Origin of the sequence: Paracoccus sp. KR1-242, from assembly GCF_049446195.1 — a bacterium.
Taxonomy (GTDB): Bacteria; Pseudomonadota; Alphaproteobacteria; order Rhodobacterales; family Rhodobacteraceae; genus Paracoccus; species Paracoccus broussonetiae.
This window is the reverse complement of the sequence record NZ_JBMSED010000003.1, coordinates 277,554-333,414: the sequence shown is the minus strand read 5'-3', so window position 1 is coordinate 333,414 and position 55,861 is coordinate 277,554. Positions and strand designations below refer to the sequence as shown.

The 55,861-nt window shown below is 64.6% G+C and carries 52 protein-coding genes (2 of these 52 only partly in view); 19 read left to right on the top strand and 33 right to left on the bottom strand.

Going from position 1 to position 55,861, the window contains the following annotated elements; genetic code table 11:
- The 6 genes in view from ACO2Q4_RS07120 to ACO2Q4_RS07095 are tightly spaced (at most 11 nt apart) and all read left to right on the top strand, a layout consistent with a single transcriptional unit that may run on beyond the window.
- Positions 1-614, top strand: the 3' end of a protein-coding gene (locus ACO2Q4_RS07120; protein ID WP_423318325.1) for a nitrate reductase subunit alpha. 3,151 nt of this gene lie to the left of the window's left edge; the window shows 614 of its 3,765 coding nt (coding positions 3,152-3,765); its start codon lies off the left edge, out of view; it ends in the stop codon at positions 612-614.
- Entirely contained in the window at positions 611-2,134 is a 1,524-nt protein-coding gene (gene narH, locus ACO2Q4_RS07115) for a nitrate reductase subunit beta (RefSeq protein WP_311757994.1), read from the top strand. Before ACO2Q4_RS07120 ends, narH begins: the two co-directional genes overlap by 4 nt.
- Entirely contained in the window at positions 2,131-2,832 is a 702-nt protein-coding gene (gene narJ / locus ACO2Q4_RS07110; protein ID WP_395134833.1) for a nitrate reductase molybdenum cofactor assembly chaperone, read from the top strand. The genes narH and narJ overlap by 4 nt, the downstream gene beginning before the upstream one ends.
- Positions 2,833-2,842: 10 nt before the next feature.
- Positions 2,843-3,640, top strand: coding sequence for a respiratory nitrate reductase subunit gamma (narI, locus tag ACO2Q4_RS07105; protein ID WP_423318323.1), 798 nt, complete (start codon positions 2,843-2,845; stop codon positions 3,638-3,640).
- Between the two features lie 11 nt (positions 3,641-3,651).
- Positions 3,652-4,455: a peptidylprolyl isomerase gene (locus tag ACO2Q4_RS07100; protein WP_423318321.1), complete on the top strand. Its 804-nt coding sequence runs from the start codon at positions 3,652-3,654 to the stop codon at positions 4,453-4,455.
- Positions 4,452-4,967, top strand: coding sequence for a DUF2478 domain-containing protein (locus tag ACO2Q4_RS07095; RefSeq protein WP_423318319.1), 516 nt, complete (start codon positions 4,452-4,454; stop codon positions 4,965-4,967). Before ACO2Q4_RS07100 ends, ACO2Q4_RS07095 begins: the two co-directional genes overlap by 4 nt.
- Positions 4,968-5,027: 60 nt before the next feature.
- On the opposite strand, the gene ACO2Q4_RS07090 is transcribed toward ACO2Q4_RS07095, so the two are convergent.
- Entirely contained in the window at positions 5,028-7,166 is a 2,139-nt protein-coding gene (locus tag ACO2Q4_RS07090; protein ID WP_423318317.1) for a TonB-dependent siderophore receptor, read from the bottom strand.
- A gap of 158 nt (positions 7,167-7,324) precedes the next feature.
- Positions 7,325-8,290: an ABC transporter substrate-binding protein gene (locus tag ACO2Q4_RS07085; RefSeq protein ID WP_423318315.1), complete on the bottom strand. Its 966-nt coding sequence runs from the start codon at positions 8,288-8,290 to the stop codon at positions 7,325-7,327.
- Between the two features lie 177 nt (positions 8,291-8,467).
- On the opposite strand from ACO2Q4_RS07085, the gene ACO2Q4_RS07080 reads away from it, so the two are divergent.
- From ACO2Q4_RS07080 to ACO2Q4_RS07070, 3 genes are read left to right on the top strand one after another with little or no spacing between them, the layout of a single operon-like run.
- Complete coding sequence (locus ACO2Q4_RS07080; RefSeq protein WP_395134821.1) at positions 8,468-9,454, top strand: FecCD family ABC transporter permease; 987 nt, start codon at positions 8,468-8,470, stop codon at positions 9,452-9,454.
- The gene (locus tag ACO2Q4_RS07075; protein WP_423318313.1) at positions 9,451-10,395 is read left to right on the top strand and encodes a FecCD family ABC transporter permease; all 945 of its coding nucleotides are present in this window, start codon (positions 9,451-9,453) and stop codon (positions 10,393-10,395) included. The genes ACO2Q4_RS07080 and ACO2Q4_RS07075 overlap by 4 nt, the downstream gene beginning before the upstream one ends.
- 15 nt (positions 10,396-10,410) lie before the next feature.
- Entirely contained in the window at positions 10,411-11,178 is a 768-nt protein-coding gene (locus ACO2Q4_RS07070; protein WP_395134817.1) for an ABC transporter ATP-binding protein, read from the top strand.
- Here ACO2Q4_RS07070 and ACO2Q4_RS07065 read toward each other — a convergent pair.
- The 7 genes from ACO2Q4_RS07065 to ACO2Q4_RS07035 form a co-directional block, all read right to left on the bottom strand.
- Positions 11,173-12,060, bottom strand: coding sequence for an alpha/beta hydrolase (locus ACO2Q4_RS07065; RefSeq protein ID WP_423318310.1), 888 nt, complete (start codon positions 12,058-12,060; stop codon positions 11,173-11,175). The two genes, ACO2Q4_RS07070 and ACO2Q4_RS07065, sit on opposite strands and share 6 nt — an antisense overlap.
- Before the next feature lie 64 nt (positions 12,061-12,124).
- On the bottom strand, positions 12,125-12,889 hold the full coding sequence (locus ACO2Q4_RS07060; RefSeq protein WP_423318308.1) for an ABC transporter ATP-binding protein: 765 nt from the start codon (positions 12,887-12,889) through the stop codon (positions 12,125-12,127).
- Positions 12,886-13,725, bottom strand: coding sequence for an ABC transporter ATP-binding protein (locus tag ACO2Q4_RS07055; RefSeq protein WP_423318306.1), 840 nt, complete (start codon positions 13,723-13,725; stop codon positions 12,886-12,888). The genes ACO2Q4_RS07060 and ACO2Q4_RS07055 overlap by 4 nt, the downstream gene beginning before the upstream one ends.
- A 2-nt stretch (positions 13,726-13,727) precedes the next feature.
- Positions 13,728-14,612 carry an ABC transporter permease gene (locus tag ACO2Q4_RS07050; protein WP_311757981.1) on the bottom strand — a complete coding sequence of 295 codons (885 nt, stop codon included), beginning with the start codon at positions 14,610-14,612 and terminating at the stop codon, positions 13,728-13,730.
- Positions 14,612-15,634 (bottom strand): ABC transporter permease, encoded by a 1,023-nt coding sequence (locus ACO2Q4_RS07045; protein WP_311757980.1) that lies wholly within the window; start codon positions 15,632-15,634, stop codon positions 14,612-14,614. Before ACO2Q4_RS07045 ends, ACO2Q4_RS07050 begins: the two co-directional genes overlap by 1 nt.
- A 94-nt stretch (positions 15,635-15,728) precedes the next feature.
- Positions 15,729-16,043, bottom strand: coding sequence for a cupin domain-containing protein (locus tag ACO2Q4_RS07040; RefSeq protein ID WP_395134809.1), 315 nt, complete (start codon positions 16,041-16,043; stop codon positions 15,729-15,731).
- Positions 16,044-16,122: 79 nt separating this feature from the next.
- Entirely contained in the window at positions 16,123-16,848 is a 726-nt protein-coding gene (locus ACO2Q4_RS07035; protein WP_311757978.1) for a FadR/GntR family transcriptional regulator, read from the bottom strand.
- Between the two features lie 207 nt (positions 16,849-17,055).
- Here ACO2Q4_RS07035 and ACO2Q4_RS07030 point away from each other — a divergent pair, with 207 nt between their 5' ends.
- Positions 17,056-18,204 (top strand): mandelate racemase family protein, encoded by a 1,149-nt coding sequence (locus tag ACO2Q4_RS07030; RefSeq protein WP_311757977.1) that lies wholly within the window; start codon positions 17,056-17,058, stop codon positions 18,202-18,204.
- A 46-nt stretch (positions 18,205-18,250) separates the two neighbouring features.
- A complete protein-coding gene (locus ACO2Q4_RS07025; RefSeq protein WP_423318303.1) occupies positions 18,251-19,849 on the top strand; it encodes an ABC transporter substrate-binding protein in 1,599 nt (532 codons plus the stop codon).
- A 31-nt stretch (positions 19,850-19,880) separates the two neighbouring features.
- Here the strand turns inward: ACO2Q4_RS07025 and ACO2Q4_RS07020 are convergent, their stop codons facing one another.
- Complete coding sequence (locus ACO2Q4_RS07020; protein ID WP_423318301.1) at positions 19,881-22,328, bottom strand: GcvT family protein; 2,448 nt, start codon at positions 22,326-22,328, stop codon at positions 19,881-19,883.
- 141 nt (positions 22,329-22,469) lie between these two features.
- On the opposite strand from ACO2Q4_RS07020, the gene ACO2Q4_RS07015 reads away from it, so the two are divergent.
- Entirely contained in the window at positions 22,470-23,021 is a 552-nt protein-coding gene (locus tag ACO2Q4_RS07015) for a helix-turn-helix domain-containing protein (protein ID WP_311757974.1), read from the top strand.
- 9 nt (positions 23,022-23,030) lie between these two features.
- Here ACO2Q4_RS07015 and ACO2Q4_RS07010 read toward each other — a convergent pair whose 3' ends face one another.
- Positions 23,031-23,456 (bottom strand): RrF2 family transcriptional regulator, encoded by a 426-nt coding sequence (locus ACO2Q4_RS07010; RefSeq protein ID WP_395134801.1) that lies wholly within the window; start codon positions 23,454-23,456, stop codon positions 23,031-23,033.
- Between the two features lie 110 nt (positions 23,457-23,566).
- Here ACO2Q4_RS07010 and hmpA point away from each other — a divergent pair, with 110 nt between their 5' ends.
- Positions 23,567-24,775 carry an NO-inducible flavohemoprotein gene (gene hmpA / locus ACO2Q4_RS07005; protein ID WP_311757972.1) on the top strand — a complete coding sequence of 403 codons (1,209 nt, stop codon included), beginning with the start codon at positions 23,567-23,569 and terminating at the stop codon, positions 24,773-24,775.
- Between the two features lie 48 nt (positions 24,776-24,823).
- Here the strand turns inward: hmpA and ACO2Q4_RS07000 are convergent, their stop codons facing one another.
- From ACO2Q4_RS07000 to ACO2Q4_RS06950, 11 genes are all read right to left on the bottom strand, one after another.
- Positions 24,824-25,960, bottom strand: coding sequence for a fumarylacetoacetate hydrolase family protein (locus ACO2Q4_RS07000; RefSeq protein WP_311757971.1), 1,137 nt, complete (start codon positions 25,958-25,960; stop codon positions 24,824-24,826).
- A gap of 1 nt (position 25,961) precedes the next feature.
- Positions 25,962-27,497 (bottom strand): sugar ABC transporter ATP-binding protein, encoded by a 1,536-nt coding sequence (locus ACO2Q4_RS06995; protein WP_423318297.1) that lies wholly within the window; start codon positions 27,495-27,497, stop codon positions 25,962-25,964.
- Complete coding sequence (locus ACO2Q4_RS06990) at positions 27,494-28,465, bottom strand: sugar ABC transporter substrate-binding protein (RefSeq protein WP_423318295.1); 972 nt, start codon at positions 28,463-28,465, stop codon at positions 27,494-27,496. The genes ACO2Q4_RS06995 and ACO2Q4_RS06990 overlap by 4 nt, the downstream gene beginning before the upstream one ends.
- 23 nt (positions 28,466-28,488) lie before the next feature.
- On the bottom strand, positions 28,489-29,439 hold the full coding sequence (locus ACO2Q4_RS06985; protein WP_423318293.1) for an ABC transporter permease: 951 nt from the start codon (positions 29,437-29,439) through the stop codon (positions 28,489-28,491).
- Between the two features lies 1 nt (position 29,440).
- Positions 29,441-30,208: an enoyl-CoA hydratase/isomerase family protein gene (locus ACO2Q4_RS06980; protein ID WP_395134792.1), complete on the bottom strand. Its 768-nt coding sequence runs from the start codon at positions 30,206-30,208 to the stop codon at positions 29,441-29,443.
- Positions 30,205-31,335 carry an ABC transporter substrate-binding protein gene (locus ACO2Q4_RS06975; protein WP_423318291.1) on the bottom strand — a complete coding sequence of 377 codons (1,131 nt, stop codon included), beginning with the start codon at positions 31,333-31,335 and terminating at the stop codon, positions 30,205-30,207. Before ACO2Q4_RS06975 ends, ACO2Q4_RS06980 begins: the two co-directional genes overlap by 4 nt.
- Positions 31,335-32,531, bottom strand: a complete 1,197-nt coding sequence (locus tag ACO2Q4_RS06970) for a CaiB/BaiF CoA transferase family protein (RefSeq protein ID WP_423318289.1) — start codon at positions 32,529-32,531, stop codon at positions 31,335-31,337. The genes ACO2Q4_RS06975 and ACO2Q4_RS06970 overlap by 1 nt, the downstream gene beginning before the upstream one ends.
- Positions 32,532-32,542: 11 nt before the next feature.
- On the bottom strand, positions 32,543-33,295 hold the full coding sequence (locus ACO2Q4_RS06965; RefSeq protein ID WP_311757964.1) for an SDR family NAD(P)-dependent oxidoreductase: 753 nt from the start codon (positions 33,293-33,295) through the stop codon (positions 32,543-32,545).
- Positions 33,288-34,469, bottom strand: a complete 1,182-nt coding sequence (locus ACO2Q4_RS06960; protein ID WP_423318287.1) for an aldose 1-epimerase family protein — start codon at positions 34,467-34,469, stop codon at positions 33,288-33,290. Before ACO2Q4_RS06960 ends, ACO2Q4_RS06965 begins: the two co-directional genes overlap by 8 nt.
- An 80-nt stretch (positions 34,470-34,549) precedes the next feature.
- On the bottom strand, positions 34,550-35,464 hold the full coding sequence (locus ACO2Q4_RS06955) for a sugar phosphate isomerase/epimerase family protein (RefSeq protein ID WP_395134786.1): 915 nt from the start codon (positions 35,462-35,464) through the stop codon (positions 34,550-34,552).
- Positions 35,465-35,483: 19 nt separating this feature from the next.
- Entirely contained in the window at positions 35,484-36,569 is a 1,086-nt protein-coding gene (locus ACO2Q4_RS06950) for a Gfo/Idh/MocA family protein (protein ID WP_423318285.1), read from the bottom strand.
- Positions 36,570-36,766: 197 nt separating this feature from the next.
- Here ACO2Q4_RS06950 and ACO2Q4_RS06945 point away from each other — a divergent pair, with 197 nt between their 5' ends.
- Positions 36,767-37,774: a LacI family DNA-binding transcriptional regulator gene (locus tag ACO2Q4_RS06945; protein ID WP_311757960.1), complete on the top strand. Its 1,008-nt coding sequence runs from the start codon at positions 36,767-36,769 to the stop codon at positions 37,772-37,774.
- Positions 37,775-37,921: 147 nt separating this feature from the next.
- Positions 37,922-38,791: a GNAT family N-acetyltransferase gene (locus ACO2Q4_RS06940; RefSeq protein WP_423318282.1), complete on the top strand. Its 870-nt coding sequence runs from the start codon at positions 37,922-37,924 to the stop codon at positions 38,789-38,791.
- A gap of 30 nt (positions 38,792-38,821) precedes the next feature.
- Here the strand turns inward: ACO2Q4_RS06940 and ACO2Q4_RS06935 are convergent, their stop codons facing one another.
- Positions 38,822-40,141, bottom strand: coding sequence for an NAD(P)/FAD-dependent oxidoreductase (locus tag ACO2Q4_RS06935; protein ID WP_423318280.1), 1,320 nt, complete (start codon positions 40,139-40,141; stop codon positions 38,822-38,824).
- Positions 40,142-40,361: 220 nt separating this feature from the next.
- Here ACO2Q4_RS06935 and ACO2Q4_RS06930 point away from each other — a divergent pair, with 220 nt between their 5' ends.
- The gene (locus ACO2Q4_RS06930; RefSeq protein ID WP_311757957.1) at positions 40,362-40,841 is read left to right on the top strand and encodes an Lrp/AsnC family transcriptional regulator; all 480 of its coding nucleotides are present in this window, start codon (positions 40,362-40,364) and stop codon (positions 40,839-40,841) included.
- Positions 40,842-40,860: 19 nt separating this feature from the next.
- Here the strand turns inward: ACO2Q4_RS06930 and ACO2Q4_RS06925 are convergent, their stop codons facing one another.
- From ACO2Q4_RS06925 to ACO2Q4_RS06895, 7 genes are all read right to left on the bottom strand, one after another.
- Positions 40,861-42,504: an ABC transporter ATP-binding protein gene (locus ACO2Q4_RS06925; RefSeq protein WP_423318278.1), complete on the bottom strand. Its 1,644-nt coding sequence runs from the start codon at positions 42,502-42,504 to the stop codon at positions 40,861-40,863.
- On the bottom strand, positions 42,501-43,343 hold the full coding sequence (locus tag ACO2Q4_RS06920; protein WP_423318276.1) for an ABC transporter permease: 843 nt from the start codon (positions 43,341-43,343) through the stop codon (positions 42,501-42,503). Before ACO2Q4_RS06920 ends, ACO2Q4_RS06925 begins: the two co-directional genes overlap by 4 nt.
- A 2-nt stretch (positions 43,344-43,345) precedes the next feature.
- Positions 43,346-44,296 (bottom strand): ABC transporter permease, encoded by a 951-nt coding sequence (locus ACO2Q4_RS06915; RefSeq protein ID WP_423318274.1) that lies wholly within the window; start codon positions 44,294-44,296, stop codon positions 43,346-43,348.
- Positions 44,297-44,352: 56 nt separating this feature from the next.
- Positions 44,353-45,960: an ABC transporter substrate-binding protein gene (locus tag ACO2Q4_RS06910; RefSeq protein WP_423318272.1), complete on the bottom strand. Its 1,608-nt coding sequence runs from the start codon at positions 45,958-45,960 to the stop codon at positions 44,353-44,355.
- 298 nt (positions 45,961-46,258) lie between these two features.
- On the bottom strand, positions 46,259-47,173 hold the full coding sequence (locus ACO2Q4_RS06905; protein WP_423318270.1) for a 2-hydroxyacid dehydrogenase: 915 nt from the start codon (positions 47,171-47,173) through the stop codon (positions 46,259-46,261).
- Positions 47,173-48,549, bottom strand: coding sequence for an aspartate aminotransferase family protein (locus ACO2Q4_RS06900; RefSeq protein ID WP_423318268.1), 1,377 nt, complete (start codon positions 48,547-48,549; stop codon positions 47,173-47,175). Before ACO2Q4_RS06900 ends, ACO2Q4_RS06905 begins: the two co-directional genes overlap by 1 nt.
- A 14-nt stretch (positions 48,550-48,563) precedes the next feature.
- Positions 48,564-49,379 carry a GNAT family N-acetyltransferase gene (locus ACO2Q4_RS06895; RefSeq protein WP_423318266.1) on the bottom strand — a complete coding sequence of 272 codons (816 nt, stop codon included), beginning with the start codon at positions 49,377-49,379 and terminating at the stop codon, positions 48,564-48,566.
- Positions 49,380-49,672: 293 nt separating this feature from the next.
- Between ACO2Q4_RS06895 and ACO2Q4_RS06890 the strand changes: the two genes are divergently transcribed.
- The 3 genes from ACO2Q4_RS06890 to ACO2Q4_RS06880 are packed head-to-tail and all read left to right on the top strand — an operon-like array spanning position 49,673 to position 51,977.
- Positions 49,673-50,341: a haloacid dehalogenase type II gene (locus ACO2Q4_RS06890; RefSeq protein WP_311757949.1), complete on the top strand. Its 669-nt coding sequence runs from the start codon at positions 49,673-49,675 to the stop codon at positions 50,339-50,341.
- Positions 50,342-50,346: 5 nt separating this feature from the next.
- Positions 50,347-51,624 (top strand): NAD(P)/FAD-dependent oxidoreductase, encoded by a 1,278-nt coding sequence (locus tag ACO2Q4_RS06885; protein ID WP_423318264.1) that lies wholly within the window; start codon positions 50,347-50,349, stop codon positions 51,622-51,624.
- A complete protein-coding gene (locus tag ACO2Q4_RS06880) occupies positions 51,624-51,977 on the top strand; it encodes a cupin domain-containing protein (protein WP_423318262.1) in 354 nt (117 codons plus the stop codon). Before ACO2Q4_RS06885 ends, ACO2Q4_RS06880 begins: the two co-directional genes overlap by 1 nt.
- A gap of 76 nt (positions 51,978-52,053) precedes the next feature.
- Here ACO2Q4_RS06880 and ACO2Q4_RS06875 read toward each other — a convergent pair whose 3' ends face one another.
- The 3 genes in view from ACO2Q4_RS06875 to ACO2Q4_RS06865 are tightly spaced (at most 12 nt apart) and all read right to left on the bottom strand, a layout consistent with a single transcriptional unit that may run on beyond the window.
- Entirely contained in the window at positions 52,054-53,514 is a 1,461-nt protein-coding gene (locus ACO2Q4_RS06875) for an NAD-dependent succinate-semialdehyde dehydrogenase (RefSeq protein ID WP_423318331.1), read from the bottom strand.
- A 12-nt stretch (positions 53,515-53,526) separates the two neighbouring features.
- Entirely contained in the window at positions 53,527-54,561 is a 1,035-nt protein-coding gene (locus tag ACO2Q4_RS06870) for a tartrate dehydrogenase (RefSeq protein ID WP_423318260.1), read from the bottom strand.
- Between the two features lie 7 nt (positions 54,562-54,568).
- Positions 54,569-55,861, bottom strand: partial view of an aldehyde dehydrogenase family protein gene (locus tag ACO2Q4_RS06865; RefSeq protein WP_423318258.1) — the 3' portion only. Its footprint extends 171 nt past the window's final position; the window shows 1,293 of its 1,464 coding nt (coding positions 172-1,464); its start codon lies off the right edge, out of view — the gene reads right to left on this strand; its stop codon occupies positions 54,569-54,571.

The following is a 55,861-nucleotide window of genomic DNA, read 5'->3' as shown; positions in this document are numbered from 1 at the left end:
ACGAATGGATGCGCGCCTTTGGCGAGGGCTTTGTGACCTGGCGGCCGCCGGTAGACCTGAAAACGGTCGGCCATCACGCGACCAAGTCGCTTGGCTCCAGCGAAAAGCACGTCGTGCTGAACTTCATCACGCCGCACCAGAAATGGGGCATCCATTCGACCTATACCGACAACCTGCTGATGCTGACGCTGAACCGCGGTGGTCCGGTGGTCTGGATCTCGGAAGTGGATGCGAAAAAGGCCGGGTTGGTCGACAACGACTGGATCGAGGTCTTCAACACGAACGGCGTTCTGACCGCGCGGGCGGTGGTTAGCCAGCGGATGCGCGAAGGCACGGCTTTCATGTATCACGCCCAGGAAAAGATCGTGAACACCCCCGGCAGCCAGATCACCAACCTGCGCGGCGGGATCCACAACTCGGTCACCCGCGTCGTGCTGAAGCCTACGCACATGATCGGCGGCTATGCCCAGCTCAGCTATGGCTTCAACTACTATGGCACGGTCGGGGCGAACCGGGACGAGTTCGTGATCGTACGGAAGATGAACAAGGTGGACTGGCTTGACCGTCCGCTGGATGACCAGCCCGCAACCCAAGCTCCGGAGGCAGCGGAATGAAAGTACGTGCGCAAATCGGCATGGTGCTCAATCTTGACAAGTGCATCGGCTGTCACACCTGTTCGGTGACCTGCAAGAACGTCTGGACCTCACGCGAGGGGGTTGAATACGCTTGGTTCAACAACGTCGAGACCAAGCCCGGCATCGGCTATCCCAAGGACTGGGAAAACCAGAAGCGCTGGAACGGCGGCTGGACCCGGACCAAGTCCGGGCACCTGCAGCCCAAGCAGGGCGGCAAGTGGCGGATCCTGGCGAATATCTTCGCCAACCCGGACCTGCCCGAAATCGACGATTTCTATGAACCCTTCGATTTCGATTATGACCACCTGAAATCCGCCCCCGAGATGGAGGCGTTCCCGACCGCTCGTCCGCGCTCGATGATCTCGGGCGAGCGGATCGAGAAGATCGAATGGGGCCCGAACTGGGAGGAAATCCTGGGCGGCGAATTCGAGAAGCGGTCCAAGGACTACAACTTCGAAGGCGTCCAGAAAGACATCTACGGTGAATATGAAAACACCTTCATGATGTATCTGCCGCGCCTGTGCGAGCACTGCCTCAACCCCGCCTGCGTGGCGTCCTGCCCGTCGGGCGCGATCTACAAGCGCGAGGATGACGGCGTCGTCCTGATCGACCAGGAGAAGTGCCGCGGCTGGCGGATGTGCGTTTCGGGCTGCCCCTACAAGAAGATCTATTACAACTGGTCTTCGGGCAAATCCGAGAAGTGCATCCTTTGCTATCCACGCCTTGAATCCGGCCAGCCTACGGTCTGTTCGGAAACCTGCGTCGGCCGCATCCGCTATCTGGGGGTGATGCTTTACGACGCCGACAAGATCGCCGAGGCCGCCGCGACCGAGTCCGAAATGGACCTTTACGACGCACAGTTGGGCGTCTTCCTTGACCCGAACGACCCCGAGGTGATCGCGGCCGCCCGTGCCGAGGGCGTGCCCGAGGACTGGATCCGCGGCGCGCAGAACTCGCCCATATGGAAGATGGCGATGGAGTGGAAGATCGCCTTCCCGCTGCATCCGGAATACCGGACCCTGCCGATGGTGTGGTATGTGCCGCCGCTGTCCCCGATCCAGAACGCCGCCGAGGCGGGGCGGATCTCGGCGCAGGACGACATGCCCGACGTGCGTTCGCTGCGCATTCCGCTGCGCTATCTGGCGAACATGCTGACGGCAGGGGACGAGGCCCCGGTCGCCGCTGCGCTGGAACGGATGCTGGCGATGCGCAGCTACATGCGTTCGAAAACCGTCGACGGCGTGGTGAACCTGGGCGTTGCCCAGCGTGTCGGCCTGACCCCGCTGCAGATCGACGAGATGTACAACCTGCTTGCCATTGCGAATTACGAAGACCGCTTCGTCATTCCCACCACCCACCGTGAAATGGTCGAGGACGCCTATGACCTTCGCGGCGGCGGGTGCAGCTTTACCGACGGCAACGGCTGCTCGTCGGGCCACAGCACCGGCAAGCTTTTCTCGGGCAAGAAATTCCGCAGCCCGCAGGAGTTCATTTCATGAAGACCTTCAAGGTTCTTTCCCTGCTTCTGACCTATCCCACGTCAGAACTGCAGGCCGCCATCCCCGAATTGCGCGCTGCGCTGCTGGAGGATGGGCTGCTTGGACCGAAGCGGATCGAGGATTTGACCCCGCTTCTGACCCAACTCGCGAAGAATGACATCTACGACCTGCAGGAACGCTATGTCCTGTTGTTCGACCGCTCGCGCACGCTGTCGCTGAACCTGTTCGAGCATATCCACGGCGAAAGCCGTGACCGCGGCGGCGCGATGGTCGATCTGCTTGAGACCTATCGTGCGGGCGGCTTCGACCTGGGCGGGACCGAACTCCCCGACCACCTGCCGGTGCTGCTGGAATTCCTGTCGACCCGTCCCCTGGACGAGGCACGCGAGATCCTGCGCGACGCCGGTCATATCCTGGTCGCGCTTGGCGAAAGGCTGATCCGGCGCGAATCCGTCTATGCCGCTGTCCTTGAGGCTCTGACCGCCGTCGCCGAAGCCGACCCGGAAACCGAAGAGGTCGAGACCCTGCTGGCCGTCAAGGACGACGATCCCGAGGATCTGGCCGCCCTGGACGCCGTCTGGGCAGAGGCGCAAGTGACCTTTGGTCCCGATCCGAATGCCGGCTGCCCGGTCAGCCGCGATATTCTTGCCCGCATGGACCCCGTGCCCGCACGCAATGCGGCCGGGACCGCCAGCTGAGGAGGCCCAGATGCACAATTTCCTGTTCGGGGTATATCCCTATATCGCCATCACCATCATGGTCTTCGGCTCGATCGTTCGCTATGAGCGCGATCCCTATACTTGGAAATCATCCTCCAGCCAGCTTCTGCGACGCAAGCAGTTCGTCATCGGTTCCGTCCTGTTCCATCTTGGCGTGCTGGTGATCCTTGGCGGGCACCTGGTCGGGCTGCTGACCCCGGTCTGGATTTTCGAGGCTTTCGGCATCAGCCATGAGGCCAAGCAGATCCTGGCCATGGCGGCTGGCGGCATTGCCGGCGTGATGGCCTGGATCGGCGGCATGATCCTGCTGCACCGTCGCCTGACGGACCCGCGAATCCGCGCGAATTCGACCATCGCCGACAGCGGCATCCTGATCTTGCTGATGGTGCAGTTGACGCTGGGGCTGTGCACGATCTTCGTTTCCGCGCAGCATCTGGACGGTGGCGAGATGATCCGGTTCATGAACTGGGCTCAGGCGATCGCCTATTTCGGAGCCGATCCGGCTTCGTATGTCGAAGGCGCATCGTGGATCTTCCAAGCGCATATCCTGTTGGGCCTGACGATCTTCCTGGTGTTCCCCTTCACGCGACTGGTGCATATGCTGTCGGCGCCGGTGCGTTACCTGTGGCGGCCGGGCTATCAGATCGTTCGCTCGAAACGCGACGCGCGAGAGAATGTCGGCCTGCGTCCGATGTCGCGTGATCTGGCGACGCGCGAGGCTGTGGCCCGCAAGGTCGCGGCGCATGACATGGCCCGCCAGCATCCTGCGCAACAATCGGTGGAGTGATGGCCGTGGACATGAAACCGCTGCTTCCCCCCGTTACCGTCAACGGCGTGACCATCAGCGCCGAGCGCATCGCGGCCGAGGCGCAGAACCATCCTGCCCCCAAGGGCAAGCCCGGGCTGGCCTGGAAGGCCGCGGCCCGTGCGCTTGCCCTGCGCGAGATCCTGCTGCAAGAGGCCAGGGCGCGCGGTCTGGACCCCGATCCGGTCGAGGTTGCCCCCGGCCAGTGGGAGGTCGAGGACGAGGCGCTGATCCGCCAGCTTCTGGACGGCGCCATCGACCCCGAAACCCCGGATGAGGGCGCCCTGCGCGCCCTTTACGAGGCACATCCAGAACGGTTTCGTGCGCCTTCCCTGTTCGAGGCGGCGCATATCCTGTTCCCCGCTGCCGCAGGAGACCTTGCCGCCCGCGCCATCGCGCGCGACGCCGCAATGCAGATCCTGGCCGAATTGCGCAAGTCGCCGCGCAGTTTCGCCAAGCTGGCGGCGCAGCACAGCGCCTGTTCATCGCGCGAGAATGGCGGGATCCTGGGGCAACTGTCCTCGGGAGATACCGTGCCGGAATTCGAGGCCGCTCTGGCCACGATGGAGGAAGGCGCGATCAGCGAGCCGGTCGAAAGCCGCTACGGTTTCCATCTGATCCGGCTGGACGCCAGGGCGCGGGGCGAGGTTCTGCCCTTCGAGGCAGTGCTTCCGCATCTGCGAGAGGCCCGTGAAAAGGCCGCGTGGGTCGCGGCCAGCCGCGCCTTCATCGCCGGGCTGGTGGCCCGCGCCGATGTCTCGGGCGTGTCGTTGGCCGAGCAAGGAGCCGACGCATGAAGCTAGCCTATGTCACCCTGACCGGTCGCGGGGCGATCGACGCGCTGCTGATGCAGGTGGTGACCGGGCTGGAGGCCGAGGGGCTTCAACTGGCCGGCACGGTGCAAAGCAACATCGAGCGGCCGGACCGGCCCCGTTGCGACATGGACCTGCGGCTGCTGCCGGACGGTCCCACGGTCCGCATCAGCGTGGATCGGGGGGCCGAGGCACGCGGCTGCCGGCTGGATGCCGATGCGCTTGAGCAATCGGTGGTCTGGACGACCCGGGCGCTGGATCGTGCCGAGTTCCTTGTCGTCAACAAGTTCGGCAAGCAGGAGGCCGAGGGCAGGGGCCTTGCCCCCACCATCGCCGAGGCGTTGGATCGCGGCCTGCCGGTTCTGGTCGGGGTGAACGGGCTGAACCTGCCGCCATTCCTTGAGTTTTCGGGCGGATTGGCACAGGCCCTGCCGCCGGATCCACAGGTGATCCGCGACTGGTGCCTGGCCGCCCGTATCAAGGCGACCGCGGCCTAGGGCCGGGTCGCTGAACCCCCGCACGAAAGCGCCGCTTCCGCATGGGGGCGGTTTTGCCCGTCAGAAGGTGCGGGACAGGGTCAGGGTGATTTCCCGGCCTTCGCCTTGTGCGCAGCCGCTGCCATAGACGGTGCAGGTGGCGTAGTAGTCCTTGTCAAAAAGGTTGGTGACGTTCAGCGCTGCGGTGTAGTCGTCCCAGCTGTAGCGCGCGGCCATGTCGGCCAGCATATGGGAATCGACGCGGCGGCTGTTGGCATTGTCCGCCCAGGTCTTGCCGACATAGCGCAGGCCACCACCCAGGCTGAGACCCTTGACCGTGTTCGAGAAGTCATACTCCGCCCAGACGGATGCGGCGTGTTTCGGCACCATCGCGGGCTCATTGCCCTCATCCCCGTCTTCCGAGCTGAGAACCTTGGCGTCGATATAGCTGTAGCCCGCGATCAGCGACAGTTGCTCGGTCAGTTGGCCACGCGCCTCAAGCTCCAGCCCGCGGTGACGGACCTCTCCGGTCTGGATCTGGAAGTTGGGGTTCACCGGATCCGCGGTCAGGACGTTCGACTTCTCGATGCTGTACAGCGCCGCGGCAAGTTGCAGGTTCGACCCCGCGGGCTGGTAGCGCAACCCGGCCTCGATCTGCTTGCCTTCGGTTGGCTGGAACTGTTCGCCGTCGAAGGTCTGGCCGACATTCACGGTGAAGCTTTCGCCATAGCTGGCATAGGGCACGAAGCCGTTGCCCAGGTCCCAGGTCGCGCCCAGCATCCCGGTGGTGGCACTGTCCTTTTGATAGGAATCCATGCCGTAAAGCCGGTCGTCGGTCTCGTTTTCGACCCACGAGCGGCGCAACCCGGCCGTGACCGTCACGCCATTGCCGAAGCGGATGTGATCCTGTGCGTAGATGCCCTTTTCCAGCACCTCGGTCCTGCCGTCGTTGAAGGGGGCAGGATCGGCAACGGGCTGGTCGAAGTTCAGATCCGACAGCGGGATGTTGTAGTCCATCCCGAAGCCCATGCCGCCGTCCCGGACCTGCTTGGTCAGATCGACGCCAACGGTCAGCACATGTTCGGCAGTGCCCATGCGGCCGCGATATTCAAGCTGGTTGTCCAGCGCCCAGTAGCGCGCCTTCTCGTCCACGGTGAAGGCGGTATAGTTCAGCGACGGCGGCAGCGGCGCGCCCGGCGTCAGGCCGCTGGAATAAAGGTGGTTGTAGTCGGTCGTCTGGCGGGCATAGCGGAAGTTCTGGCGCACCAGCAGGCTGTCGTTGAACTCATGTTCTGCCTGCCAGCCGATACTGGCCTGTTCGGTGTCGAACTTGTTCCAGGGATGTTGGGTGTTCAGGAAATCCCAGGGCAGGGTGCCGTTGGATGTGTCATAATCCTCGCCCGCGACGGGGACCATGCTGTTCGGCATCATCCTGTCTTTCTGCCAATGCGCCAGGAAGGTGATCGAGGTCGCATCGGTGGGCGCCCAGGTGACGCCAAGGGCCAGCAGGTTGCGGTCATCCTGCGAATTCTCGATCGAATTGGCGCCGTCCCGCACCAGCCCGGTCAGACGCCAGGACAGCGTCTTGTCGGCGTTGACGTCACCCCAGTCCACGGCCAGTTCGGCGGTGTCATGCGAGCCATAGGACAGCCGTGCCTCGCCCAGATGTTCGAATGTCGGGCGCTTGGTGATCATGTTGACCATCCCTGCCACGTCATTCTGGCCGTAAAGCACCGAGGCCGGCCCCTTCAGCACGTCGATGCGCTGGATCATGTAGGGATCGACCTTGAAGCCGGTGAAGCTTTGCGCCTTGTTGATCAGCCCGTCGCGGAACAGGCCATAGACGCCCACGTCGAAGCCCCGGATGGTGAACTGGTCGAAGCGGTCATCCATCCCCCAGGTCGAAGCGACGACGCCGGGAACATAGGCCAGCGCGTCCTCGATCTGGACGGGGTCGCGGTCGACCAGCTCCTGCTCGGTGACGGTGTTGACGGTCATTGGAACTTCGGTCAGCGGCGCACCGGATTTAAGGCCGGTCGCGGTCGTCGTCACGGTATAGCCGGTGCCGCCCGAAACGGGCGAGGCCTGGCCTTGCAGGATCACGGGGTCAAGCGTCACGGCGTCCTGCGCAAGCAGCGGACAGGGCGTGAGCGCCGAAGCGGTCAGCAGCAGCGCCAACCGGGGTCGCCGGGCAAGGGTCGCAAACAGGGAATTGGTCATGATGGTCCGGTCGGTCTGCCACGCGTTGAAAGCCCCGTGGGAACGGGTTGCGCGGGGGTCATTGGATGTGACGGGCGCGTGGGCTCGCCGATTGCCGCCGGGGTTGCGCGGATGCGCTGCCTTGGTCGTCACGCTTCTGTGACCCCCGGCGGGTCAAGTCAAGGTGTCTGTTCCGCGGGCGTCGCGGGATCGCCGTCGGACGCCGCGGCCAACAGGCGGGTCAGAGGTTCCAATGCCCATTCGATGGACAAGGGCGACTGAAAGGCCATTGCGCCCATCATATCGGGGCTGGCCCATATCGCCCGGCCCTCGCGCGCGGCGCGGGTGTTGCGCCAGGCGGGGAGGGCCTCGATCGCCTGGCGCGTGGGCGCCTCGACCAGCCACAGGATTACATCGAGGTCGAACAAATCGAACCGTTCGGGGCTGACCTGAAAGCGATCGGTATCCCCGACCAGTTTGTCGAACTCGGGCGGAGTCCGGACACCGAAGGATGTCAGCAATCGGTTCGCGCCATCCAGGCTGCGATAGCCGACGATCTGGCCATTGTTGAAATAGGCGGCGGTGCCGGACAGGCCCCGGAACTGGGGATGCGCCGTCACGGCGGCATCGATCTTTGCGCCGATGCGGTCGATCACCTCCTCCGCTTTCGCCTCGCGTCCGGTGGCCTGGGCGATCAGCCGAAGCTCGGCATCCCAGGGCGCGCCCCAAAGCGGGAATTCGGCGGGCGGGCCCACCACCGGGGCGATCTCGGACAGCTGGGCATAGGTCTGCGGGTCCATGGGTGCATAGGTTGCAAGGATCAGGTCCGGCTCCATCCCCCAGGCCCATTCCACGTCGATCTCGAACCCTTTCTGGACATCCGGGGTGGCCCCGACGGCCTGCCGCGCCTCCTCGGCCCAGGGACCGGTGGCAAAGGGATGCTCGCCGAACCAGTCATGGACACCGACCGGGGCGATCCCCAGCGCATACAGGTAATCCTGTTCGTGATAGCCGACCGAGACGATGCGTTTCACCTTGTCGGGATCGACCCGCGTTTCGCCAAAGGCGTGATGCAGGGTAATTTCCTTGGCCAAGGCGGGCTGGGCCAGAACGGCAAAGGCGGCAAGAAGCAGGGCGCGGGGCATGGCGGCATCCTTGGAAGTGGTCCTTGCCTTGCGCGCCAGCGCTGGGTCACACGGGGCTAGCCGCTGCGATTGCCCCGGTCAAGGCGCTTGACCCCGGCTCGCCATAGCTGCAAGCAGGCGCGCAAAGGGCCAGCCCGTCGCCAGCCACCACTGCAGCGTTCCCGGCCGGAGTCCCACTTGCGCCTTTTTCCCCGCCTTGCCCTGATGTGGCTTGCCGTGTCGGCGGGATTTGTCGCGGCGCTGTGCCTTGGCGCGCAGGATTATTCGCCAAGGCTGCTATGGTCGGCGCTTGCTGCCTATGATCCCACGGACCCCGCACAGGCGATCATCCGGGAAATGCGCCTGCCCCGCGCAATCGCGGCGCTGGTGATCGGCGCGGCGTTGGCCGTGGCCGGAGTGGTGATGCAGGCGATGGCGCGCAATCCGTTGGCAGATCCCGGCCTGACGGGCGTCAACGCAGGCGCGGCACTGGCTGTGGTTCTGGGCCTGTTCTGGCTGGGTGCCCTGCCGCAACTGGGGATCGTCGGGCTGGCCCTGGCGGGCGCGGCGCTGGCGACGGTCCTGGTGCGGCTATTGGCTGGCGGCGGCGACAACACCCTGCGGCTGCCCTTGGCCGGGGCTGCCTTTGCCAGCCTTTGCATGGCGCTGGTCGCGCTGATCGTCCTGCTGAACCCCGAGGCGCGCAACATCTATCGCTTCTGGATGGTCGGTTCGCTTGCCATGGCGCAACCCCCTGCGCTGGCGGTTCTGGGACCGGTCGCCGCGGTCGGGATCCTGATCGCAGCCATCGCCGCGCGCCAGATCGAGGCGATGATGCTGGGGGCCGAGATGGGACGCGCTCTTGGCCTCAGCGTCGGCCGGGTGCTGGGGCTTGGCCTTGCGGCGGTGGCGCTGACCGCCGGTGCGAGCGTCGCGATCGCAGGTCCGGTCGGCTTCATCGGGCTGATCGCCCCACACATGGCACGCCGCGCGGCAAGGGGGGCCAGTCTGACGCAGCAGGTTGCCCTGGCCTGCCCGGTCGGTGCGGGTCTTGCGGTCCTGGCCGATCTCGCCGGACGATGGCTTGCCCGCCCGGCAGAGATGCAGCTGGGCATTGTTCTGGCCATGATCGGCGCGCCCGCCTTCATGCTTCTGGTCCGGCGCATGTTGCGAGAAACCGCATGAGGTTTGTCGCGCTGATCCTGTTGATCCTTGCGCTGGCCGTCCTGTCGCTGTCGGTCGGCAGGACATGGCTTTCGCCAGCCGAGCTTGTCCACGCGCTTGCCGACCCCGAGGGTGCGGGGCGCATGATCTGGCGGCTGCGAATGCCGCGCCTTCTTCTTGGGTTGGTGGCGGGGGCCGGGTTCGGGTTGGTCGGGCTGGTCTTTCAGACCCTGCTGCGCAACCCGCTGGCCTCTCCGGACGTGATTGGCGTGTCGCAGGGCTCGGCCTGCGGAGCGGTCGCGGCCTTGCTGCTGGGCGCACCGGTGATGATCGGTGCCTGGGCCGGTGGGCTGGTCGCGGTCGCAGCGCTTGGCTGGCTGGCCGCGCATCCCCGGCTGGGGATCGAGCCGCGCGCCGTCGTCCTGCAGGGCCTTGCGCTTGGCATCTTTGCCGGAGCGGGAACCGAGGCGCTGATCCTGCGCATGGGCGACAGCAACGCGGGCATGGCGATGACCTGGCTCAGCGGGACGCTGAATGGCGCGGGTTGGCCCGAACTGGGGCGCGCCCTGTGGCTACTGCCGCTGATGGTGCCGCTGCTGCTCTCGGGTCGGGTGCTGGACCGGCTGGAGCTGGGCGACGATCTTGCCCGCGCGCTTGGCCTGCCGGTCGGTCAGCTGCGAGCGGGGCTGGGCCTTGTGGCGGCCCTGCTCACGGCAGGTGTCGTATCGGTCTGTGGCCCGATGGGCTTCGTCGCCCTGGCCGCGGGCCCGGTCGGGCGGCTGGTCGCGGGTGGACGACCCAGCCCGCTTGCCGCGATGCTGGCGGGCGCGGCCTTTGTCACGCTGGCCGATTGCCTGTCCCGCGCCATCTCGCCGGCGGCGCTGCTGCCGACGGGACTTTACACTGCGCTGATCGGTGCGCCGGTCCTGATCCTGACCGTTCGCCGCATGGCGCGCGGCTGAAGCGAAGGAAGCCCCATGCCCTTTGAAATCCGCAAGCTTTCGGTCAGCCTTGGCGGAACGCGCATCCTGCATGACGTTGATTGCACGCTTCCGCCCCGTGGCATCACCGGCATCATCGGCGCGAATGGCAGCGGCAAGACCACGCTGCTGCGCGCGCTGGCCCGGCTGCTTCTGCCGGAAAGCGGGCAGGTTCTGCATCAGGGACAGGATATCGCCCGTCTGTCCGCGCGTGGACGGGCCCGCCGCATCGCGATGTTACCACAAACCGCATCTGCGCCGCCCGGACTGACGGTGCGCCAACTGGTTGCCCGCGGGCGGACGCCCTGGTTGCGCCCGTTCCTGCCGATGACGCCCAAGGATCATGCGGCGGTCGATCGCGCGCTGTCCGCGGTGGGATTGCAGGATCTTGCCGGGCGCTCGGTCGACAGCCTGTCGGGGGGGCAGCGGCAAAGGGCATGGATCGCGTTGGTGCTGGCCCAGGAAAGCGGGACCATCCTTCTGGACGAGCCGCTGAACTTCCTCGACCTGCCCCATCAGGCCGAACTGGTCGCGTTGCTGCGCGAACTGGGGCAGGACCGCAGCGTGGTGATGATCCTGCACGATCTGACCATCGCCGCGCGGGTCTGCCACCGTGTCCTGGCGATGCGCGACGGCAGGCTGGTGGCCTTTGGCAGCGCGGCAGAGGTACTGGCGCCAGCCCCCCTGCGCGACACTTTCGGCATCGCCTTCGACTGCGCCGCAATGGCCGATGGTCGGGCGGTGGTGCTACCTGCCGGACTATGACCGCGCGGCGAAGGCGAAGTGCAAGGCCCGGTTCACCGCGACCGGCAACACCGACATATGCGTCTCGGCCGGATAGGTTTCGTATCGGGCACTGACTCCGGGCAGGCGGTCAAGGTCGGCAGCCATTTGGCGCGCCGCGTCCAGCGTGCGTTCGATCTTCTTGGCCGCAAGGCGCTTTTCGGCATCCTCGGCCCCGCGCTGGAAGGGGGCAAGCTCGTTCCCCTCCCATTCGCCCGCGGACAGAAGAAGCCGGATCTCGTAGCCTGCGGGATCGAAGGCGTCGCGATGCTGCAGCAGGAAGCTGTCCTCCCACGTGATCGAGGGGCTGGCCGCGATCCAGTGGGTAAAGGCGTCAGGCCGGTTGAACATCAGCCACAGCGCGAACAACCCGCCAAAGGAATGGCCGAACAGCCCCTGACGGGTCGGGTCAAGCCGGGTCCGCGTCGCAAGGAAGGCCCGGACATCCTCCAGGATGAAACGCGCGAACTCTGCGCCGCCGCCGGTGCGGACCTCGGGCGTGTCGGGCCAGAAAGGCGGATAGGTTGCGCCGGGGGGTGGGCCCAGATCCCAACTGCGCCGGAACGGGTCATAGGCATCCTCGGTCGGATAGCCGATGGCGATCAGCGCGCCCTGCCCAAGATTGGTCCCCGAGGGATAGGGCGCCTGCGCGCGCATCGCATCGATGGCGGTCGCGATCACCGCGTTGCCATCGGACATGAACAACGCGGGCCAGCCCGCCTTGGGCATGTCGCCCGCAGGCAACCACAGGAACACCCGTCGGACCGCGCCGCTGGCGGTGTCTTTCAGGTCGAACCACTCCAGACCGGCGTGACCGCGGCCAGAGGCGATCAGGTCGGGAAGTGGTGGGGCAGGTCGGTCCATCTGGGTTCCTCGCGCGGGTCCGTTCCGTTCGGACTAGCCCGTCCTGCGCGAAGCGGCAATCCGATCAGGCGCAGCGCGGCATCTGCCGCCCCTCATAGGCCAGCGAGGTCTCGATCAGCTCGCGCGCATAGGGATGGGTCGCCTCGTCCCGCTCAAGCGCGCTGCGGTTCAGGATTTCGACCACGTCGCCATGCTGCATGATCGCGAAACGGTCGCACATATGCGAGACGACGGCCAGGTCATGCGTCACCAGGATCGAGGTGAAGCCGCGTTCCTGCCGCAGCCGGGTCAGCAAATTCAGGATTTCCGCCTGGACCGAGACGTCCAGCGCTGAAGTCGGCTCGTCCAGCAGCAGCAGCGTCGGATCAAGGATCAGCGCGCGCGCAATGGCGACGCGCTGGCGCTGGCCCCCTGAAAGCTGGTGCGGAAAGCGGTCGAGGAAATCGACTGGCAGCCCGACATCCGAGATCGCGCGGCGGATCCGCTCTTCGCGATTGTCGATGCCGTGGATGCGCAGCGGCTCGATCAGGGCGGTGCGAATCGACTGGCGCGGGTGCAGCGAGCCATAGGGGTCCTGAAACACCATCTGGACCATCCTGCAGCGTTCGGCTGTGCCAAGCTCACGCACGCTGCGCCCGCCCAGTGTGACCTGCCCGGACCAGAAATCGTTGAGCATCGAGATGCAGCGCAGCACCGTCGATTTGCCCGATCCGCTTTCGCCGATCAGGCCGAAGCATTCGCCCGGTTCGACGCGGAAGCTCACGTCCGGCAGCACCTTGACCGGCCCGAAGCTGATCGACAGGTTTTTCGCGACAACATCTGTGCTCATGACACGATCTCCTGACTCCATTGCGCGCTGCGGTCCAGCACCGGAAGGGGGGTGCGCGGGCCGCCGATGCGGGGCTGGGCGGCCATCAAGCCGCGGGTATAGGGATGGCTGGCATTGTCCAGTTCGCGCGCGGGCAAGGTCTCGACCACGCGGCCGCCGAACATCACGATGACACGGTCGCAGAAGTTCCGCACAAGGTTGAGGTCGTGGCTGATGATGATCAGCCCGATGCCGCGTTCCTTCACCAGATCTTCCAGGATCTTCAGCACGCTCAGCCGGACGGTCACATCAAGCGCCGAGGTCGGCTCGTCCGCGATGACGATGCGGGGATCTGCCAGAAGCATCATCGCGATCATGATCCGTTGACCCATTCCACCCGATACTTCGTGCGGGTAAAGGTCGAAGACGCGCTCGGGGTCGCGGATCTTGACGGCCTCAAGCATGGCCAGGGATTTCTGCCGAGCCTCGGACCGCGAGATGGGGAAATGGCGCAGCAGCGTTTCCGCGATCTGGTCGCCGACGCGGTGGATCGGGTTCAGCGAATATTTCGGATCCTGCAGGATCATCGAGATCTGGCGGCCGCGGATCTTCAGCATCTCGGCTTCGTTCAGGGCCAGAAGGTCGCGGCCCATGAACGCCATTTTGTCCGCGCGGATGCTTGCGCCGGGCAGAAGCTGCATCAGCGCGCGGCCCATGGTGGATTTGCCGGAACCGCTTTCCCCGACGATCCCCAGCCGCTCGCGGCCAAGGGTGAAGGAGACGTCCCGGACCGCGTCCTGCGGCGCATTGCCATAGCGGACGCTAAGGTTTCGGACCTCAAGCAGGGTGTCGGTCATGGTCAGCGTCCTTTCTGCTTCGGGTCCAGCGCGTCGCGCAGGCCGTCGCCCAGCAGGTTGAAGGCCAGGCTGACGCTGACGATGGCGATGCCGGGGAACAGGACCAGCCAGTTGCTGTCAATCATGTAGCGTCGACCGGTCGCGATCATCGCACCCCATTCCGGCAGCGGCGGTTGCGCGCCAAGACCCAGGAAGCCAAGGCCCGCGGCGGTCAGGATCACGGTCGCCATGTTCAGCGTCAGCCGGATGATGACCGAGGGCAGGCACATCGGGACGATGGACTTGACGATGATCCGTGCGCTTGACGCCCCCTGCAGCCGCGCGGCCGAGATGTAATCCGCCTTGCGAAAGGTCATCGTCTCGGCCCGCGCGAGGCGCGCGATGGGCGGCCACGAGGTCAGGGCGATCGCGATGATCGCGTTGTGAAGGCTTGGCCCCAGCGCCGCGACGAAGGCCAGCGACAGGATCAGGCTGGGGAAGGACAGGAAGATGTCCGTGATCCGCATCATCACCGTGTCATAGCGCCCGCCGAAATATCCGGCGGTGGTGCCGACCAGCAGCCCGATCGGACCGACGACGACCGTGACCAGCGTGATGATGGTCAGGCTGATCCGCGCGCCATAGACGACGCGGCTGAAGATGTCCCGGCCCAGCTCGTCCGTGCCGAACAGGTGGCCGTTGCCGGGCGGCTGCAGCACGTTGTCGAGGTTCTGGGCATACGGGCTGTGCGTCGCGATCAGCGGTGCGCAAAGCGCCACCAGGCACAAAGCCAGGATGATGATGACCCCGAAGGCCGAGGTCGGGCTGCGCATCAGGCTGCGCAGCAGGCCCAGGGCCTCGTGCAGGACCGGAATGCGCCGGGGCAGTGAGGTTTCGGTGGCGGCCATTATCGCGTCCTCGGATCGAATACTCGGTAGAGAATGTCGGACAGGATGTTCAGGGCGATGAAGATGACCCCGACCAGCAGCACGCAGGTCATGACCGCGTTCATGTCCCCGATGATGAGGTTGTTGGTCAGATATTGCCCGAAGCCCGGCCAGGCGAAGACCGTCTCGATCAGGACCGCGCCCTCCAGCAGAGAACCATAGGCTAGCGCGACGATGGTGATCAGCTGGACCCTGATATTGGCAAAGGCATGGTGCCAGATCGTCTGGCGCCGCGACAGCCCCTTGACCCGCGCGGTGACGACATATTCCTGTCCCAGCTGGTCCAGCATGAAGCTGCGCACCATGCGGGTGATATAGGCGGACGAGGAGTATCCCAGCAGCAGCGCCGGCAGGATCAGGTGGCGCAACGCGGACAGGAAGATGTCCACCCGCCCCGCCAGCAGGCTGTCGATCAGCAGGAAGCCGGTCGGCGTCGCGATCTCTCCGGTATAAAAGAAATCCATGCGCCCGCTGCCCCCGGCCCAGCCGAGCCAGGCGTAAAAGACCAGAAGTCCCAGCATCCCGGTCCAGAAAATCGGCATGGAATGACCCATCAGGCTGAACACCCGGATCGCCTGGTCCTGCCAGCGGTCCTTGTTCACCGCGGCCAGAACGCCCAGTGGAATGCCCAGCCCCGCGCCCAGCAGGATCGCCAGTGTCGCAAGCTCGATCGTGGCGGGGAAGACATGCAGGATATCCTGCACTACGGGATGCCCGGTGCGGATCGATGTGCCGAAATCACCGGTGGCGACATCCTTCAGGTAGACCAGGAACTGTTCCCACATCGGCCGGTCCAGTCCCAGCTGATGATAGACCTGCTCATAGGTTTCCTGGCTTGCATCTTCGCCGATCATGGCGCGGACGGGGTCCGCAGGCATGACTCGGCCGATGATGAATGTCAGCAAGAGCAGGCCGAACAGGGTGACGGCTATCGACAGGGCCTGGCGTCCGAGCCCCTGAAGCCGTGCCTTTTGCAAGGACATCGCCTTCCCCTTCATGTTGGAATGGCTGCGCAGGCGAAGCTGCGGCGCATCGGGTCATCCAGTTCCGCCACCGGCTTCGGCAGCGGGACAGGGTTCAAAGAAAATCGTCCCGCCGGGGGGTGAAACTGTCAATCAGCTCGCCCGCCTCAAGGCAGCGACAACCATGCGTGACGTTCGCGTCGATGGTCAGCGCGTCGCCCGGTTGCAGGATCAGTGTCTCGTCACCGCGCCGAAACTCGAAGCGACCGGCGCGGATATAGGTCGACTGCACATGCGGATGGGAATGCAGTGCGCCTTCGGATCCGGTCTGGAACCTGAAGGACACCAGCATCATCTGGTCGTTCTGGGCAAGCACCTGCCGGGTCGTGCCCGGTCCGGTGGTGACGACAGGATATTCGTTCTGTGGCATTGGCTCCTCCCGAGTCGAGAGAGGATTAACCTATCCTAACATGTAATACAAGATTTAAACATGTCGACAGGTTCCGACATCAAGGCCGGTCGGCAACTGTCGCCCGGCTCCGCAGCAATTCGCGATACCTGTCCATTGAGCCGCGCAGATGGGCGGCCATGCACTGCCGCGCCGCCTGCTGATCGGACTGGATGATGGCGTCGACGATCCGCCCATGTTCTTCCTGAAGATGCAGATTGTAGTCGCGGGGACGTGCTCCCGCGGGCGCGCCCTGCAATTCGCCGCGCGGGATGATGCCCGATCGGATCAGTTGCAGGAATTCGGGGAACCGGCGGTTCTGCGTCGCCTCGGCAATGGTGTGGTGGAAATCATAATCCGCATCGCGCGTCGGCTGCCCCAGGCGCAGGCGATCCGCGACGTTCCGATGCGCCTCGATGATGCGTTCAAGCTGGCTTGCCGAGCGGCGCGCAGCCGCAAATCCCGCGGCCTCCACCTCGAAAACCGTGCGTAATTCCAGCAATTCGATGACGGATGAGATGCGGTCCACAGAAAGGCCCGAGAAGGGGGCCTGCCGCTGCGGCGCGTCCAGGACGAAGACGCCCGCGCCCTTGCGCGATTCGACCAGCCCGTCTGCCCGCAGGTTGGCAAAAGCCTCGCGGGCAACCGTCCGGCTGACGCCATAGCGCTCCGTCAGATCCTTTTCGCTGGGCAGGCGCGTGCCCGGTGGATAGGTCCCGGCCTCGATGGCCTGACGCAGATCGCCGCAAATGCGGCTGACCAGGGACTGCGTGCCTCCGGGTTGCATGTTTTGCTCCTGATAAATCAAAGGGCCGCTTGTCCCGCAGCCGCATCGTCGTCTTGATCGTTCAAAGCACGACGACATGTGCACAGGCAAGCGGGCTGTCGCCGTTTGTCGCATAACATGTAATACAGATTATTGACAAGTTATGCAACATGCCGCATCAGTCTGCCATCGCCCTGCCGATCGGGCCGCAGATTCGAGGAACATCACATGCTCATCTCCGACGTTCAGGTCCGGGTGTTCGAAACCACGACGCGCCGCCATTCCGACAGCGCGGGCCATGCCCATCCCGGTCCCGCCCACAAGGTGCGCCAGGCGATGCTGACCATCCGCACCGAGGACGGGCACGAGGGACACTCTTTCACCGCGCCGGAAATCGTGCGGCCCCACGTGATCGAGAAATTCGTGAACAAGGTGCTGATCGGACAGGACCATCGCGACCGTGAACGGCTTTGGCAGGACCTGGCGCATTGGCAGCGCGGTTCGGCGGCGCAGCTGACCGACCGGACGCTGGCGGTAGTCGATTGCGCGCTGTGGGATCTGGCCGGGCGCAGCCTGAACCAGCCCGTGCACAAGCTGATCGGGGCCTATCGCGACAAGGTCCTGGCCTATGGCTCGATCATGTGTGGCGATGAGCTGGAGGGCGGGCTGGCCACGCCCGAAGATTATGGCCGCTTTGCAGAGACGCTGGTCAAGCGCGGCTACAAGGGGATCAAGCTGCACACCTGGATGCCCCCGGTCAGCTGGGCGCCCGATGTCGGGATGGACCTGAAGGCCTGCGCGGCCGTGCGCGAGGCCGTGGGGCCGGACATCCGCCTGATGATCGACGCCTTCCACTGGTATTCGCGCACCGACTCGCTGGCGTTGGGGCGCGGGTTGGAAAAGCTGGGCTTCGACTGGATCGAAGAGCCAATGGATGAACAGTCGATGTCGTCCTATAAATGGCTGGCCGACAATCTGGATATTCCGGTCGTCGGCCCGGAAAGTGCGGCGGGCAAGCATTGGCATCGCGCGGAATGGGTCAAGGCGGGGGCCTGTGACATCCTGCGGACCGGCGTGAACGATGTCGGCGGCATCACGCCTGCGCTGAAGACCATGCGGATGGCGGAATGTTTCGGCATGGAGTGCGAGGTTCACGGCAATACCGCGATGAACCTGCATGTCGTCGCCGCGTCGAAGAACTGCCGCTGGTATGAACGCGGGCTTCTGCATCCCTTCCTGGAATATGACGACGGCCACGACTACCTGAACGCGCTGTCCGACCCGATGGATCGGGACGGCTATGTCCATGTTCCCGACCGTCCCGGCCTGGGCGAGGACATCAATTTCGATTTCATCGAGAACAACCGCGTCGCCTGAACCGGGCCGGGACGGCCCGGTCGCCATTCAAAGGGAGGAGAGGCGCATGAGGGAATTTTTGAAACGGGCCGCGGTCCTGGCCTTGTTGGCCAGCACTGCCCCGATGCCGGCCCTGGCCGAAACGCCGGCCGACCAGCTTGTCGTCGCGACAACGATGAACAACATCCTGACTCTGGACCCGGCCGGGATTACCGGGCGGGAAACCGTCCAGGTGCTGAACAACATCTATGACACGCTGGTGATCCTCGACCCCAAGGATCGCAGCCTGAAGCCCCGCCTTGCCCAAAGCTGGGAGATTTCTGACGACCGCATGTCGGTGCGCTTCCACCTGCGTGAAGATGCGCGCTTTTCCTCGGGCAACCCGGTCACGGCGGATGACGTGAAATGGAGCCTGACGCGCCTGCTTGCCCTGAACCTCGCACAGGCCTCGGCCCTGAAGACGCGCGGCTTCCGGGTCGAGGATGCCGACAAGCTGTTCGTCGCAGAAAACGACCATACCTTCGTCCTGAACCTGCCGCAGCCCGATGACCCGACGCTGGTGATGATGATCCTGGCCCAGAACGGCTTCGGCACGATCCTGGACAAGCGGACGGCGCTGGAACACGAGGTCGATGGCGACTGGGGCGCGGCCTGGCTGCGGACCAATGCGGCCGGTTCGGGCCCCTATACGCTCAGCGAATGGGCGTCCAACGAATATGTCATCATGACGCGCAGCCCGACCTATTGGGGGCCGCCGCCCGCGATGCGGCGCATCCTGTTCCGGCATTTGCCGGAATCGCAGACGCAGCGACTGATGCTGGAAAAGGGCGATATCGACGTCGCCTATTCCATGCAATCCCCCGACCTGAAGGCGCTGGAATCGGACCCCGAGATCAGGGTCGAGACCACCTTCGGATCAGGATTCTACTACCTGGCGGCCTCGATGAAGGACAAGCGGTTCCAGGATCCGCGCGTCCTGCAGGCGCTGCGGCTGCTGATCGATTATGACGGGATCAACCGCGCGGTCATGCCCTATTTCGGCAAGCTCAGGCAAAGGCCGATCAGCACGGGTGTCATCGGCTCGCTTCCCGATCCCGGCTATCATCTGGACGTCAAGCGCGCCCGCGAACTGCTGGCCGAGGCGGGATATCCGAACGGCATGGACGTGTCCCTGCGCTTCCTGTCAGAGGAACCCTTTGCCAAGGCCGCGACCGCGATCCAGAACACGCTGGAGCAGGGCGGCTTCCGCGTCCGCATGATCAGCGGTTCTGGCGACATCATCTATGGTGCGATGCGGGACCGGGATTTCGAGCTTCTGATCGGTCGCGGTGGTGGTGGCCAGCAGCCGCATCCCGACAACAACCTGCGATCGCTGGCCTATAACCCGGACAATTCGGACAAGGCCAAGCTGACCAACTACCAGGGTTGGCGGGCCAGCTACTACGATCCGGAAATGAACCGGAAAGTCGAAAACGCACTGCTTCTGGCCGATCCCGCCCAGCAGAAGGCCGCTTACAAGGACATCCAGAACTATATCGACGCCCACCCCTTGCCGATCCAGCCTTTTTCCGAGGTGCTGGACACGGCAGCCTTTCGCGCCAGCGTCCATGGCGTGATTGCAAGCCCCTGGGTGTCGCGCTTCGAATGGGTCACGAAAGCGCCCTGACCCATTCCGGCGGCGGGGACTGGGTGCCTGACTAGCCCAGCACCCGCTGCGATTGGGGATCATAAAGCGGCTTCAGGCTGGCTTCGGCCGCGAAGCTTTGCCCCGCGACCTCGATCCGGTAATCCGACGCCAGCATTTCCGCCGCCGTCTCGTCTGTGCGGCAGGGGACATAGCCCAGCCCGATCGCTCCCTGCAGGGTGTGGCCATATGCACCCGAGGTGATCTGCCCGACGATCCGGCCGTCGCGCAGGATCGGCTCGTTATGGAACAGCAGCGGAGAGGGGTCCGACAGGTGGAATTGCAGCAGGCGCCGGGTCAGTCCGGCGTCGCGCTTGCGCAGCACGGCGTCGCGCCCGAAGAAGTCACCCTTGGCGGGTTTCACGGCAAAGCCCAGCCCTGCCTCCAGCACGTGATCCTCGTCCGTGATGTCATGCCCGAAATGGCGATAGGCCTTTTCGATGCGGCAGGAATCCATCGCATGCAGGCCGCACAGGCGCAGGCCCAGATCGGTCCCGGCCTCGGTCAGGGTCTCGAAGACATGCGCCGCCTGTTCGGCGCTGACGTAAAGCTCCCACCCAAGTTCGCCGACATAGGAGATGCGATGCGCGCGGGCGAGGCCAAGCCCGATCTCGATTTCGCGTGCGACGCCAAAGGGATGCGCTGCGTCCGAGAAATCATCCGGCGAAACTCGCGACAGCAAGTCGCGTGATCTTGGGCCCATGACGGGGATGACGGCCTCGGCGGCGGAAACGTCTGTGATGGTCACGAATTCGGCGTCAAGGTGACGACGCAGCCAGGCCAGATCGCGCTGCAAGGTCGCGCCGGGCACGACCAGAAGGAAGGCGTTCTCGGCAAGACGCGTCACCGTCAGGTCGCTTTCGATGCCGCCGCGATCGTTCAGCATCTGGGTATAGACGATCCGGCCCGGCTCGACGGCAAGGTCATTGCCGCATAGCCGCTGCAGGAAGGGCAGGGCGTCCCGCCCCTCGACCCGGATCTTGCCAAAGCTCGTCATGTCAAGCAGTCCGACGCCTTCGCGCATCGCCCGATGCTCGGCGGCGCTATTCTCGAACCAGTTCTGGCGACCCCAGGCATAGTCATAGGCGCGGGGCTGGTCGCCGCTGGCGAACCAGTTTGCGCGCTCCCACCCGGCCACCTCGCCAAAGACCGCCCCCTGCGACTTCAGATGCTCGTGCAGAGGCGAACGGCGCAGCCCGCGGGCCGTGGCCATCTGGCGATAGGGAAAGTGATCGGCGTAAAGCAGCCCCAGCGTTTCGGTCACGCGCTCGCGCAGATAGCGGCGGTTTCTCTGGAAGGGCTGGGCCCGGCGGATATCGACCTCCCACAGGTCAAAGGGTGGCTCGCCCTTGTCCATCCAGCGGGCCAGCGCCATGCCCGCGCCCCCCGAGGAAACGATCCCGATCGAGTTATACCCGGCCGCCACCCAATAGCCCTGCAATCCCGACGCCTCGCCCAGATAATAGCGGTCGTCGGGGGTAAAGCTTTCCGGGCCGTTGAAGAAGGTATGGATGCCGGTTTCGGCAAGGATCGGCATGCGCGCGACGGCTTTTTCCAGGATCGGTTCGAAATGGTCCAGATCCTCGGGCAGCTGGTCGAAGCAGAAATCCTCGCGGATGCCCGACATGCCCCAGGGCTTTGCAACCGGCTCGAACGCGCCCAGCAGGATCTTGCCCGCATCTTCCTTGTAATAGGCGCATTCGTCGGGAACGCGCAGCACCGGCAACTGGGCCAGGCCGGGGATACCCTCGGTCACGATGTAGAAATGCTCGCAGGCATGAAGCGGCAGGGTGACGCCGTTCTGCGCCGCAAGATCACGGCCCCACATGCCGCCGCAATTGACGACATGGGTGGTGGCGATATGGCCGGTTTCCCCATCCGCCTGCCAATCGACGCCGGTGACGCGGCCGCGATCGGTGGTGACGCGCGTGACCTTGACGCCTTCCTGAATGCGGGCGCCCCGCATCCGCGCGCCCTTGGCAAGGGCCAGCGCGATATTGGCCGGGTCTGCCTGTCCGTCGCCCGGCAGATGCACCCCCGAGACCACGTCGCGGGTCTCCAGATGCGGATAAAGCGACTTGACCTGCGCCGGCGTCAACTCATTCACCTCGACACCGAAAGCCCGCGCCATCGAGGCTTGGCGCAACAATTCCTCGCGCCGTGCCGCAGTCAGCGCGACGGTCATCGAGCCGCGCTGGCTGAACCCGGTGGCCAGGCCGGTCTCTGCCTCAAGCCGGCGGTACAGATCTGCCGAATACTTCGCCAGTCGCGTCATGTTCTGGCTGGCTCGCAACTGTCCGACCAGCCCGGCCGCGTGCCAGGTGGTGCCGCAGGTCAGCTGCTTGCGCTCCAGCAGCACGATGTCGGTCCAGCCCAGTTCCGCCAGGTGATAGGCGACCGAGCAACCGGAGATGCCGCCACCGATGATGACGACGCGGGCGGAACTGGGCAGGTCTTGCATGAGTCGCTCTCTGGCTAGGGTAGGGACATGGTGTCACCCTGAAATGAAAAAACAAGCATTGAATTTCACCACGATGAATTTATTCAGCAGCAGTGCGGGGGGGGGCTGGAATATTTCCAGATTTCATCATAAACGTGGGGGATGGACAGGATCGGGCAGGATATCCGGGCCTTGCGCAAGGCCCGTCGCATGACCATCGCGGATTGCGCGGCGGCGCTGGATCGCTCGCTTGGCTGGCTCAGCCAGGTCGAACGCGGCATGACCACACCTTCGGTCCATGACCTTGGCCAGATCGCGCGGCTGTTCGACCTGAACATCAGCTTCTTCTTCCGATCTTCCAGCCGCCGCCCGGAAGAACAGGGGCTTGTCGTTCGTGCAGCCGACCGCAGTGCCATCGGCTCGGCTGAATCCGGCCTGTCCGAGGAATTGCTGTCCCCCGGCCTCAGCGGTTCGTTCGAAATGATCCGCTCGGTCTTTGCGCCGGGGTCGAAAAGCAGCGGAATGCGCCCCGCCCGCGACAAGGAGGATGGCGGGGTCCTGCTGTCCGGGCGTCTGATCCTGATCCTTGGCAGCGCGCGGTTCGAACTTGGCCCCGGCGACAGCTTTCAGTTTCGCGAAGAAAGCTACGGCTGGGAAAATCCGGGCGCGGAACCGGCAGTGGTCCTGTGGATCGTGTCGCCTCCCATCTACTGACCGTCGCCGTCAGGCCGGCTTGATGTTCAACAGATGAGCGAAATCCCCGCGCCGCGCCAGAACGTCCGCCAGACTGTATCTGTCAAGGACTGCCAGAAACGCCTCCAGCGCCTCGCCCAGAACCGAGGTCAGTCCGCAGGCCGGGGCGATGATGCAGCTGCCACATCCCACCAGATCAAAGCTGTCCTCGGTGTGACGAATCAGCGCACCCACATTGATCTCTGACGGCTTCCGAGCCAGCCGGACGCCTCCATTCCGGCCCCGGACGCTGTTCAGATACCCCGCGTTGACGAGGTCGTTGATGACCTTCATCAGGTGATTTTGTGAGATTCCATAAGCCTTTGCGATCTCGGCGATCGAGGACAGCCGCTCTGGCTCGCGGCCCAGATACAAAAGCGCCCGCATCGCGTAATCGGTGTATTGCGTCAGCTTCATCGGTCCCTCGTCAACTTGCATCCCTGTTGCGCGATATGGGGCGCATGAATAGATGTATCCATGATACATCTTTAATCGCCGCGGCGACAGGATAAGGACAGGAGCTTCCCATGACCGACCAGCTGAGTGAACGCACCATCGCGCTTGTAAAGGCCACCCTGCCTGCCCTGCAGGCGCATGGGCTGGACATCGTCCATGAAATGTACAGCCGCATGTTCCGCAACCCAGAGATCCGCGATCTGTTCAACCAATCGCATCATGGCAGCAGCGACGCCCAGCCGCGTGCACTGGCGGGGGCCGTGCTGGCCTATGCCGCGAATATCGACAACCTTGGCGCGCTGACTTCGGCGGTCGAACGGATCGCCCAGAAACATGTCGGCCTGCAGATCCTGCCCGAGCATTACCCCCATGTGGGTGAGGCATTGCTGGGCGCGATCAAGCACGTTCTGGGCGATGCCGCCACGGATGAGATCATGACCGCCTGGGGCGAAGCCTATTGGTTCCTGGCCAATATCCTGATCGGGCGCGAAAAGGACATTTATGCCGAGCAGCATGGGCTTCAGGGCGGCTGGAACGGCTGGCGCGATTTCCGCATCGAACAGATGACCCGCGAAAGCAGCGTAATCACGTCCTTCGTGCTGGCCCCGGTCGATGGTGGGCCGGTCATGGATTACAAGCCGGGTCAGTACCTGACCTTCTGGCTGGAAATCCCCGGTCAAACCCCGGTCAAGCGCAACTACTCGATCTCGGCCGCGCCGAACGGGCGCAGCTATCGCATCTCGGTCAAGCGCGAAGAGATGGGGCTGGCCTCGGGCTGGCTGCACGCGCAGGAACCGGGCACCGTCCTGAAAGTCGCGGCACCGGCAGGCGATTTCCACCTGAAGCCCGCGGCAAAGCGGCCGGTCGTCCTTCTGTCGGGCGGCGTCGGCCTGACGCCGATGGTCGCGATGCTGGAAACGCTGGTTCGCGATGGCGCGGATGTGCCCGTGCATTACGTCCACGGCACACATGACCGCGATACCCACGCGATGCGCGATCATGTCCGCAGTCTTGCCGCCGGGCGAGGAAACGTTCTGGTGACCGATTTCCACCAGACCCCGCTGCCGGGCGAAGAAGCCGGGCGCGACTATGACCACGAAGGGATCATCGGCGGCGACTGGCTGCTGGCGAACACGCCCGTTGCGGATGCCGATTACTACCTGTGCGGTCCGCGACCCTTCCTGCGCGCGACGGTGCAGGCTTTGGCCGAGGCCGGCGTGACCGCTGACCGGATCCATTATGAGTTCTTCGGTCCCGCGGACGAACAACTCGCGGCCTGATCTACACTGCGCGGCGGGGATGATCTTCCCCGCCGCGCAATCCGCTGGTCAGCAAAGCCCTCGGGCTGCCAGGTTCTTCATCAGGGCCGAAATGCCGTAGGACCATTGCGGGCATTCGGTCGACAGTCGCACGGTATTGGTCAGTCGCCCAAGCCCCGGCGCCGAGATCGTGACGATATCGCCCAGCTTGTGGGTGAAGCCTTCTCCCTTCGCATCGCGATCTTCGGTCGGGGCGAAAAGCGTTCCCAGATACAGCATGAATCCGTCGGGATACTGGTGATGGCGCCCAACCGTCTGTCGCACGAGATCTTCAGGATCGCGGCTGATCTGGGACATCGAGGAATGACCGTTCAGCACGAACCCGTCCGGCCCCTCGACCCTCAGCGCAAGTTCGGCACGGCGCACGTCATCCAGCGAAAATCCCGCATCGAACAGGCGGATCATCGGCCCGATCGCGGACGAGGCATTGTTGTCCTTGGCCTTCGACAAAAGCAGCGCCGAACGTCCCTCGACATCGCGCAGGTTCACGTCATTGCCAAGCGTCGCGCCCACGATCCGGCCCGCAGAGGAAACCGCCAGCACGATTTCCGGCTCGGGGTTGTTCCAGGTAGAGATCGGGTGCAGTCCGATTTCCGCGCCCGGCCCGACCGAGCTTAGCACCTGCGCCTTGGAGAAGACCTCGGCATCCGGGCCGATCCCGACCTCAAGATATTGCGACCACATGCCTTCGGCGATCAGGGCCTCCTTCACGCGGACGGCCTCCTCGGACCCGGCGCGGATATTGCGCAGGCTGTCACCGATCACGGCACCGATGCGGGTGCGGATGGCTTCGGCGCGGGCCGGATCCCCGCCCGCCTTTTCCTCGATCACACGCTCGACCATGGACCGGGCAAAGGTCACTCCACAGGCCTTGACCGCCTGCAGGTCGCAGGGGGCAAGGAAGTGAATTACCGAAAGATCCCCGACCCGTCCCGCCGCGATCTGGTCGAGCGGACCAAGGGCTACCCCCGCAGCATCGCGGACATGGGCGGCCGGATCCGCCATCTCGCAGATTTCCGAGACGGTGGCCGCACCTTTCGCGGTGATGTCGATGACCTGCCCGTCGCGCAGGGTCACCACCGCTGGCCCCTGCATCTTGGGCAGCCAGACTCGGCCCAGCCAAAGGCCAGAAAGATCGTCGATCATGTCATTCCTCATGTCCACTGAAGGCGAGCCGCAGAAGCGTCGCGTCATCCATCTTGTCACGTTCCAGAATACCCGCCAGCCGTCCCTTGGACAGAACCGCCACCCGGTCGCACAGGGCATTGATCTCGGGAAGCTCGGATGAGGCGACGATGACCGTCAGCCCTTCATCTGCGGTGCGGCGGACAATCTCGTATAGTTCGGCCTTGGCACCGATATCGACGCCGTGGGTCGGTTCATCCAGCAGCAGAAGCCGGGGCTGCGCCAGAAGCGCGCGGGCAAAGATCACCTTCTGCTGGTTTCCCCCGGACAGGGTCGTGATGGGCTGGCGGTCACTTTCCATCCGGACGCCCAGAGCCTTGAATTCGGCCCCGGTGCGCTGTGCCTCGATTGCAGTCGCAACCAAAGGGCCATGTGTCATGCTGCGCAGAGCCGCGGCCGAGGCGTTCCGGCGTACCGAATGCTGCGGCAGGATCCCGGCGGTCTTGCGCCCCTCGGGCACCAGCGCGACCCCGTCCCGCAAGGCGTGGGCAGGATTTACCGGAGCGTGACGTTGACCCATCAGTTCCATGCGCCCGGCGCGCAGTCGGCGCGCACCGCAGATCGTCTCAAGAAGCTCGGTCCGGCCCGCCCCGACCAGCCCGAACAGGCCGAAGACCTCGCCCCGGCGCACTTCAAGGCTGATATCGCGCAAATGATCGCGGTCGCTGACCTCTGACAGCAGAAGCGCCGGTGCCGATACGGGGACAGCGCGCGGCTGGTATTCGAACAGGCTTTGCTTTCCGGTCATGTCGCGGATGATCTGCGCACGGCTTGTCCGGCCCGGCGGCAGGTCCGACACGATCTGCCCGTTGCGCAGCACCAGCAGCCGGTCACAGATCTCCATCGCCTCTTCCAGCCGATGGGTGATGAAGATGATCGCCGTGCCCTCGGACCTGACGCGGCGGACATAGGCCAGGAACGACGCGACCTCGTGCGGCGTCAGCGATGATGTTGGTTCGTCCAGGATCAGCAGGCGCGGCTTGCGGGCTGCGGCCCGAGCGATCTCGACCAGTTGCTGTTCCCCTGCGCGCAGGCTGCCCGCCAGGCGCTCGGGCCGGATCCAGTCGGCCCCGATCCCGTCCAGCATCGCGCGCGAGGCCGAACGGATGGCCGCGAAATCGACCAGCCCCAGGCGGTTGCGGGGCAGGCGACCCAGGAAAAGGTTCTCGGCGACGCTGAGCGATCCGACGATGGACAACTCCTGATGGACGAAAGAGATCCCGGCCTCGATGCCCTCGGTGATCGAGCCCAGCTCATGGGTCGCTCCGTCATAGGAGATCTGCCCGCCCGAGGGCCGCAAGGCCCCCGAGACGATGTTCATCAGCGTGGATTTTCCGGCCCCGTTCTCGCCCAGAAGACCGATGACCTCTCCGGGGTGAACGGTAAACGAGACGTTCTTCAGGACCTGGTTCGGCCCAAAACTTTTCTCGACCCCATCGAGCACCAGAAGCGGAGGGGGCGCATGCCCCTCCTCCACGGCCGGGACGGCTCGGATCACGAACCCGACTCCTTCGTCATCAGGTTGCCGTCGACCTTGATGACATCGCTTTCCGGTTGGTAGCCCGCAACAATATGGTTGAATAGCATGACCGAGCCGTCGAAGGCCTGCTGGAACGGTGCCTGGTCAAGCAGACCGACCATCTCGCCCGACGGCACATAGGCGGTGTTCTCGGGGGTATGGTCGAAGCCCACCACTCCGACCTTGCCGGTAAGCCCCAGATCCTTGACCGCCTTGGCTGCGCCAAAGGGTCCGCCCGCCGTCACATAGATCATGCCCAGATCGGGATTCGCCGTCGCCATGTCCTGCACGATGCTATAGGCGGCCTCGGCCTTGTCGCGGTTTTCGAAGGGACCGACGATCTGGATACCGGGCGCGTTTGCTTTCAGATATTCCAGTGCTCCGTCCATCCGCGCCTGGTGCTGGGTTGCGCCGAAATAGCCGGTAATGACACCCAGCTTACCCTTGCCCTGCATCTTTCCGGCGATGAATTCGCCGATCTGCGCCCCGGCGGCCTTGGCATCCTGACCGATGAAGGCCAGCCGCTTCGACGGCTGGCTGCCCTCGGCGATGATGGTGACCACGGGCACGCCTTCGTCGACCGCCTCATTGATGATCCGGGCGGTGCCGTCGAAGATCGGCACAACCACGATGCCGTCGTAATTCTGGACCAGCGCCGCTTCGACACCCGCGACCACCGCCTCGGCGGTCAGGTCGTCGCCAAGGTCAATGAAATCGACCTTGCCGTTGAAGTTCTTGAGATAATCGTTGGCGGCCCCGGCCCCTTCGGTGACCGGAACCCAGAACGGGTTGTTCTGGAAGGACAGGAAGGCGATCCGCAGTTCCTTGTCCGATTTCTGCGTGGCGGCCACCGTCGCGCCCTTGGGCAGGTCCTGCGCCATCGCGGCGGGCGCGAGTGCCAGTGCCAAGGCCACGGCACCGGCGCCTATCCATTTCTTCATCTGCATCAGGCTTCTCCTCCTCAGATTTGCTATTCGTCCGCCTCGGGTCCGCGCCGCAATCCGTCGATCCCGACGGCCATGATGATGATCAGCCCCTTGGTCACCACCTGCCAGTAGGCCGAGACCCCCAGCAGCACGAAGGCGTTGTTCAGCAGCGCCATCAGCATCGCGCCGATCAGCACCCCCAGGATAGAGCCGCGCCCTCCGCTAAGCGCGGTGCCGCCCAGAATGACGGCGGCGATCACGTCAAGCTCGTATCCCATGCCCAGGTTCGGATCCGCGCTGGCCAGGTTTCCGGCCAGGATGATCCCGCCCAGTCCAGCGACTAGCCCGGTGAAGGTGAAGACGATCATGCGGGTGCGGGCGATGTCGATACCGGCCAGCCGCGCGGCCTTGGGGTTGTCACCCACGGCATAGATCTCGCGCCCTGCGACGCTGCGTGTCGCGCCGATATGGACCATCACGACCAGAAGGATCATCAGCAGGACCGAAACCGGCACCCCGGCGATCCGCCCTGCACCCAACCATTCCGCCCAGCCGGAATAGGGAACCGGGATACCGCCGGTCATCAGCAGGGCGACGCCGCGCGCAACCGACAGCATCCCCAGCGTCGCGATAAAGGGATTGATCCGCAGCCGCGTGACCATCAATCCGTTGAGAGCGCCGGCACAAATCCCGGCACCCAGCCCCGCCATCAGCGCCAGCGGATCCGATCCCGTCGCCCTCATCACCATCGCCGAGCAGACAGCCGACAATCCGATGACCGAGCCGACGGACAGGTCGATGCCGCGGGCGATGATGACCAGCGCCTGACCCAGTGCAACGATCGCCACGACCGAGGCCTGTCTGCCGACATTCATCAGGTTCCGATGGGACAGGAAATACTCGCTGGCAAAGCTTAGATACAGCGCCACCAGCAGCAGCATGGCCAGCACCGAGAATTCGCGCTGTCGCACCAGCGCGCGCAGGTCGAATGTCATCTCAGCGCCTCCTGAAACGCGGCGCACGCTTGGCCGAGAATGCGGCGCGGCCCTCGTTTGCGTCTTCGGTCGCAAAGCAGATGGTCTGCAGGTCGCGTTCATAGGCGATGGCCTGCTCCAGCGGCATGTTGAAGGCTGCCGCGAGGTTGCTTTTCGCCGTCTCAGCCGCGATGGGCGCGCGGGCGGCGATGGCGGTCGCGATCTCGACCGCGCGGGCATGCAGGGCGTCGGCGGGGTGAACCTCGCTGACCAAACCCCAAGCCAGGGCCTTTTCCGCGTCGATGGGGTCGCCCGTCATCACCATCATGGCCGCGTTCGAGGGGCCGATGGAGTGCGCAAGCAGCGCGGTCATGCCGCCACCACCGATCCAGCCCAGCTTGACTTCGGGTGCCCCGAGTCTTGCGGTATCGGCAGCAATGCGGATGTCGCAGGACAGCGCCATCTCCAGCCCGCCGCCAAAGGCATAGCCGTTGATCGCGGCGATCGAGGGTTTTCGAAGTTCCCGCAGCGCGTCGCAATACTCGGTCCGGTTGCGGAAGTCCCAGGGCGTGGCATAGCTGTCCAGAAGCGCGATGTCCGAACCCGCGCAAAACGCCTTGCCGGTGCCGGTCAGAACGACGGCGCGTACGTCGTCATCCTGGTTGCAGCGGGTGATCGCATCGACCATCAGCTCGGCCATTTCGGGCGTCATGGCATTCAGCTTTTCGGGCCGGTTATAGGTGATGACGCCGATCTGGCCCTGCGTTTCGAATGTCAAAGGGGCGGTCATACGGTTACCTCGGTGCTGGCCGTGTGAGAGGCGCGGAACAGGTCTTCCAGCCGGACGGAAAGAAGGCCGGTATCGGTCCCCGCGGCAAATCCCTCGCGCAGGAGGGCCGAGGCCGCGCCCTGGAACGCGATGAATCCGTCGTGCCGGGGCCGGATCGACGCCGCCTGAAGCGTGGCGGCGGTATCGGCAAAGAAATTGCCGGTCAGCGCGTTCACGCGCGGATCAAGCCATGCCTCGCGCGTACCGGGCTGGCCGTCGTGGTCCGGAATGAAGCCGCGCTGCGCCTCGGGGCTCATCAGCCACAGAAGATGGGCGCGCAGCGCATCATCGACCGTGCAGCGGGTCGAGATCGCGATCCCGGTCCCGCCCAAGATAGAGCCGGGCAGTCCATCCGCCGTCATCCGGGGCGCATCGGAAAAGGCCAGCGGCACCGGCCGTGACGGCGCGGCATAATTCACATAGCCATAGATGAGCGGACACAGGATCACGTCCTGCTCCCCCGAGGACATGTGCTCAAGAATCCCGATCGGGTTCAGCGAGGAGACCGAAGCGGGGCTGCGCTGCGCCAGTTCGCCCAGAAGGGTCAAGGCACGGGTCGCGGTGTCGGTATCGATCCAGCGGTCGCCGTCGCGAAGGTCCAGATCGGGGCGGATCGACTGCATGACCGACAGGAAGGACAGGAATGCATGCGGCCCGGCCAGGGACAGTGCGACCTTGCCGGTCTCGCGCGAAATCGCCGCAACCTCGTCCCATGTGCGGGGCGGGGTGGCAAGGTGGTCGGGGCGGCGGGCCATGACCTGCGTCGCGGCATCCAGAGGCAGGGCCCATGGACGGCCCTGCATCACATAGCTTGCCATGCTGGGACCGATGGCACGATCTGCGATCGCGGCCAGTTCCGATGCGTCAAACACCTCGTCAAGGGGGCGCAGGCAACCAAGCGCCAGCGCCTCGCCCAGATGAGGATGATCGAGGACGACCAGATCGTAACGGGCGCAAAGCTCGCCGATGGGAGCGCTTTCAAACCCCTCCAACGGTTGCGCCTGCCACGCGATCGGTCCGCCCGCGGCCTCGGCAGCTTCGAGCGCGTGGCGTCCGCGCGGGTGATCCCAGGTCAACCCACGGAACATCAGGACTGCCCCCGGCCGACGGCGCCCTGCGCGACCAGCGTCTCGATCTCGGACGGGTCATAGCCTGCGGCCGCCAGCACCTCGTCGGTATGCTGCCCCGTCAGCGGCGCGCCGAAGCGCATTTCCGACGGAGTGCGGGAAAACCGGATCGGGAAGCCCGGCGTCTTGACCCGGCCTTCCGTCGGGTGGTCGTATTCGATGAAGGTGCCGTTATGGACGATCTGCGGATCCGTCAGCAGGTCGGCATAGCCATAGACCGGCCCGACCCAGATGCCTTCCGCCTCAAGGCGCGCCAGTGCGTCGGGCTGGCTGAACTTGGCGATCGCATCGCGGACCAGCGCAAAGGTCTCATCGCGGTTTTCCCATCCGGCGCTCATCTCGTCCAGTCCGGCAAGGCGCGGTTCTTCCAGCGCGCGGGCGAGGCCGGGGAAGTTCGGCATGGCCAGCGCGATGAACTTGCCGTCATTGGTCCCGAAGATGCCATAGGGCGAGCGGATATAGACATGGGCATGCGGCTCGGCCGAACGGGTCTGCGGCTTTTGCCCGACGGTATAGACAGACAATTCCTGCATCTGGATGGTGGTGATCGCATCCAGCATGTTGACCTCGACCTTCTGGCCTTCGCCCGTACGCTCGCGGTGGTAAAGCGCGGCCAGCGCGCCTTCGAAGGCGGTATAGGCAGTAATCGCATCGACCAGATATTGGCCCGCCGGGGTCGGGGCTTCGCCCTCGCGTCCGGCGGAAAGCATCGCGCCCGACATTGCCTGCAGCAGCAGATCCTGTCCGGGGCGCATGGCGCTGGGGCCATCCTCGCCATAGCCGGACATCGAAACATAGATCAGCCGCGGATTGATCGCGGAAAGGCTGTCGTAATCGACGCCCAGCCGCGACGCGACACCGGGACGATAGTTCTGGATGAAGACATCTGCTGTGGCGACCAGCTTGCGCAGCACCTCTTTGCCGCCTTCGGATTTCAGGTCGATGGCCAGCGAACGCTTGTTGCGGTTAAGCGACAGGAACGAGACGTTGATCTTGTTCCCGGTGATCCCGCCGGCGGGAGCATGTCGCTGCCACTCTCCCGCAAGGGGTTCGATCTTGATGACATTCGCGCCCAGATCGCCCAGCCGCTGCGCCGCGAACGGTCCAGCCATGGCGATCGAGCAGTCGAGAACGGTAACTCCGTCGAGAATGCCCATGAAAATGCTCCTTAATGCATCGTCCAGCCGCCATTGACGGCCAGGGATTGTCCGGTGATGAATCCTGCCTCGTCGGACAGGAAGAATCGGATGGCCGCGGCGATGTCGCCTGCATGGCCGCGCCGCTTGACCGCCTGCCGCTCAAGAACCATCGCGTTATAGCCCGCGGGATCGGGATGGATCTTTTCGGCATCGGTCGGGAAGGCGCCGGGGGCGATGGCGTTGACGGTGATGCCCCATTTGCCGAACTCGCGCGCCCAGGCCCGCGTCAGGCCCATCAATGCGCCCTTGGACTGGACATAGGGGGTCAGGTTCTCCCACCCGCCGGTCAGGGTGATCGAGGTGACGTTGATGATCCGGCCCCAGCCCTGCGCCCGCATCCCCGGCAGGGCGGCGCGGGTGCAGATCAGCGCCGCTTCAACATTGATCGCATGAACCAGTGCGAGTTCGTCCGAGGTGTATTCCTCGAACGGTTTCGAGGGATAGATGGCGGCGTTATTGATGACCGCATCCAGCGGACGTTCTGCAACCAGCCCGGCCAGCAGCGCCTCGATCGAGGGCTTGTCGGCCAGATCCGCCTCGACCAGATGCAGGCGAGCGCGCAGGTCGGCGGGGGTGTCAGCGACAAGCTCCGCGTTCTTGCGATGGTCGCGGTCCAGCGCGATCACCTCGGCCCCGGCCATCAGAAGCTGCAGGGTGGTCTGGTGGCCGAGCCCTCCTGCGGCCCCGGTGTAAAGGATGCGGCGTCCGGTCAGGTCAGACATCGCGGCCCCCGATCTTGCGGAAATTGCCCGAGGGCACGGGATAGTCGGTATCTGGCTGGGTGTGGATCGCACGGATGCGCGCCTCGGCCCCGGCGACGGCGGCGGCGTCGGGCAGGATCACGAAACGGCTGTCATAGGCGCGCTCCTCGCCATGTTGCAGCCAGATCATCTCGTCACGCTCACGCGCGGACAGGTTGCCCAGAACATGGTTGGTCGAGGGTTCGATCCCCAACGCATATTGCCCGGCCTGCAGGTTCTGCCACTCGTACTGGCAGGGGAACTGGTCCTTGCGCGTGACGACCATGAAGCCAAGGCCAAGCCGGTCATTGACCAGCGCGACGGGAACCTCTCCGCTGTCGTCTGCGACGAGCTCGTGCTGCCATACCTGTTCATGGAAGTTCATCTGCGGCGCGGGAAGTCGGCGATAGCCGACGCCCTGCCGGTCATAGCTGTCGGCATGCGCGGCCCAGACGGTTTCGGCGATGGGCGCCAGATAACGCGCACCTTCCTCAAGCACCGGATGGCCGACATTGATGTGATAGCAATACATGTGAGGCGTGCGATAAAAGCCGCGGTTCACCACGCGGTCGGACAAACTAATCTCGTCCGATCCGACCTCGATCTCGATGCGGCGATGCAGTTCCAGGTGTTCGCCAAAAACTGCCGATTGCGTGACAACGCCTTCGGCCCACAGGAAACAGCGGTCGCCGTCCCAGCGTTCGCCATAACCGGTCAGATGCGCAGGGATCGTCCCGGCGCGACCGTGCAGCGAATGCGAGGCGGTCTTGCGCGGACCATAGACGTAGCTGTCCGTCGGCACCTCGTTCATGAACAGGATGTGGTCCAGCCCACAGGTCACCATCAACCCTGAAAAGCTGCGCATCCAGCCGAGCCCGCCTTCGCCTTCATAGTCGGAAAGCGAGGGGTGGCGGAATCCAGCGGGCGAATGCCAGCCGATGGCCCGCCCGTTATGTTCGCAATCGGCAATATCCATCGCGCGGTCGACAAGGACAGTGAAACGCAGGCCCGATCCGCTGCGAAATTCCAGCATCCGGTTGCCGCGCTCGATCCCGTTTTCCAGCACCATCAGCCGGACGCCCGCGGCGTGGGACAACCCTCCGCTGGCCGCCTCGATTTCGTGGCGGGTCAATGTCTTGCCGTAAAGTTCTACCATCGTTTCTAGTCCTGGATGATGCTGCCGCGTCATTCGGCAGGGCGAAGAATGCGTCCGCCCTGCCGGATTGCAGGAATGTGTCAGCAGCCGTTCGCGCGCAGCTTGCCGTCAAGGAAGGCTTTCGCGCGGCCGACATCGGATTCGTCCAGATGCTCGATGATCATCGGGATGTTCGGATGCTTCTGCGCCAGACGCTGCAGATACAGGTCATAGTTCAGCTCACCCAACCCGGGGGCGGGCAGCTCGATTTCGCCCACGCCACGGAAGGTGTGGCTTTCCGCCGCCGAGGCGTCGCCGATATCCGAGTGCTTTTCCGACTTGTCGTCGCCCGAACGCTTCACGTCCTTGGCATGGGCGATCTTGATCTTGTCCGACAGCGCGTCGAAGACGAAGTTCAGCGTCTTGTCCATCTTGTCGATGTTATGGGCCTCGAAATAGTTGGTCGGGTCCATCAGCAGGCCAAGGCCCGGATGATCCACCTCGGCGAACATGCGCAGGGTTTCCTCGACCGAGCCCACGACGTTGTTCACATAGGTTTCCAGCAGGAAGACCGAGCCGTGATCCCAGGCGAATTTCGCCAGATCGGTGATGACGGCGCGGCAGTCGTCCCAGCCTTCCTCGGTCTTGTTCTTCGGGTGATGCACCCAGTCGCTGCTGGTATCGAACGTCCCGGTTTCCGAGATCACATAGGGCGAGCCCAGATATTGGGCGTGGGCCAGGATTTCCTTCAACCGGTCCAGCCGCACCTTGCGCGTCGCCGCATCCGGATGGACGATATTGGTATAGGCCGAGATGCAGCAGACCGGCAGGTGGTGATCGCGGAACGTGTCGCGGATGGTGCGGCATTTTTCGGGCGTGACCTGGCCGTCCGAGACGTCGATATCGCTGAAATGCAGATCAAGCTGCACGGTGTTGAAGTTATGCGCGCGGATCTTCTCCGCCGTCGTCTTAAGGTCATAGGGGAAATACCCCGTAAAGATCCCTGCTTGCATCATGACTGATTTCCCTCCCGTTTCAGTCTTCTGAAATATCGTGGCGCACGGTCCGGCCCTCATCGATCGAGCGATAGGCGGATTCGACCAGCGCCATGGTTCGCACGTTGTCCGCGATGGACAGGGCGGGGGCCTCGCCGCTGTGGATGGCCCATTGCAGCTGTTCCATCACGCCGATGAAGGCATGGGGGAACCACATCGTGTCCCATTCGGGCGTGACCCATTCCCCACCGGTTTCCGTGCGCGAGGCATAGGTCAGCGTCGAGGGTCCGCCGGTCGGCCAACCGATCGTTCCCTTGGCCACGCCCTCGGTCCCCTCGACGCGCCAGTTGATATGCTGGTCGTCGGCGTAACCTTCGGCGCGCGGGCCGGACCAGACATCCTCAAGCGACAGCGCGAGCAGCCCCGAGGGGAAGCGCAGCATGGTCGACACAATCCCGTCTCGATGGGCGAATTCGGTGCGGGGGTCAGTGCGGGTGACCGTCGTGACCTCAGACGGGTCGCCGAACAGGAAGCGCATGACATCAAGATGATGCACGCTCATGTTCGACAGCGTCAGCCGGTCGTAGCCTTGCAGGAAGCCCTGCCAATGCGGGATCGCGTGCATGTCGATCTGGGCAAAGACCGGCGCGCCCAAGGCGCCGCGGTCCAGAAGCTGCTTCAGCACACGCATCGACTGGTCGTAGCGCATGTTCTGGTTGACCGACAGAATCTTGCCCGCAGCCTTGGCCTCATCCCGCAGCGCCCGCGCCTCATCCAGGGACAGGGCCAGCGGCTTTTGCGCAAGGATGCCCTTGATATGCGGCTGCTTCAGCGCGTGCCGGATCAGCCCGGGTTGCAGATGCGGCGGATAGGCGATGTCGATAATGTCGAGAGAGGTATCCTCGATCAGCGCCTCGGGCGTGTCGTGCACCTTGGCAATGGCATGGCGATCGGCAACGGCCTGCGCCCGTGCGGGGCTGCGCGAGGCAATCGCCGCCACCGGAAACCCGGCAAGGCGATACGCCTCGAGGTGGCATTCCGCCATGATCATGCCGGCGCCGATGGCGCCAATACGATAGTCGCGGCATCGGATCCGAGGATCCGGGGTCAGGTTCTGCACTTTCATCTTGCTCCCTTGTCCGGGCCCCTCCTGCCCGCAGCTGAGGGGACACTGGCATAAGCAAAACATCATAAACAATCATCTAATCGCATCATTTGCCATCATTTCACATCATCAGGAGGACTAGTCGGGGATTCATGACTTGTGCTGAGGAAATTTTGCGGGTTTTGCTGGTTTTTGACGATTCAGCCATCGGAACCCGCATGCGCACGACCATCACCGAGATCGCCCTGAAATCCGGCGTATCCGCCGCAACCGTCGACCGGGTCCTGAACGGTCGCAGCGGGGTCCGGGAACGGACGCGCGAGATCGTACTGACCGTTGCGCGCGAGCTTGGCTATTTCGGTCCCGCCGACATTGCCCCGACGCGGCGCGTCCGATTGGATTTCGTCCTGCCGGCGGGCACGAACAGCTTCATGCGCAACCTTCGCGGGCAACTGATCGACGAGGCCGCCCGGCACGAAGATGTCCAACTGCGCATCCACGATGTCGAGGACTGGAGTGCGGGCCGGATCGAACGGCGGCTGGCCGAGCTGCATGACCAGACCGACGCGGTCGGCGTCGTCGCCCCCGACCGCCCCGAGATCCGCGAAGAACTGAACGCTCTGGCCCGTGAAGGCGTACGCATCGCGACGCTTGTTTCGGACGTGCCCGCCGTTGACAAGATCGGCTATGTCGGCGTCGACAACCGTGCGGCGGGGCGGCTGGCCGGGCTGCTTCTGGGTCGGTTCCTGGGTCCGGGCAAGGGCGGGAATATCGCGCTTTTCGTCGGCTCACGCGCCTATCGCGGCCATGAAGAGCGCGAAATGGGCTTCCGCTCGATCCTTGCCGATGAATTCGCGGACCTGCGCATCACCGCCTATGCCGAGGTCGGAGACGACCGCGAACAGGCCCATGAAGAAATGCGGCGCATCCTGCAGGCAGGGCAGGTGGACGGCGTCTATAACATTGGCTCCGGAAACCAGGGTATCGCGCGCGCCCTTCGCGAAGCGCATCTGGCCCAACAGGTGGTCTTTATCGGGCATGACCTGACGGACGCCACCCGCCTGCTGCTTCTGGATCGCACAATGGATGCCGTGATCGACCAGAACCACCGCGTCCAGGCGCGCGAGGCCGTGCGGCTGCTGACCGCCGCCGTGCGCGGCACGACCGAGCGGGAATATCCACCCCGCCTACAGGTCGTCTTCCGCGAGAACATCCCGGCAAGCTAGGGTCGAAACAGCGTCCGACTTCCCGGATCATCTGCGGCCAGTTGCGTGAATTAGCACGAAATTCTGTTTGCCGCCCGATTTTCGTTTCGTTGCGCTTCCCCGATGCGCCTAGGATGACCACAAGGCAGCAACCGACAGGAGCGGCGCTTGGAATTCGCGGAAACACTCGACATCGGCGGCTATGAACTCAGCATCGAACCGATGACACCTGCGGACATTCCCCGCCTGCACGAACTTTCGGTCGCCGTCAGTTGGCCGCATCGTGCGGATGACTGGGCGATGGTGATCGGACTGGGACAGGGCTGGGTCGCGCGCGATCAGATTGGGCGCATCTTCGGATCGGCGATGTGGTTTCCGTTTTCCCGGACCGTGGCCTCGATCGGCATGGTCATCACCTCGCCCCGGCTGCAGGATCAGGGGGCCGGGCGCTGGTTGATGCGCCGCGTCCTTGACGAAACCCAGGGCCGCGCCCGCGTGCTGAACGCCACGAAAGAAGCCTTTCGGCTTTACGTCTCGCTGGGGTTCAAGACATTGGCCCCGGTGGCGCAGCGAAACGGCATCGTTACGGCATGCCCGGATTTCGGGACCGGTGCGCGACCCATGCGCGACGCCGACCGCACCCGCATCCTTGAACTGGACACAAACGCGATGGGCGTCGCACGCCCCGAGGTGATGGGGGCGATCCTGGGCGTGTCAGAGGGCATGGTGATCGAGCGAGAGGGTCGGATCACCGGCTTCGCCCTGATGCGCCATTTCGGCAGGGGCCGCGTGATCGGTCCCATCGTTGCGGAAAGCGAACAGGACGCGATCACGCTTTGCGGTCCCTTCGTCGCCGCGCATCAGGGGGATTTCCTGCGTGTCGACACCCGCGAACCCGAAGGCGCACCGTTCACCGATTTCCTGAGCGCGGCCGGTATCGTGCCCTATGACGCGGTGCAGCGCATGTCGCTGGAACCCTTGCCGGAACCGACCGGGCCTGCGCGCACCTTTGGCCTGATCAATCAGGCATTGGGCTGAAGGGGGCATTGGCGCCCCCGAACCCGGCCCCTAGAAATCAGCAACCTTACCCCAGACCGACTCGTCCAGCCGGGCAGGGTGATACGGTTTCGGGTCCACGATCGGGTCCGTGCCCGTCACCAGATCCGCAATCAGGTGACCCGCACCGGGTCCGATGCCGAAGCCATGCCCGCTGAAACCCGCGGCCAGAACCAGGCCGGGAATGCGCGTTTCCCCAATCGCGGGAACCCCGTCGGGGGTACTGTCGATATAGCCCGCCCAGCTTGCCGCGACCGGAGTGTCCCGAAGCGCAGGAAAGATCTCTCGCGCGCGGCCCAGCGTCAGGTCAATCTGCGAGCGGTCCGGGCGCGGGTCCAGGATGCGCATCCGCTCCATCGGGGTCTCACGGTCCAGAGCCCAGCGGGACAGCGTTTCATGCCCGGACTGCCAACCCTGCACACCTCCCGGCGCAAGCGACTTTCGCCGCTTGAAGAACATGGGCAGGAACTTGCCCCAGAACCGCACCTGCTGCGGGGTGACATCGACCCGCGCCGCGCCCGAAACCGCCAGCGTATGCCCGCCATCGCCGCGCCGCGTGATCGAGATATACTTGGTATGGACCGCGTCCGGCAGTTCCGCCCCCGGCGCCACCGACAGGATCGAGGACCGCACACTGGCCTGTGGAAAGCGTAACCCCATCTGCCGGACAAAGGACGAGGCCCAGGCGCCCCCTGCCATCACTACCGTGCGGGTGCGGATCACGCCGCGTTCGGTGACGACACCCGAGACCGCCCCGGCCTCAAGCTCCAGCCCGCGGGCCGCACAATTCTGGACAACCCGACCGCCCAGCTTTTCGACCCCCAGCGCGATGACCGGGGCCGCGCGGGACGGATCGGCGGTGCCATCCGTGGGGGAAAAGACCCCGCCCGCCCACTTGCGCCCCGAGGCATGGCCCCGCTCGCTGGCTTCGGTCGCCGACAACATATGCGTGACGACCCCTTCTCCCCTGGCAAAGTCGCGCCAGCGCGCCCAGCCCGCAATCTCGGCCTCGTCATTCGACAGATACAGCAGGCCGCAGCGGCGAAAGCCGGGATCCATGCCGATCTCGGCGGACAGATCGTCCCAAAGATCCAGGCTGCGGGTCGAGATGGGCAATTCGCGCGCGTCGCGGTTCTGCTGGCGGCACCAGCCCCAGTTGCGACTGGATTGCTCGGCCCCTATCCGGCCTTTTTCCAGCAGGACGACTGATACGCCGCGCTTCGCCAGATAATAGGCCGCGCAGGTGCCGACGATGCCGCCGCCGATCACGACCACGTCAGCCTGCGCCGGCACCACGGCATCGGTTTCGATCTGCATGAGGGGGGCGGGCATGGCGGACTCCTGATCAGCTGTGTCGCAAGGCTAGGCGAAAGGGGCGACAGCATGTGCCGCATCACCACGAAGGTCGAAATTTTATGCCGAACTTCGCTCGGCCAGCAGCGCCATGATTTTCCCGCGCAAGCGGTATATCCGGCGGGATCCAGGTCGCATCCTCCCTTGAGGTGGCAGAATTTTCTGCGTAGTCTGCCGCGATCATCCCAGCGGGGGCTCCATGCTGAAACTCGACCGTATCGACATCCGGATCCTGCACGAATTGCAGCGCAACGGGCGCATCACCAATGTCGAGCTGGCCGAGCTGGTCCACCTGTCGCCCAGCCCCTGCCTGATGCGGGTGAAGAAGCTGCAGCAGGCAGGCTATATCACCGGATATTCCGCCCAGATCGACCTGGCCAAGCTGGGGCCGACCCTGACGGTCTTTACTGAAATCACCCTGAAGAACCACCGCCAGATCGACTTCGCCCGCTTTCAGGAAGCGCTGATGAAGGTCGAGGAATGCATCGAATGCCACCTGATCTCGGGCGGATATGACTATCTTCTGAAGTTCGTGACCGGCGGCATCACCGACTACCAGGCGATCATGGAAGGGCTGATCGACCGCGAGATCGGCATCGACAAGTATTTCAGCTTCGTCGTCATGAAGTCCCCCTTCGTCAAGAACCACCTGCCGCTGAAGAACATCTTCAAGATGTGACGCCCCGAAGCGCGCGGCTTTAGATCGCGCGCGCGGGAACGCTGTCGAGCCAGCCCGTATCAAGCTGCGGGATCGACGAGAAAAGCAGCTTCGAATAGGGGTGGCGGGCGCCGTCGGGCAGGTCCGCGGCGCGCAGCGTCTCGACCGTCTCGCCGCCATTCATGACCATTACCTCGTCGCAGATCGCCTGCACGGTCGACAGGTCGTGGCTGATGAAGACATAGGACAGGTCGAGTTCGCGCTGCAGCTCCTTCAGCAATTCGATCACCGCGGCCGCGACGACCGTGTCGAGGGCCGAGGTGATCTCGTCGCACAGGATCACTTCGGGCTTCGCCGCCAATGCGCGGGCAAAGTTCACGCGCTGCTTCTGCCCGCCCGACAATTCCCCGGGCAGGCGGTGGGCCATTGCGCGGGGCAGACGCACCATCTCCAGCAGTTCGGCGATGCGGGCCTGTTTCTCGGCCCCGCGCAGGCCATGATAAAAGCTCAGCGGCCGCCCGATGATGTCCCCGATCGAGCGGGCCGGATTCAGCGCGGTGTCGGCAAGCTGGAAGACGATCTGCATCCGGCGCAGATCCTCTTTCGAGCGCTGCGCCGAAGCCGGTTCCAGGCGCCTTCCGTCCAGCAGAACCCGACCCCGAGCAGGGGGCAGAAGGCCCGCTATGGAGCGCGCCAGCGTTGACTTGCCCGACCCGCTTTCCCCGATCACGCCCAGATTGCAGCCTTTTTCCAGGCGGCAGCTGACGTTCCTCAGCACCATCTTGTAGGGCAGCCCATTGGGGCCGGTCGGACCATATCCCGCATGGACGCCCTGCACTTCAAGGACCGGAACGGGCGGGGTGGCTTCGGCAGGGCGGGCGGGGCGTGCGAAGCTGCGCGGCTCGAATGCCGAAAGCAATTCGTTCGTATAGGGATGGACGGGTTCATGAAGGATCTGCGCGGTATCGCCGATTTCCTGGACCTGCCCCCCTTTCAACACGACGATGCGGTCCGCGATCTGGGCGACGACCGCAAGATCGTGGCTGACATAGACACCGGCCATGCCCCGATCCCGCATCACCGACTTGAACGCGCGCAGCACCTCGATCTGGGTGGTGACGTCCAGCGCGGTGGTCGGCTCATCGAAGATCACCAGCTTCGGATCGCCGATCAGTGCCATCGCCGCGGCAAGGCGCTGCAACTGCCCGCCCGAAACCTGATGTGGATAGCGTTTGCCGATGTTTTCCGGATCGGGCAGGGCCAGCGCGCGGAAAAGCTCGACAGCTTTGGCACGGGCCTGCGGCATGGTCATGGTGTCGTGGATACGCGCAACCTCGATCACCTGGTCGAGCAGGCGCAGCGCCGGGTTGAAGGCCGCGGCGGCGCTTTGCGGCACATACGCGACCTCGGTCCCGCGCAATGACTGGCGCTGGCGTTCGGACATGCGCACGACATCCCGCCCCGCGATCCGCACCTCGCCACCCGAGATATCGCAGCCCTTGCGGGTATGCCCCATCAGGGTCAGTGCGATGGTGGTTTTGCCAGAGCCGCTTTCGCCGATCAGCGCCACGATCTCTCCCGGCGCGATATCGAAGCTGACGCCCTTGATGATCGGCACGACGTTGCCGGCATCGGTGGTGGCCTTCACCCGAAGATCGCGGATTTCGACAAGATTCTGCATCATTCGCTCCGGTCGCGGATCTTGGTGGGCAGGTTGTCGATCAGCAGGTTGACGCTGATCGTCAGGCTGGCAATGGCGATGCTGGGCACAATGACCGCCGGCGCGCCAAAGGGCAGCCCGCCGATATTCTCGCGCACCAGGCTGCCCCAGTCGGCATAGGGTGGCTGCACGCCCAATCCAAGGAAGGACAGGCCCGACAGCAACAGGACGATGAAGACGAAGCGCAGTCCCACATCGGCCAGCACCGGTCCGGTCATGTTGGGCAGGATCTCGTTCAGGATCAGATAGGGGGAGCGCTCCCCCCTTGCACGGGCGACGGTGACATAGTCCATCGTATTGATGTTCACCGCCAGCGCACGGGCAAAGCGATAGGCGCCCGGCAGATAGATCACGGCCAGAACAAGGATCAGCACCGGGATCGACGACCCTACGGCCGCGACCATGACCAGCCCGAACAGTTTGGACGGAATCGAGTTCAGCGCGTCCAGCAGGCGGCTGAGAACCGTGTCGAACCAGCCACCCGACACCGCCGCCGTCATCCCCAGCACGACGCCCGAGGCGCAGGCCAGCACCACCGAGGCCAACGAGATGCCGACCGTGTAGCGCGCGCCCATCAGGATGCGCGAGAACATGTCGCGCCCCAGGTAGTCCGAGCCAAGCCACAGTTGCTTGGTGATCGGTCCGAAATATTCGAAATCGACGATCTCGCCCGGGTCATGGGTCATGAACCACGGCCCGATGATGGCGACAATGGCCCAGACCAGCACGACCAGCGCCGCCAGCGCGCCCGTCAGGTTCATGCGATAGCCAAGGCGGCGGGGGGTGGGGAAGGTAACGGCCATGACTAGCGAAGCCTCGGGTTCGAGAGGATGGCGATCACGTCCGCGACCGTGATCAGGATCAGGTAGCCGATGCAGAAGATCATCGCGCAGCTTTGGATCAGCGGCAGGTCGCGCGTCGCGACCGAGTCGACCATCAACCGGGCGATGCCGGGATAGTTGAAGACCGTCTCGACGATGATGACGCCTCCGACCAGATAGGACAGCGACAATGCGACGGCATTGACGATCGGGCCGACGGCATTCGGCAGGGCGTGGCGCAGCACCATGCGCGGGCGCGAAGCCCCCTTCAGCAGCGCCATCTCGACATAGGGGCTGTCGAGCACACCGATCATCGCCGCGCGCGTCATGCGGATCATCTGGGCACAGATCACGCAAAGCAAGGTGATGACCGGCATCGCAAAGATGCGCAGCATGTCAGCGATACTGTCCACGTCACTGCCGAAGGACAAGGCGGGCAGCCATTTCAGCCATACCGCAAAGACCAGGACCGCCAGCGTCGCGATCATGAATTCCGGGACCGAGATCACCGCGATGATCAGCGCATTGACCAGCCTGTCGAACCACGACCCGCGATACATCGCCGTCGCGATCCCCAGCGACAGGGCCAGCGGCACCGCAATCGCGGCCGTCACCGCGCCAAGGCGCAGCGTATTGACAAGCCTGCCCCCGATCAGCTGGGCAACCGGCATGTTGTTCGCATAGGACGTCCCCAGATCACCCCGCAGCAATCCCCAAAGCCAGCTGCCGTATTGCACGATGGCGGGCTGATCCAGGTGCATCGCCTTGCGCAGCCCGGCCACGGCCTCGGGGGTCGCGGCCTGGCCAAGCAGGATCTCGGCCACGTCACCGGGCAGCATCTGCGTCGCGCCGAAAACCACGGCAGAGACGATCAGCAGGGTAACGATGGCAACACCGATCCGGCCTAGGACCAGCCTGGGGATTGTCGAGTTCATCCGGGGACCTTTCAGGCAGGGGCCGGGGGCAGGGCGCGCGCCCCCGGCGGCAGGGATCAGGCCTCTAGCCAGACATATTCGGCCATCGCATAGCCCATCTGGCCGCCCAGCGGGTTCGTCTCGAGGCCTTGCAGCTTGTTCGACTTCGCCTCAAGGTCCGAAAGCCAGACCGGGATTGCTGTCGCCGCCTCGTTCGACACGATCACCTGGCATTCGTCATAGATTTCCTTGCGCTTCGCCTCGTCCAGCTCGCCGCGGGCCTCGTGGACCATCTTGTCGAATTTCTCGGACTTGAACTGGCTTTCGTTCCAGGGCGCATCCGAGGTGTAAAGCAGCGAGAACAGGATATCCGGCGTCGGGCGCGGGTTGATGTTCCCGAAATGCACGGGGGCCTGAAGCCAGTATTTCGACCAGTAGCCATCCGAAGGCACGCGCTGGATGTCGAATTTCATCCCGATCTGGGCGCCTGCCTGTTGCAACAAGGTCGCCATCTCGACCGAGGACGTTGCCGCATCCGATGCGACGATCGGGATGGTCTGGCCCAGCAGCCCGGCCTTGTCGAACAGCGACTTCGCGCGTTCGGGGTCGAACTCCCGCGCCTTCAGCTCTGCATTGTGATACTTGTTCGAGGGCGAGATCGGCTGGTCGTTCGCGATCACGGCGCGGCCGCGGGCGATGGATTTCGTGATCAGCTCGCGGTCGAACAGATACTTCATGCCCTCAGCGAAACCCGCCTTGTCACCCGGCGACAGGTCAAGGCGCAGGTTCAGGTCGGTATAGTTCCCGGCCGTGTTCTGAAGCACGTCGATATTGCCCGCGCTTTCGATCAGGCGCAGGGCCTGCGGCTTGATCGAGGCTGCCAGGTGGATGTCGCCCGAAACCAGCGCGTTCACCCGTGCGGTGTCGTCGGGGATGGCGAAATATTCGAAGCTGTCGACATGCGCGCCGCCGGGCTTGAAGTAGTTTTCGTTGCGCTTCATCAGCGACTTCACGCCCGGCTCGAAATGCTCAAGCGCGAAAGAGCCGGTGCCGTTGCCCTTGCTGAAATCGGTGGTTCCGTCGGCCACGATCATGAAGTGATGCATCGCCAGGATCGCCGGCAGGTCGGCATTCGGCGCGGCCAGCGTGAACTGGACCGTCGTCGGATCGATGGCCTTGATCTCGGTCATCTGCTTGGCCATCGCGTTGACCTTGGAGCCGACCGCCTCGTCCAGATGGCGGTTCATCGAGAAGACGACGTCATCCGCCGTCAGCGTCTTGCCGTCATGGAAGGTCACGCCCTTCTTCAGCTTGACGATCCAGACTTTCGCGTCCTTCGTCTCGATGCTTTCGGCAAGCTCCATCTGGACCTCGCCCCGGCCGTTCAGGAAGGTCAGGCGGTTGTAAAGCGCGCAGCAACGGACATAATCGGTCGCCTGCGACGCTTTGGCCGGGTCCAGCGTGTCGGCCGTAGACGAGGACCAGCTGGCCGCGATCAGGTGTCCGCCCTTGACCGGGGTCGCAGCCAAGGCAGCGCTGGCACGGCCCAGAATGGTCCCGCCCGCGGCAAGGCTGATGCCGCCCGCCATGAACATGCGCAGAAGGTCGCGCCGCGAGGCCCCGCGGCGGATCGCGCTCTCGACCATCGCATCGTCAGCGCGGGTCCAGTTGGTGATCTTGGTCATTCTTCTTCCCTGTTCTGACGCGCCGAAACGCTGGTGAATTTGCCCTTGCAGGCGGGTTGGCCCGTTGGGGCCGCGGCAAGACATGCTGGAACACAGAGCGGTTGGTGCGTTCAGGCCGTTCGGGGCCCTGCGCGTTCATTCCCTGTTCGCAGCATCATCTGCCGAAACCTTTCGATCCGATCTGACGCCGGACCTTGACGGTTCGGGACAGATTGAACGCAATTTCCGCAGGGGATGCGTCGATTTCGCGACCTGCGCAGCAGATTATGCTGAAATGGCGCGAACCGGCGGAATAGCGTCAATACCCACGCCGTCTGTCGATCAGACCCGCGACAGGCCGCCCCGCAAGATCGGCCGAGACGCCGGCGATCACATGCGCGGCGCCCTCGGCCGCGCTGGTCTGGCTGGCGATGTGGGGGGTCAGGATCACGGACGGATGCCGCCACAACGGATGGTCCGCGGGCAGGGGCTCGGGGTCCGTTACGTCCAGCATCGCCGCGGACAGTTGCCCCTGGTCCAAAGCCGCGATCAGATCCGCGGCCACAAGCTGGGCCCCGCGTCCAAGATGCACCAGCCGCGCTCCGCGCGGCAGCTTTGCAAACAGCGCGGCGTCCAGAATGCCGCGTGTCTGCATGGTCAGGGGCAGCAGGCAGATCAGGATGTCGGTCCGCGCCAGAAAGGGTGCAAGGTCGGTGAAGCAGGACACCCCGTCGATCACGCGGGTTGAACGGCTGTAGCCCGCAAGGTCGAAGCCGAACGGGCGCAACCGGTCGATGACCAACGTGCCAAGCTGGCCGAGCCCCATCACGCCGACCCTGCGCCGGGACGCGGGCAGGTTCTCGCCCGGTGCCCATTCCGCGACCTGCTGACGGGCAAGATAGCGGGGAAGGTCGCGATGCATGGCCAGCGTGGCCAGCGTCGCATACTCCCCCATCTGCGCGCCAATGCCCGGCTCAAGCATCCTGACCACGCCGACATGGGCCGGAATCAGGCCCAGGTCAAACTGGTCCACACCCGCTCCGATCGAAAAGATAAGGCGCAGATTGGGATAGCGCGTGGCAAGGTCGTCGGGGGCATTCCAGGTGACGATCCACTGGACCCGCAAGGGGTCCGGCGCTTCGCCAACATGAAACGCGACATCGGGCAGGGCATGGGCAAAGGCCTCGCGAAAGACCTGAGCCCGCGCCGCGGTCGACAGGAACAGGACTGCCATCAGCGCATGGCCGCGCGGACGTCCGGGTCCTCCAGCGTCTGGTCCAGGGTCAGGCGCGTGCGCTCGACAATGGCGTCGATCTCGGCCTCGGTGCAGCACAAGGGCGGGGCATAGCCGATGACGCCCTGGGCAAAGGCGCGCACCACCAGCCCGTTCCGCCAGGCGCGGTCAAAGACGCGGGTCGCCGGGGCGGCGGCTGCCGGCAGCGGGGTCTTGGCGTCCTTGTCAGTGACAAGCTCGATCGCGGCAAGCATGCCGCGACCGCGCACATTGCCCACCAACGGGTGATCCGACAGGCCCTGAAGTCCGGCCATCAGCCTTGCGCCCATCCTGCGCCCGTTCTCCAGCAAGCCATCTTCGTAAAGATCCAGTACGGCCAGCGCCACCGCGGCACTGACAGGGTGCGCGGAATAGGTGTATCCATGCCCCACCGCCGCGGCACCTGCGCCATCGGCGATGGTGTCATAGACATGATCCGACAGGAACACCGCGCCCATCGGCACATAGCCCGAGGTCAGGCCCTTGGCGGTGGTCATCATGTCCGGCACCACGCCTTCATCTTCGCACGCGAACAGCGGGCCGGTGCGGCCGAAGCCGGTGATGACTTCATCGGCGATGAAAAGGATGTCCAGTTCCTTGCAGACGGCGCGCATCGTGGAAATCCAGCCCGGCGGCGGCACAAGAACGCCGCCCGATCCCTGGATCGGCTCGACATAGAAGGCCGCGACACGATCTGCCCCGCCAAGCTGATCGATCCGGGCGCGCAGCTCGGCGACCGAGGCCGCGATGATCGCCTGCGGGTCGGTCCCGACCGGATTGCGATAGGCGTAATGCGAGGAAATCTTGTGCTGCCAGTCCAGCGGCAGGCTGAAGCCCGCATGGAACGAAGGCAGCGCCGTCAGGCCCGCACCCACCGTTGACGAACCGTGATAGCCCTGCTGGACCGAAATGAACTGGTCCTTTTGCGGCAGGCCGCGCGCATGCCAGTAATAGCGGACAAAGCGCACGGTGCTGTCGACAGCGTCCGAACCGCCCAACGTGAAATAGACATGGTTCAGATCACCCGGCGCACGATCGGCCAGCCGCGCCGCCAGCCGTGCCGCGGGCTCCGAACCAAGGCCGAAATAGCCGGTGGCATAGGGCAGTTCGCGCATCTGGCGGGTCGCCGCCTCGATGACACTTTCCTGACCATAGCCGGCATTGACGCACCAGAGGCCCGCGAACCCGTCCAGAAGCTGGTGGCCCTCGGCATCGGTCACGGTCGCGCCCTTGGCCGATTTCAACAGGCGCACGCCGCTTTGCTCATGCCCGCGCCATGAGGCGACGGGATGGACCAGGTGCGCCCGGTCCTGCTCGATCAGCGAATTGCTCAGCATGCTCTCTCCTGTGTTCAGCCGAGGGCCTGTGCGGCCAGGGCGAAGCGCGTGAAGCGCCCCTGTTCGCCGGGCAGATCGCCGCGCAGCATCGCGACCCCGCGATCTACCTCGGCAAGTCCGATTTCCGTCAGCCAGCCCTCAAGGCCGGATGTTCCCGTCGTGTCGACACGCAGGAACTGGCCCTGCCGGCCTGCGAACAGATGCGATAGCAGAGCCTGCGCCGTCTGCACTCCGTCAGCGACGACGGGGCCGACGACGGCACCGCGACCGAAAAGGCGAAGCGCGGCAAAGCCCTTGCCCTCGGCCAGAACCAGCGTGCCGCGATGGGCCAGCGCGTCAAGCAGTGCGTCCCGGTCGGCCCCGGTCGCTTCGCGGTCCATGCTCCGGATCATGTCCATGTCGCCCGGGCCTGCCGGGCGGATGCCGGGCGCGGAAAGATCGGCAAGGAGGCGGCCCTGGTGCTGATGGACCGCGCCGCAGGCCGTGAAACCAAGCTTTTCATAAAGCGGCATTCCGGCTGGGGTGGCGACAAGTCGCCATTGCCGGGGTTCCGCCAGATCCATCGCGCGAAGCATGATCTCGCGCCCAAGGCCGCGCCCGCGCATCGCCTGATCGACGATGATCATGTTCGCCATCGCCACATCCCCGAAAGGGGTCGCCACGGCGGTCGCAACCACGGCGTCATCCTCGATCGCGACGACGCCGCGGCTGATATCTCGGACAAGATCCCAGTCCTCGGACCGGTGCGGCCAACCGGCCTGGGTCGACAGAAGCAGCGCGCCCTGAACATGTTCGGGGCCGAAGGGCTGAAAGGTAATGGTCTGGGTCATGCGGGCCTCGGGTCATTTCCGGCATATCATGCGGCCCGAAACAGACACGGCGTAGCGGGATTAAGCCATCTCTCGGGAATTTCCGACCGTTCCTGCCTCATCGCACGGCATAATGTTCCGCGACAATCCTCCGCCGGACCCGGCCGGGCAGGGGGCTGGGAAAGCCCATCCGAAACACTGTGCCGCGCATGCCCCGTCTTTCGGCGTTTCCTGCCGAGCCGGGGCAGCATTGCGGCCAGACAGGGCTGCCGCACGCCCTAAGATCATGGCAACGCTGACCGCATGAGGACAAGATGGCCCCGTTCCGCCCGAAATATGTGACCTTCGACTGCTATGGCACGCTGACCAATTTCGACATGGCCGGCGCCGCACGCCGCATCTATGGCGCGCAACTGGACGAAGCCGCGATGACCCGGTTCATCAGGAACTTCGCCGCCTATCGCCTGGACGAGATCCTTGGCGCGTGGAAGCCCTATGCCGAGGTCGTCCATAACTCGCTTGAGCGCACCTGCAAGGCGAACGGCGTGACCTTCCACGTCGAAGATGCCCTGCGCGTCTATGAAGAGGTTCCGACCTGGGGGCCGCATGCAGACGTGCCCGCGGGGCTGGCGAAACTGGCGCAGGAAATCCCGCTGGTGATCCTGTCGAATGCGATGAAGGTCCAGATCCCCCATAACGTCGAAAAGTTGGGCGCGCCCTTCTTCAAGGTCATCACGGCCGAGGAAACCGGCGCGTACAAGCCCCAGATGAAGGGCTTCGAATACATGCTGGACGTGCTGGGCTGTGGCCCCGAGGACATCACCCATGTCTCGTCCTCGTTCCGCTACGACCTGATGACGGCCCATGATCTGGGGATCAAGTCCAAGGTCTGGGTGAACCGTGGGCATGAGCCGGCGAACCCCTATTACGGCTATACCGAGATTGCCGATATCGGCGGTCTTCCGGGCGTCTTCGGGATCTGACGCAGATGAAATTCGTCTCATACTGGCACGACACCGCCCCCGCCTTTGTGGGTGGGGCCACTGGGCCGGTCGCGGGGCATTACGACGTGGCGGTGATCGGCGCGGGCTTCACCGGCCTTGGCGCGGCACGCAAGCTGGCCGAAGATGGCCGCTCCGTCGTCGTTCTTGAGGCGCAGCATGTCGGCTTTGGCGCCTCGGGGCGCAATGGCGGGCATCTGAACAACGGGATCGCCCATAGCTATCTTGGTGCCAGCGCCGAGTACGGGGCCGAAAAGGCCCGTGCCCTGTATCGCGCCTTTGATGCCGGAATCGATACCATCGAGCGCCTCGTGTCCGAGGAAGGCATCGATTGCGCCTTTCGTCGCGCGGGCAAGCTGAAGCTTGCTTCGAAACCCCAGCATTTCGAAGGGATTGCCCGGAATTTCGAAGCCATACATGCCGAAGTCGACCCCGAGACCGAGCTTCTGTCGCGCGACGACTTGGGTCGCGAAATCGGGTCCGATCAATTCCATGGCGCGATGCTGCAAAAGAAAAGCGCCATGATGCATATGGGGGGCTTCGTCACCGGGCTTGCCGATGCCGCAAGGCGCCGGGGGGCGGTTATCCACGAACACGCTCCCGTCACCGCCCGGCGCGAGCAGGGCCGGGGATGGGAACTGCACACCCCGCGCGGCAAGGTCACGGCAGACAAGGTGCTGCTGGCGACCGGAGCCTATACCACTGATGCATTCGGCTGGTTCCGCCGCCGCATCGTGCCCGTCGGAAGCTTCCTTCTGGCAACGCGCCCGCTGACGACAGACGAGGTCGCTGCGACCATGCCCGGGAACCGGACCTGCGTGACCTCGATGAACATCGGCAACTATTTCCGGCTTGCCCCGGATAACAGGCTGATCTTTGGGGGACGGGCACGGTTTTCGGCACGGTCGGACCAGCAATCGGACGCGAAAAGCGGGGCAGTCCTGCGCCGCGCGCTGGCCCAGATCTTTCCGCATCTCGCCGAGGTGCAGGTGGATTACTGCTGGGGCGGCATGGTCGACATGACGCAGGACCGCTATCCCCGCGCGGGCTTTGCCGACGGCGTCCATTACTCGATGGGCTATTCGGGCCACGGCGCCCAGATCGCGACCCATATGGGCGAGATCATGGCCGACCTGATTGTCGGCCGGATCGACCGCAATCCCTTTGCCGACCTGCCCTGGAACGCGGTGCCCCTGCACACCGGCAAGCCGTGGTTCCTGCCGCTGGTCGGCCTTTACTACAAAGCTTTGGACAAGGTGCAATGATGAACCTGCTGATCAAGATCGACCCCGAAAACCTGCCCGAGGCGAAAGTCTCGAAACCGATGCCCGAGCGACTGATCGCGGGTGATCCGACCTTCCGCACCTGGGCCTTTGACGAGGGCAAGGAAGGGCGCGTCAAGACAGGCATCTGGGAAGCCACCCCCGGAGAGACGCATTCGATCAAGGGCGAGATCTATGAATTCTGCCATCTGCTCGACGGCGTCGTCGAACTGACCGAGGAAGGCCGCGCGCCCGTCATCTATCGCAAGGGCGACAGCTTCGTGATGAAGCCGGGTTTCCGCGGCGTCTGGAAGACTATCGAGACGGTGCGCAAGATCTATGTCGTGATCGAATAGACCGCAGGAACGGAAAACGATGAGGGGGCGCCGTTTCACACGGCGCCCCCTTGTCGTTCCCGCGCTGGCCCGGGTCTTACAGGCCGGCCATGTGGAAGGCCTTGGTTTCCAGATATTCCTCGATGCCGACGCGGGCTCCTTCGCGGCCAAGGCCGGATTGCTTGACGCCGCCAAAGGGCGAAACCGTGGTCGAGACCGAGCCGGTGTTCAGCCCGACCATGCCGAATTCCAACGCCTGCCCGACGCGCCATGCCCGCTTGTGGCTTTCGGTATAGAAATAGGCGGCCAGCCCAAAGGGTGTGGCATTGGCGATGGCGACGGCTTCTTCTTCGGTTTCGAACCGGAACAGCGGGGCGACGGGGCCAAAGGTTTCCTCCTGCGCCAGCTCCATCTCAAGCGTCGCACCGCCCAACACCACCGGCGCGGCATATTGAGCGCCTTCGGGCGTTTTGGCCTCGGCCAGGATCTGCGCGCCCTTGGCGATGGCATCCGCGACATGGCGGCGGATCTTCTGGATCGCGGGTGCATTGATCATCGGGCCGATCTCGACCTCCGGCTCGGTTCCCGGCCCGACCCGCATCGCGGCAACCCGCGCGCCCAGCTTCGCGGCGAAGGCGTCGTAGATGCCTGCCTGCACGAGGATCCGGTTCGAGCAGACGCAGGTCTGCCCGCCATTGCGGAATTTCGAGGCAATGGCGCCTTCGACCGCCGCATCTAGATCGGCGTCGTCAAAGACGATGAAGGGCGCGTTGCCGCCAAGCTCCAGCGACAGCCGCTTTACCGTCGGCGCACATTGCGCCATCAGGATCGATCCGACACGGGTAGAGCCGGTGAAACTGAGCTTTCGCACTGTCGGGTTCGCGGTCAGTTCGGCTCCGATCTGGGCGGGCATCCCGGTCACGATGTTGATGACGCCCGCCGGGATTCCAGCCCGCTCGGCCAGCACCCCCAGCGCCAGGGCCGAGAAAGGGGTGAACTCGGACGGCTTGATGACCACGGTGCATCCGGCGGCAAGGGCGGGGGCAACCTTGCGGGTGATCATTGCATTCGGGAAATTCCAGGGCGTGATGATCGCCGAAACGCCCACCGGTTCTTTCAGCACCACGATCTGGCGGTCGCCGGCGGGGGCAGGGATGACCGACCCATCGATGCGGCGCGCTTCCTCTGCGAACCATTTGACGAATGAGGCGCCATAGGCGATTTCGCCACGCGCCTCGGACAGAGGCTTCCCCTGTTCACGGGTCAGGATCAGTGCGAGGTCGTCGGCATGTGCCTCCATCAGCGCGAACCAGCGCTCCAGCAATGCGGCGCGATCGGCATGGGGGCGCTTGCGCCAAGCCTGAAAGGCGCGATCGGCGGCCTCGATCGCGGCGCGGGTCTGATCACCCGTGATGTCGGGGACACTGCCGATCACCGCCCCGGTGGCCGGGTCGGTCACATCGACGGTCGCACCCAAACTGGCCTGGAGCCATTGCCCGTCGATCAGCGCGGCCTGACGGAACAGACCCGGATCGGCAAGGCCGGAAAAACTGGTCATCACGTTCATCGATCACTCCTCCAGCGCGGACAGGACGGCCGCGGTAATCTCGTCGGTCTTGTCGCGGCCCGGCACGGTGCCGATGCCCCGCGCCGTCGTCGCCTCGACCGCGCGCATGATGCGGGCGGCGGTTTCACCCTCGCCCAGATGCTCAAGCATCATCACCAGCGACCACATCGCCGCAATGGGATTGGCGGTGCCAAGATGGGCGATGTCGGGCGCGGACCCATGCACCGGCTCGAACATCGACGGGCTTTTCCCGGTCGGGTCGATATTGGCCGAGGCGGCAAAGCCAAGCCCGCCCTGGATCGCGGCGCCAAGGTCTGTCAGGATATCGCCGAACAGGTTCGAGGCGACGACCACGTCCAGTGTCTCGGGCGCCATGACCATGCGCGCTGCGATGGCGTCGACATGGTAATGGCTGACCTGCACTTCGGGGAATTCGGCCGCCAACTCGCGCGTCACCTCGTCCCAGAACACCATCGAGTATTTCTGGGCATTCGATTTCGTGACCGAGGCAAGACGCTTGCTGCGCCCCATCGCCTGTTCGAATCCGAAGCGCAGGATGCGTTCAACGCCGGTGCGGGTAAAGATCGCGGTTTCCACCGCCACCTCGTCCCCCGTGCCCTGATGCACCCGACCACCCGCGCCTGAATATTCGCCCTCGGTGTTCTCGCGGATGCACAGGATGTCAAAGGCGTCCTTGCGCAGCGGTCCCTGCACGCCCGGAAGCAGGCGATGCGGGCGGATGTTCGCATATTGGACGAAGGCCTTGCGGATCGGCAAAAGCAGCCCGTGCAGCGATACTGCGTCGGGCACCTTCTCGGGCCAGCCGACGGCACCCAGAAAGATCGCGTCGAAGCCGCGCAGGGTCTCGATGCCGTCCTCGGGCATCATGCGCCCGGTTTGCAGATAATGGTCGCAGGACCAGGGAAAGCTTTCGGCCACCAGAAGGCCGGGAGACGCCTTTTCGGCAACGCGCATGGCGGCCTCAAGAACAGGGATCCCGATGCCGTCTCCGGGGATCAGGGCGATGCGATGGGTCATGGTGGCCTCAGATGTCGATCAATACGGATTTCGAACGGCGGTTCGCGTGATAGGCTTCGCGTCCCAGATCCTTGCCGATCCCCGAGGATTTGTAGCCCCCGGTCGGCAGGATATGGTCCCGCGAGCGCCCATAGCGGTTGACCCAGACGGTGCCCGCCTGAATCGCGCGGGTCATGCGAAGCGCGCGCGAAAGATCACGGGTAAAGACGCCAGCGGCAAGGCCATAGGTCGGATGATCCGCCAGGGCCAGCGCCTCGGCCTCGTCGGTGAATGTCTGCAACGTCAGCACCGGTCCGAAGATTTCCTCGGTGACGGCGGGGTTCGCTGCATCGACGCCGCCAAGCAGGGTCGGCTGATAGAAGAAGCCCGGGATGTCCATCGGGGCCCCGCCGCAAACGACCTCGGCCCCCGCAGTGATGGCGGAATGGACGATCTGGTCGATCCGGTCGCGCTGCCGGGCCGAGATGGCGGGGGAATAGCCGGTTTCGGCCAACCATCCCGGTCCCGGATTGACCGGCCGCATCAGCGCAACCAGCCGCGCCGCAAGCTCGTCCGCGACCGATGCCGCAACGATCACGCGGCTTCCGGCGACACAGGCCTGCCCCGCGTTGAACATGATGCTGCCCGCGATACAGCGCGCGGCAAGGTCGAGGTCGGCATCGGCAAAGACGACCTGCGGGCTTTTGCCGCCAAGTTCCAGCGTCATCGGCTTGACGCCGGCGCGGGCGATATTCTCCATGATCGCACGCCCGGCCTGGGTCGAGCCCGTGAAGCTGACCTTGCCGATGCCCGGATGCCCCGTCATGGCCGTGCCCGTCACCGGGCCGTCGCCCAGAACCACGTTGACAATGCCCGCGGGAATCCCGGCCTCGACTGACAGCTCGGCCATGCGCAGGGTGGCAAAAGGCGTCATCTCGGAGGGTTTCAGGACCACGGCATTTCCTGCCGCCAGGGCCGGGCCAAGCTTCCAGCCCGCCATCGAGATCGGGAAGTTCCAGGGCGTGATCGCGCCCACGACGCCATAGGGTTCGTCCAGAACCATTCCCAGCCGGTCATCGCTGGTCGGCACCAGTGCGCCGCCTTCCTTGTCCGCAAGTTCTGCGAAGAAACGGATCTGCTCGGACGTGACGGCGACGTCGATTCCGGGCAACTGGCTGATAAGGCGGGTCGAAGCGACGGCCTCAAGTTGCGACAGCTCGGTCGCATGCGCGTCGATCAGGTCGGCCCAACGATGCAGGGCGCGGGTCCGGTCGCGGGGCTGGCCGCGACCCCAGCCCGACTCGCGTTGCGCCCGCGCTGC

What these genes read in the sequence shown, in the direction of transcription:
- narH (WP_311757994.1), top strand. Translation starts at nt 611, where the DNA reads ATGAAAGTACGTGCGCAAATCGGCATGGTGCTCAATCTTGACAAGTGC.
- narJ (WP_395134833.1), top strand. Translation starts at nt 2,131, where the DNA reads ATGAAGACCTTCAAGGTTCTTTCCCTGCTTCTGACCTATCCCACGTCA.
- narI (WP_423318323.1), top strand. Translation starts at nt 2,843, where the DNA reads ATGCACAATTTCCTGTTCGGGGTATATCCCTATATCGCCATCACCATC.
- ACO2Q4_RS07100 (WP_423318321.1), top strand. Translation starts at nt 3,652, where the DNA reads ATGAAACCGCTGCTTCCCCCCGTTACCGTCAACGGCGTGACCATCAGC.
- ACO2Q4_RS07095 (WP_423318319.1), top strand. Translation starts at nt 4,452, where the DNA reads ATGAAGCTAGCCTATGTCACCCTGACCGGTCGCGGGGCGATCGACGCG.
- ACO2Q4_RS07090 (WP_423318317.1), bottom strand. Translation starts at nt 7,166, where the DNA reads ATGACCAATTCCCTGTTTGCGACCCTTGCCCGGCGACCCCGGTTGGCG.
- ACO2Q4_RS07085 (WP_423318315.1), bottom strand. Translation starts at nt 8,290, where the DNA reads ATGCCCCGCGCCCTGCTTCTTGCCGCCTTTGCCGTTCTGGCCCAGCCC.
- ACO2Q4_RS07075 (WP_423318313.1), top strand. Translation starts at nt 9,451, where the DNA reads ATGAGGTTTGTCGCGCTGATCCTGTTGATCCTTGCGCTGGCCGTCCTG.
- ACO2Q4_RS07070 (WP_395134817.1), top strand. Translation starts at nt 10,411, where the DNA reads ATGCCCTTTGAAATCCGCAAGCTTTCGGTCAGCCTTGGCGGAACGCGC.
- ACO2Q4_RS07065 (WP_423318310.1), bottom strand. Translation starts at nt 12,060, where the DNA reads ATGGACCGACCTGCCCCACCACTTCCCGACCTGATCGCCTCTGGCCGC.
- ACO2Q4_RS07060 (WP_423318308.1), bottom strand. Translation starts at nt 12,889, where the DNA reads ATGAGCACAGATGTTGTCGCGAAAAACCTGTCGATCAGCTTCGGGCCG.
- ACO2Q4_RS07055 (WP_423318306.1), bottom strand. Translation starts at nt 13,725, where the DNA reads ATGACCGACACCCTGCTTGAGGTCCGAAACCTTAGCGTCCGCTATGGC.
- ACO2Q4_RS07050 (WP_311757981.1), bottom strand. Translation starts at nt 14,612, where the DNA reads ATGGCCGCCACCGAAACCTCACTGCCCCGGCGCATTCCGGTCCTGCAC.
- ACO2Q4_RS07045 (WP_311757980.1), bottom strand. Translation starts at nt 15,634, where the DNA reads ATGTCCTTGCAAAAGGCACGGCTTCAGGGGCTCGGACGCCAGGCCCTG.
- ACO2Q4_RS07040 (WP_395134809.1), bottom strand. Translation starts at nt 16,043, where the DNA reads ATGCCACAGAACGAATATCCTGTCGTCACCACCGGACCGGGCACGACC.
- ACO2Q4_RS07035 (WP_311757978.1), bottom strand. Translation starts at nt 16,848, where the DNA reads ATGCAACCCGGAGGCACGCAGTCCCTGGTCAGCCGCATTTGCGGCGAT.
- ACO2Q4_RS07030 (WP_311757977.1), top strand. Translation starts at nt 17,056, where the DNA reads ATGCTCATCTCCGACGTTCAGGTCCGGGTGTTCGAAACCACGACGCGC.
- ACO2Q4_RS07025 (WP_423318303.1), top strand. Translation starts at nt 18,251, where the DNA reads ATGAGGGAATTTTTGAAACGGGCCGCGGTCCTGGCCTTGTTGGCCAGC.
- ACO2Q4_RS07020 (WP_423318301.1), bottom strand. Translation starts at nt 22,328, where the DNA reads ATGCAAGACCTGCCCAGTTCCGCCCGCGTCGTCATCATCGGTGGCGGC.
- ACO2Q4_RS07015 (WP_311757974.1), top strand. Translation starts at nt 22,470, where the DNA reads ATGGACAGGATCGGGCAGGATATCCGGGCCTTGCGCAAGGCCCGTCGC.
- ACO2Q4_RS07010 (WP_395134801.1), bottom strand. Translation starts at nt 23,456, where the DNA reads ATGAAGCTGACGCAATACACCGATTACGCGATGCGGGCGCTTTTGTAT.
- hmpA (WP_311757972.1), top strand. Translation starts at nt 23,567, where the DNA reads ATGACCGACCAGCTGAGTGAACGCACCATCGCGCTTGTAAAGGCCACC.
- ACO2Q4_RS07000 (WP_311757971.1), bottom strand. Translation starts at nt 25,960, where the DNA reads ATGATCGACGATCTTTCTGGCCTTTGGCTGGGCCGAGTCTGGCTGCCC.
- ACO2Q4_RS06990 (WP_423318295.1), bottom strand. Translation starts at nt 28,465, where the DNA reads ATGCAGATGAAGAAATGGATAGGCGCCGGTGCCGTGGCCTTGGCACTG.
- ACO2Q4_RS06985 (WP_423318293.1), bottom strand. Translation starts at nt 29,439, where the DNA reads ATGACATTCGACCTGCGCGCGCTGGTGCGACAGCGCGAATTCTCGGTG.
- ACO2Q4_RS06980 (WP_395134792.1), bottom strand. Translation starts at nt 30,208, where the DNA reads ATGACCGCCCCTTTGACATTCGAAACGCAGGGCCAGATCGGCGTCATC.
- ACO2Q4_RS06975 (WP_423318291.1), bottom strand. Translation starts at nt 31,335, where the DNA reads ATGTTCCGTGGGTTGACCTGGGATCACCCGCGCGGACGCCACGCGCTC.
- ACO2Q4_RS06970 (WP_423318289.1), bottom strand. Translation starts at nt 32,531, where the DNA reads ATGGGCATTCTCGACGGAGTTACCGTTCTCGACTGCTCGATCGCCATG.
- ACO2Q4_RS06965 (WP_311757964.1), bottom strand. Translation starts at nt 33,295, where the DNA reads ATGTCTGACCTGACCGGACGCCGCATCCTTTACACCGGGGCCGCAGGA.
- ACO2Q4_RS06960 (WP_423318287.1), bottom strand. Translation starts at nt 34,469, where the DNA reads ATGGTAGAACTTTACGGCAAGACATTGACCCGCCACGAAATCGAGGCG.
- ACO2Q4_RS06955 (WP_395134786.1), bottom strand. Translation starts at nt 35,464, where the DNA reads ATGATGCAAGCAGGGATCTTTACGGGGTATTTCCCCTATGACCTTAAG.
- ACO2Q4_RS06950 (WP_423318285.1), bottom strand. Translation starts at nt 36,569, where the DNA reads ATGAAAGTGCAGAACCTGACCCCGGATCCTCGGATCCGATGCCGCGAC.
- ACO2Q4_RS06945 (WP_311757960.1), top strand. Translation starts at nt 36,767, where the DNA reads ATGCGCACGACCATCACCGAGATCGCCCTGAAATCCGGCGTATCCGCC.
- ACO2Q4_RS06935 (WP_423318280.1), bottom strand. Translation starts at nt 40,141, where the DNA reads ATGCCCGCCCCCCTCATGCAGATCGAAACCGATGCCGTGGTGCCGGCG.
- ACO2Q4_RS06930 (WP_311757957.1), top strand. Translation starts at nt 40,362, where the DNA reads ATGCTGAAACTCGACCGTATCGACATCCGGATCCTGCACGAATTGCAG.
- ACO2Q4_RS06925 (WP_423318278.1), bottom strand. Translation starts at nt 42,504, where the DNA reads ATGATGCAGAATCTTGTCGAAATCCGCGATCTTCGGGTGAAGGCCACC.
- ACO2Q4_RS06920 (WP_423318276.1), bottom strand. Translation starts at nt 43,343, where the DNA reads ATGGCCGTTACCTTCCCCACCCCCCGCCGCCTTGGCTATCGCATGAAC.
- ACO2Q4_RS06915 (WP_423318274.1), bottom strand. Translation starts at nt 44,296, where the DNA reads ATGAACTCGACAATCCCCAGGCTGGTCCTAGGCCGGATCGGTGTTGCC.
- ACO2Q4_RS06910 (WP_423318272.1), bottom strand. Translation starts at nt 45,960, where the DNA reads ATGACCAAGATCACCAACTGGACCCGCGCTGACGATGCGATGGTCGAG.
- ACO2Q4_RS06905 (WP_423318270.1), bottom strand. Translation starts at nt 47,173, where the DNA reads ATGGCAGTCCTGTTCCTGTCGACCGCGGCGCGGGCTCAGGTCTTTCGC.
- ACO2Q4_RS06900 (WP_423318268.1), bottom strand. Translation starts at nt 48,549, where the DNA reads ATGCTGAGCAATTCGCTGATCGAGCAGGACCGGGCGCACCTGGTCCAT.
- ACO2Q4_RS06895 (WP_423318266.1), bottom strand. Translation starts at nt 49,379, where the DNA reads ATGACCCAGACCATTACCTTTCAGCCCTTCGGCCCCGAACATGTTCAG.
- ACO2Q4_RS06890 (WP_311757949.1), top strand. Translation starts at nt 49,673, where the DNA reads ATGGCCCCGTTCCGCCCGAAATATGTGACCTTCGACTGCTATGGCACG.
- ACO2Q4_RS06885 (WP_423318264.1), top strand. Translation starts at nt 50,347, where the DNA reads ATGAAATTCGTCTCATACTGGCACGACACCGCCCCCGCCTTTGTGGGT.
- ACO2Q4_RS06880 (WP_423318262.1), top strand. Translation starts at nt 51,624, where the DNA reads ATGAACCTGCTGATCAAGATCGACCCCGAAAACCTGCCCGAGGCGAAA.
- ACO2Q4_RS06875 (WP_423318331.1), bottom strand. Translation starts at nt 53,514, where the DNA reads ATGACCAGTTTTTCCGGCCTTGCCGATCCGGGTCTGTTCCGTCAGGCC.
- ACO2Q4_RS06870 (WP_423318260.1), bottom strand. Translation starts at nt 54,561, where the DNA reads ATGACCCATCGCATCGCCCTGATCCCCGGAGACGGCATCGGGATCCCT.